Origin of the sequence: Streptomyces mesophilus, from assembly GCF_040300965.1 — a bacterium.
GTDB lineage: Bacteria > Actinomycetota > Actinomycetes > Streptomycetales > Streptomycetaceae > Streptomyces > Streptomyces mesophilus_A.
The window spans coordinates 1-41,807 of record NZ_JBEPEW010000069.1; the positions used below are offsets into that span (position 1 = coordinate 1).

The 41,807-nt window shown below is 71.0% G+C and carries 35 protein-coding genes and 1 pseudogene; 18 read left to right on the forward strand and 18 right to left on the reverse strand.

The window, feature by feature from the left end; translation table 11 throughout:
- Window positions 1–187: 187 nt before the first annotated feature.
- The 4 genes from ABT367_RS23250 to ABT367_RS23265 all read right to left on the reverse strand — a co-directional run bounded on the left by ABT367_RS23250 (window position 188) and on the right by ABT367_RS23265 (window position 4,265).
- Window positions 188–820: an MBL fold metallo-hydrolase gene (locus ABT367_RS23250; protein WP_352255006.1), complete on the reverse strand. Its 633-nt coding sequence runs from the start codon at window positions 818–820 to the stop codon at window positions 188–190.
- Window positions 820–1,908, reverse strand: a complete 1,089-nt coding sequence (locus tag ABT367_RS23255; protein WP_352255007.1) for an S-(hydroxymethyl)mycothiol dehydrogenase — start codon at window positions 1,906–1,908, stop codon at window positions 820–822. Before ABT367_RS23255 ends, ABT367_RS23250 begins: the two co-directional genes overlap by 1 nt.
- Window positions 1,909–1,951: 43 nt before the next feature.
- Window positions 1,952–3,139: a cytochrome P450 gene (locus tag ABT367_RS23260; RefSeq protein WP_352255008.1), complete on the reverse strand. Its 1,188-nt coding sequence runs from the start codon at window positions 3,137–3,139 to the stop codon at window positions 1,952–1,954.
- Window positions 3,140–3,281: 142 nt separating this feature from the next.
- Window positions 3,282–4,265: a PDR/VanB family oxidoreductase gene (locus tag ABT367_RS23265; RefSeq protein ID WP_352255009.1), complete on the reverse strand. Its 984-nt coding sequence runs from the start codon at window positions 4,263–4,265 to the stop codon at window positions 3,282–3,284.
- A gap of 224 nt (window positions 4,266–4,489) precedes the next feature.
- On the opposite strand from ABT367_RS23265, the gene ABT367_RS23270 reads away from it, so the two are divergent.
- Window positions 4,490–4,987, forward strand: a complete 498-nt coding sequence (locus ABT367_RS23270; protein WP_352255010.1) for a peptidoglycan-binding domain-containing protein — start codon at window positions 4,490–4,492, stop codon at window positions 4,985–4,987.
- A 12-nt stretch (window positions 4,988–4,999) separates the two neighbouring features.
- Here ABT367_RS23270 and ABT367_RS23275 read toward each other — a convergent pair whose 3' ends face one another.
- Both ABT367_RS23275 and ABT367_RS23280 read right to left on the reverse strand, forming a co-directional pair.
- On the reverse strand, window positions 5,000–5,761 hold the full coding sequence (locus ABT367_RS23275) for an IclR family transcriptional regulator (RefSeq protein WP_352255011.1): 762 nt from the start codon (window positions 5,759–5,761) through the stop codon (window positions 5,000–5,002).
- 13 nt (window positions 5,762–5,774) lie between these two features.
- Window positions 5,775–6,698 carry a LysR family transcriptional regulator gene (locus tag ABT367_RS23280; protein ID WP_352255012.1) on the reverse strand — a complete coding sequence of 308 codons (924 nt, stop codon included), beginning with the start codon at window positions 6,696–6,698 and terminating at the stop codon, window positions 5,775–5,777.
- A gap of 154 nt (window positions 6,699–6,852) precedes the next feature.
- Between ABT367_RS23280 and ABT367_RS23285 the strand changes: the two genes are divergently transcribed.
- The 8 genes from ABT367_RS23285 to ABT367_RS23320 all read left to right on the forward strand — a co-directional run bounded on the left by ABT367_RS23285 (window position 6,853) and on the right by ABT367_RS23320 (window position 15,102).
- Window positions 6,853–7,848, forward strand: a complete 996-nt coding sequence (locus tag ABT367_RS23285; RefSeq protein ID WP_352255013.1) for a fumarylacetoacetate hydrolase family protein — start codon at window positions 6,853–6,855, stop codon at window positions 7,846–7,848.
- Window positions 7,845–8,816, forward strand: a complete 972-nt coding sequence (locus ABT367_RS23290; protein WP_352255014.1) for a cyclase family protein — start codon at window positions 7,845–7,847, stop codon at window positions 8,814–8,816. Before ABT367_RS23285 ends, ABT367_RS23290 begins: the two co-directional genes overlap by 4 nt.
- Before the next feature lie 52 nt (window positions 8,817–8,868).
- On the forward strand, window positions 8,869–10,008 hold the full coding sequence (locus ABT367_RS23295; RefSeq protein ID WP_352255015.1) for an FAD-dependent oxidoreductase: 1,140 nt from the start codon (window positions 8,869–8,871) through the stop codon (window positions 10,006–10,008).
- The gene (locus tag ABT367_RS23300; protein WP_434975518.1) at window positions 10,008–11,066 is read left to right on the forward strand and encodes an amidohydrolase family protein; all 1,059 of its coding nucleotides are present in this window, start codon (window positions 10,008–10,010) and stop codon (window positions 11,064–11,066) included. The genes ABT367_RS23295 and ABT367_RS23300 overlap by 1 nt, the downstream gene beginning before the upstream one ends.
- Window positions 11,067–11,071: 5 nt before the next feature.
- A complete protein-coding gene (locus tag ABT367_RS23305; protein ID WP_352255016.1) occupies window positions 11,072–12,010 on the forward strand; it encodes a VOC family protein in 939 nt (312 codons plus the stop codon).
- Between the two features lie 12 nt (window positions 12,011–12,022).
- On the forward strand, window positions 12,023–12,994 hold the full coding sequence (locus tag ABT367_RS23310; RefSeq protein WP_352255017.1) for a fumarylacetoacetate hydrolase family protein: 972 nt from the start codon (window positions 12,023–12,025) through the stop codon (window positions 12,992–12,994).
- Between the two features lie 85 nt (window positions 12,995–13,079).
- Entirely contained in the window at window positions 13,080–14,279 is a 1,200-nt protein-coding gene (locus tag ABT367_RS23315) for a cytochrome P450 family protein (RefSeq protein ID WP_352255018.1), read from the forward strand.
- Between the two features lie 52 nt (window positions 14,280–14,331).
- Entirely contained in the window at window positions 14,332–15,102 is a 771-nt protein-coding gene (locus ABT367_RS23320) for a crotonase/enoyl-CoA hydratase family protein (RefSeq protein ID WP_352255019.1), read from the forward strand.
- Here the strand turns inward: ABT367_RS23320 and ABT367_RS23325 are convergent.
- Window positions 15,068–16,087, reverse strand: a complete 1,020-nt coding sequence (locus ABT367_RS23325) for a GlxA family transcriptional regulator (protein ID WP_352255020.1) — start codon at window positions 16,085–16,087, stop codon at window positions 15,068–15,070. The two genes, ABT367_RS23320 and ABT367_RS23325, sit on opposite strands and share 35 nt — an antisense overlap.
- 121 nt (window positions 16,088–16,208) lie before the next feature.
- Here ABT367_RS23325 and ABT367_RS23330 point away from each other — a divergent pair, with 121 nt between their 5' ends.
- From ABT367_RS23330 to ABT367_RS23360, 7 genes are all read left to right on the forward strand, one after another.
- On the forward strand, window positions 16,209–16,859 hold the full coding sequence (locus ABT367_RS23330) for an HD domain-containing protein (RefSeq protein ID WP_352255021.1): 651 nt from the start codon (window positions 16,209–16,211) through the stop codon (window positions 16,857–16,859).
- Window positions 16,856–17,347: a nuclear transport factor 2 family protein gene (locus ABT367_RS23335; protein WP_352255022.1), complete on the forward strand. Its 492-nt coding sequence runs from the start codon at window positions 16,856–16,858 to the stop codon at window positions 17,345–17,347. The genes ABT367_RS23330 and ABT367_RS23335 overlap by 4 nt, the downstream gene beginning before the upstream one ends.
- 382 nt (window positions 17,348–17,729) lie before the next feature.
- Window positions 17,730–18,827, forward strand: coding sequence for a sugar ABC transporter substrate-binding protein (locus ABT367_RS23340; protein WP_352255023.1), 1,098 nt, complete (start codon window positions 17,730–17,732; stop codon window positions 18,825–18,827).
- Window positions 18,828–18,960: 133 nt separating this feature from the next.
- On the forward strand, window positions 18,961–19,737 hold the full coding sequence (locus ABT367_RS23345; RefSeq protein WP_352255036.1) for an ATP-binding cassette domain-containing protein: 777 nt from the start codon (window positions 18,961–18,963) through the stop codon (window positions 19,735–19,737).
- Window positions 19,734–21,014, forward strand: a complete 1,281-nt coding sequence (locus ABT367_RS23350) for a sugar ABC transporter permease (RefSeq protein WP_352255024.1) — start codon at window positions 19,734–19,736, stop codon at window positions 21,012–21,014. The genes ABT367_RS23345 and ABT367_RS23350 overlap by 4 nt, the downstream gene beginning before the upstream one ends.
- 13 nt (window positions 21,015–21,027) lie before the next feature.
- Window positions 21,028–22,257 (forward strand): ROK family transcriptional regulator, encoded by a 1,230-nt coding sequence (locus ABT367_RS23355; protein ID WP_352255025.1) that lies wholly within the window; start codon window positions 21,028–21,030, stop codon window positions 22,255–22,257.
- A 373-nt stretch (window positions 22,258–22,630) separates the two neighbouring features.
- Window positions 22,631–24,778, forward strand: coding sequence for a DUF6351 family protein (locus ABT367_RS23360; RefSeq protein WP_352255026.1), 2,148 nt, complete (start codon window positions 22,631–22,633; stop codon window positions 24,776–24,778).
- A 27-nt stretch (window positions 24,779–24,805) separates the two neighbouring features.
- Here ABT367_RS23360 and ABT367_RS23365 read toward each other — a convergent pair whose 3' ends face one another.
- The 4 genes and pseudogenes from ABT367_RS23365 to ABT367_RS23380 form a co-directional block, all read right to left on the reverse strand.
- A complete protein-coding gene (locus tag ABT367_RS23365) occupies window positions 24,806–25,366 on the reverse strand; it encodes a hypothetical protein (RefSeq protein WP_434975519.1) in 561 nt (186 codons plus the stop codon).
- Between the two features lie 165 nt (window positions 25,367–25,531).
- Window positions 25,532–26,086 (reverse strand): annotated as a pseudogene (locus ABT367_RS23370) (hypothetical protein); the annotation flags it as partial.
- Window positions 26,087–26,233: 147 nt separating this feature from the next.
- A complete protein-coding gene (locus ABT367_RS23375) occupies window positions 26,234–27,571 on the reverse strand; it encodes a class I SAM-dependent RNA methyltransferase (protein WP_352255028.1) in 1,338 nt (445 codons plus the stop codon).
- A gap of 95 nt (window positions 27,572–27,666) precedes the next feature.
- Window positions 27,667–29,718: an APC family permease gene (locus tag ABT367_RS23380; protein ID WP_352255029.1), complete on the reverse strand. Its 2,052-nt coding sequence runs from the start codon at window positions 29,716–29,718 to the stop codon at window positions 27,667–27,669.
- A gap of 162 nt (window positions 29,719–29,880) precedes the next feature.
- On the opposite strand from ABT367_RS23380, the gene ABT367_RS23385 reads away from it, so the two are divergent.
- Window positions 29,881–30,549 (forward strand): potassium channel family protein, encoded by a 669-nt coding sequence (locus ABT367_RS23385; RefSeq protein WP_165333028.1) that lies wholly within the window; start codon window positions 29,881–29,883, stop codon window positions 30,547–30,549.
- Window positions 30,549–31,226 carry a potassium channel family protein gene (locus ABT367_RS23390; RefSeq protein ID WP_093611188.1) on the forward strand — a complete coding sequence of 226 codons (678 nt, stop codon included), beginning with the start codon at window positions 30,549–30,551 and terminating at the stop codon, window positions 31,224–31,226. Before ABT367_RS23385 ends, ABT367_RS23390 begins: the two co-directional genes overlap by 1 nt.
- 69 nt (window positions 31,227–31,295) lie before the next feature.
- Here ABT367_RS23390 and ABT367_RS23395 read toward each other — a convergent pair whose 3' ends face one another.
- The 7 genes from ABT367_RS23395 to ABT367_RS23425 all read right to left on the reverse strand — a co-directional run bounded on the left by ABT367_RS23395 (window position 31,296) and on the right by ABT367_RS23425 (window position 41,533).
- Window positions 31,296–32,141, reverse strand: a complete 846-nt coding sequence (locus ABT367_RS23395) for a DUF3159 domain-containing protein (protein WP_352255030.1) — start codon at window positions 32,139–32,141, stop codon at window positions 31,296–31,298.
- Between the two features lie 3 nt (window positions 32,142–32,144).
- Window positions 32,145–32,543: an OB-fold nucleic acid binding domain-containing protein gene (locus tag ABT367_RS23400; protein ID WP_165333027.1), complete on the reverse strand. Its 399-nt coding sequence runs from the start codon at window positions 32,541–32,543 to the stop codon at window positions 32,145–32,147.
- A 54-nt stretch (window positions 32,544–32,597) separates the two neighbouring features.
- On the reverse strand, window positions 32,598–33,281 hold the full coding sequence (locus ABT367_RS23405) for a response regulator (protein ID WP_165333026.1): 684 nt from the start codon (window positions 33,279–33,281) through the stop codon (window positions 32,598–32,600).
- A gap of 98 nt (window positions 33,282–33,379) precedes the next feature.
- Window positions 33,380–35,938 carry a sensor histidine kinase KdpD gene (locus ABT367_RS23410; RefSeq protein ID WP_352255031.1) on the reverse strand — a complete coding sequence of 853 codons (2,559 nt, stop codon included), beginning with the start codon at window positions 35,936–35,938 and terminating at the stop codon, window positions 33,380–33,382.
- A gap of 469 nt (window positions 35,939–36,407) precedes the next feature.
- The gene (locus ABT367_RS23415; RefSeq protein WP_352255032.1) at window positions 36,408–37,145 is read right to left on the reverse strand and encodes an ABC transporter ATP-binding protein; all 738 of its coding nucleotides are present in this window, start codon (window positions 37,143–37,145) and stop codon (window positions 36,408–36,410) included.
- A 75-nt stretch (window positions 37,146–37,220) separates the two neighbouring features.
- Complete coding sequence (locus ABT367_RS23420; RefSeq protein WP_352255033.1) at window positions 37,221–38,288, reverse strand: ABC transporter ATP-binding protein; 1,068 nt, start codon at window positions 38,286–38,288, stop codon at window positions 37,221–37,223.
- Between the two features lie 473 nt (window positions 38,289–38,761).
- Complete coding sequence (locus ABT367_RS23425; RefSeq protein WP_352255034.1) at window positions 38,762–41,533, reverse strand: hypothetical protein; 2,772 nt, start codon at window positions 41,531–41,533, stop codon at window positions 38,762–38,764.
- Window positions 41,534–41,807: the final 274 nt, after the last annotated feature.

The window sequence follows — 41,807 nt, forward strand, 5'->3', positions numbered from 1 at the left end:
GCACGGACGGCTCTGGTCTCGCTCAACACTACGGCCGCGGGGGGGGGGGGGCGCCGCCGCCCGGGGGGGGGCGGTGGGGGCCGGGCCCGCCCCCCCCCCCCCCCCTAGCCCACCCAAACCCCCCCGCCGCCCCGGGGCCCCCCCCCCCGCGCCGCGCCCGACCGTATGAGAAGCGGCAGTTGCCCGATCAGTGCCCGCGCGCGATCCATTCCTCCAGGTGGGGCGCCTCGTCGCCGATGGTGGTGTCATCGCCGTGCCCGGTGTGCACGACGGTCGTGGCGGGCAGGGGCAGGAGCCGGTCCCGGATGGAGCGGATGATCGTCGGGAAGTTCGAGAACGAGCGCCCGGTGGCTCCGGGACCGCCCGCGAACAGGGTGTCGCCCGTGAACACCGTGCCGAGCGCCGGCAGATGGAGGCTGATCGCTCCCGGGGCGTGGCCGGGGGTGTGCAGCACCTCCAGCTCGGTACCGGCCACCGCGATGCGCTGGTTGTCGGAGAGATAGCTGTCGGGTTCGCGGCCGGGATGGGTCTGCTTCCACAGCACGCGGTCGTCCAGGTGCAGCAGGATCGGTGCGCCGGTGGCCTCGGCGAGCGCCGGCGCCGCGTTGATGTGGTCGTTGTGGGCGTGGGTGCAGACGATCGCGGTGAGCCGGCGTTCGCCCAGCGCGGCGATGACGGCCTCGGCGTCGTGGGCCGCGTCGATCACCACCGCCTCTCGGTCGTCGCCGACGATCCAGACGTTGTTGTCGACCTCCCAGCTGCCGCCGTCGAGTGTGAACACGCCCGAGGTGACGACGCGTTCGATCCGTACACCCGCCATCAGAGGATCACCACCGAGCGCAGGACATCTCCCTTGTGCATACGGGCGAAGGCCTCCTCGACCTGGTCCAGGGCGATGGTCTCGCTGACGAAGGTGTCGAGGTCCAGGCGGCCCTGCTGGTACAGGTCGATGAGCAGCGGGAAGTCGCGGGAGGGCAGGCAGTCTCCGTACCAGGAGGACTTGAGGGAGCCGCCGCGTCCGAAGACGTCGAGCAGCGGCAGGTCGATCCGCATCTCCGGCGTGGGCACGCCGACCAGGACGACAGTGCCCGCCAAGTCCCGGGCATAGAAGGCCTGTTCATACGTCTCCGGGCGACCGACGGCCTCGATGACGACATCGGCGCCGAAGCCGCCGGTCAGCTCGCGGATCGCCTCGACCGCGTCGCTCGTACGGGAGTTGACCGTGTGGGTCGCCCCCAGCTCGCGGGCCGTGCTCAGCTTGCGGTCGTCGAGGTCTACGGCGATGATCCGCGCCGCGCCCGCCAGACGTGCGCCGGCCACGGCCGCGGCGCCGACCCCGCCGCAGCCGATGACGGCCACGGAGTCGCCGCGCCCCACTCCCCCGGTGTTGATCGCGGCGCCGATGCCCGCCATCACACCGCAGCCGAGCAGTCCCGCGGCGGCGGGGGACGCGGCCGGGTCGACCTTGGTGCACTGGCCCGCGGCCACGAGTGTCTTCTCGGCGAAGGCGCCGATGCCGAGGGCGGGCGAGAGCTCGGTGCCGTCCTCGGCGAGCGTCATCTTCTGCTTGGCGTTGTGCGTGTCGAAGCAGTACTGCGGACGCCCGCGCCGGCAGGCACGGCACTTGCCGCACACCGCACGCCAGTTGAGGATCACGAAGTCGCCGGGGGCCACGTCGGTCACATCGGGCCCGACCTGTTCGACGATCCCGGCCGCCTCGTGGCCGAGGAGGAAGGGGAACTCGTCGTTGATGCCGCCCTCGCGGTAGTGCAGATCGGTGTGGCAGACACCGCAGGCCTGCACCTTCACCACCGCCTCACCCGGCCCGGGGTCGGGGACGACGATGGTCTCGATACGTACCGGTTCGCCTTTGGCTCGGGCGATGACGCCCCGTACGTGCTGTGGCATGGAGATGGGTCCTTTTCCGTCGGAAGGTGGAGCGGCTCTGCGGTCAGCTCGCCGTGCGGATGCGTAGCGGCAGCTGTGCCCACGATCTCAGGGTGTTGTTGAGGTGGCGACGCGGCGGGCCCGCGAGTTCCAGGTGTGCGGCGCGGCGGGCCAGCGCGGTGAGCAGGCATTCGGCTTCGAGGCGGGCGACATGCTGGCCGACGCACTGGTGGATGCCCATGCCGAAGCCGACGTGGCCCGAGGGGTCCCGGGCGAGGTCGAAGCGGCCGGGGTCGCTCCAGCGCCTCGGGTCGCGGTTGGCGGCGCCGAGGAACATGAGGATCTTGCCTCCCTCGGGGATACGGGTCCCCGCGATGTCGACGTCCTCGGTGGCCGTACGGAAGAAGGTCTGCACGGGCGACTCCCGGCGCACCGCCTCGTCGAAGGCGACGCGCGCCAACTCCGGCCGCTCGCGCAGCCGTTGCCACTGTTCGGGGTGGGTGGCGAAGGCGTAGAGGGCGGCGGCGAGGCCGTGCACGGTGGTGTCGACGCCCGCCGTGAGCAGTGAGCGCACCACGAGCGGCGCCTGCGCGGGGGTGAGATCGCCGCGGTCGGCCGCCGCCCAGATCCTGGCGCCGAAGCCGTCCTCGCTCAGCGCTTCGCGTACGCACTGGTCGTTCACCCAGGCCGAGAGCTCGGCGACCCGGTGGGCGTCCGCCTGTACGAGGTCGTTGCGCGGGCCGAAGGCGTTGAAGGCCATGTTCCCGTACGGCAGCAGGTTCTCCCTGCCGTACGGGCCCAGGCCGACAGCATCCGGGAAGACCCGCAGCGGGAAGGCGGTCGCGAGCGCCGCGAAGGCGTCGAACTCCGTTCCCTGTTCGGTCAGTACGGCCTCGACGAGCTCGTCGGCGACCGTCTGCCAGGTCTCGCGCAGCCGGCGCAGGGCGAGCGGGGAGAGGATCTCGCGCAGAACGCGCCGCGGGGCGTCGTGGTGAGGCGGATCGGCCTCCAGGAGCAGGCTCGGCGGTCGCCACGGCTTCTCGTGGCGGAAGTTGGCGAGGCCGACCCCGGCCCCCGACTGGAAGGTGCCCCAGTCGACGAGGGCCGCGTGCACCTCCTGGTGGCGGGCGAGGGCGTGCACGTCGTAGCGGGTCAGGTGCACGACGGGGCCGGTGTCGCGCAGGTGCCGGTGCAGGGGGTCGGGGTCGGCCAGGTGTTCCGGCGCGAACGGGTCGGCTTCGCTGGTCGGCACCGGGGCGGTTGTGACGGTCTTTCGGGGCACGGTCTTTTCGGGCATGGCGGCTCCACGTACTGCTCGGAGGTCGGGGTCGCTCGGAGGTCGGTCGGGTCGCTCGGAGGTCGGTCGGGCTCGCTGCTCGGCGGTCAGGGATCGCTCAGAGATCCAGGACCAGACGGTCCGACCGCGAGCGCGACACACACGGCAACAGGCAGTCCCCCGCGGCGCGTTCGTGGGCGGCGAGGACCGCGTCCCGGTGGTCCGGCGTCCCTTCGAGGACCGGGACCAGGCAGGTGCCGCACGTCCCCTGCTCGCAGGAGGACAGCACCTCGGCCCCGGCCCCGCGCACGGCCTGCAGTACGGAGACCTCCGGCGTGACGGTGACCGTACGGCCGGTGCGGCTCAGTTCCACCTCGAAGGCGGTCTGCCGTACGGGCTCGGCCTGGGCGGCGGCGGTGAAGCGTTCGGTGCGCAGGCTGTACGGCGGCCAGTCGGCGCAGGCCTGCTCCACGGCGGCCAGGAGCGGGGCCGGCCCGCAGCAGTACACCTTGGTGCCGGGGTCCGGCCGGCCCAACCAGGCGTCCAAGCCGAGCAGCCCGCACTCGTCCTGGGGACGCAGGTGCACGCGCCCGCCGTACGTGTCCGTGAGGTGCTCGCGGAACGCCATCGAGGTCCGCGTACGACCGCCGTACAGCAACTGCCAGTCGATTCCCATCAGTTCGGCCTGGTGGATCATGGGGAGAAGCGGGGTGATGCCGATGCCGCCCGCGAGGAAGAGGTAGCGGTCGGCCGGCGCGAGGGGGAAGTGGTTGTGCGCGCCCCCGATCCCGACCGGGTCACCGGGCGCCAACCGGTCGTGCACATACGCCGATCCGCCGCGCCCGGCGGGTTCTCGCAGTACCGCGACCCGATAGCTGTACGGGTCCCAGCGGTCGCCGCACAGAGAGTACTGGCGGGTGCTGCCGTCCGGCAGGACCAGGTCGAGGTGCGCGCCGGGTGTCCAGTCCGGCAGCCGGGCGCCGTCCGGGTGGACGAGCGTGAGGGACACGACGCCGTCGGCGACGGTCTCCTTGGCGCGCACCCGGAGCGTCAGGTTCGGGGCGGGGCGGGGAATCGCGGGCAGCAGGTTCTGTGCGACCACGTTGTCGCCTCCCGTCTGTGGATTGCGGGAAGGATGCGTGCGGCCGCGGTCCCGCCGCGACGGCGTTCTCACTCAGTGAGAGACGAATTTCGAGGTGCGGGGCGGTCCGACTCGCAACGGTGCACGCCCGACCACGTTCCCTGCACGGACGACCAAGTCCCAGGCCCGGGACGACCCTAGGGTGCTGCCCGGCCCCTTCCCCCTGCAGACAGGAACGCCTCAGCATGCGTACCCGCAAACGCCTCCGCGCCCTGCTCGCCGCGCTCGCCGTCACGATCAGCGGCCTGAGTAACGTCCCGCTCGCCGCCGCACCCGCCGCGGCCGCGGCGAACGATCCGTGCGGCGACACGACGATCAGGACCCGCTCCGAGCTCACTTTGATCATCATCCCGAGGATCCGGGCCGGGGTCTCGCTCTGCTACGTGAAGCAGGGCATGAGCGGCAACTACGTCTACGCCCTGCAGGTGAACATCCTCGTCTGCTACGCGGGGACGCCCGCGGCGACCTACGTCAAGAACAGCGGAGGCGCCGACGGCGTCTACGGCGCCGGCACCCGAGACGCGTTCAAGTGGATCCAGCGGAACGTGTGGGGCCTCACCGGGAGCGACGTCGACGGCGTCTACGGCCCCTACGCCCGCGACCACATGCACTTCGCGCTGTGGTGGCACAAGGACACCGTTCCCTCCACCACCACGGGCAGGTGCTCCAAGTACTCGGTGTGATGCGCCTCCCGCCTACAACGGGCCCGTGCCAGGCGTTCCGAGAGCCCGCGACACCCCTCTGGCCGCCGTCCGTACGACGGGCACGATCTCCTGCGCGCACCGCTCGTTGGGGACGATGACCGACAGCGCGGCCGCCACCGCGCCGTCGGCGCCGCGCACCGGGGCGGCGATCCCGAGGGCGTCGTCGTGGACGTACCCGGGGCAGTACGCGTACCCCTGCCGGCGCACCTCGGCGAGCAGGGCGCGCAGCGCCGCGGGGGCGGCCGGAGTGGCCGGGGTGTAGGCGGTCAAGTCACCCGTGAGCACCCGCTCCTTGAGGGCGGCGGGCGCGTGGGCCAGGAGCACCAGGCCGCTGGAGGAGGCGTGCAGCGGCAGGCGTCCGGCGATACGGGTGTAGTTGATCACCGCATGCGGGGCCGAGAGCCGCTCCAGGAACAGGACCTCCTCGCCGTCGAGCACGGCGAGTTGCACATGGTGGCCCACCACGTCGTGCACGCCCTCCATGAACGGCATCGCGGCATCCCGCAGCGACAACGTCGGCGAGGCCCGTACGGCCAGCTCCCACAGCCGGACCCCGATCCGCACCCGCCGGTCGTCGTCACGGCTCAGGAACCCGTGCGCGACCAGCTCGCCCACCAGGCGGGAGGCCGTGGCCACGTGCAGACCGGTGCGGCGGGCGATCTCGGAGACGGTCAGCGCGGCCTCGTCCTGGCTGAACGCCGCCAGGATGCGCGCGGCACGGGAGAGGACCGACTCCTGGTGCGGTGCCTTCATCGCATGGCTCCCCTCACTGTGCTGCGTCGTTCACCTGCGGCAGCCCCGCCCCCACCCGCTCCGCCGTCTCCCGCAGCCACACATGGGCCGCGTCGTGCGTATGCACCGGATGCCACCACAGCGCCTCCTGCAAGGGAACGGCCTCGTACGGAGGTTCCACCAGGCGGACGGGGGCGATCGGCGCGAGCAGCCGGGCCAGGCGCGCCTGGATCAGCGCGATCCGCCGGGTGCCCGCGACGAGCAGCGGAAGGAGTTGGAAGCTGTCGACGGAGGCCTCCACGCGCGGTTCGATGCCGAGCATGCCGAGCTGGCGTACGGCCGGTGCGTCGTACGTGCGCTGGTAGGTCACCCAGGGCAGCTCCGCCAGGTCGCGGAGGGTGAGCCCGTCCGTGACGGTCGGATGGTCGTCGGCGACCACGAAGACCCACCGGTCGTCGTAGAGGTCGGTGGCGGGGAAGCCGCTGATGACTCCGTGCGGCATCAGCAGTCCGTCGACCGCGCTCAGCAGTGTGGCGGTGTCGTCGACCACGGTGGGCGGGGTCTGCGTGAAGCGCAGCCGGATGCCGGGCGCCTCTTCGTGGACGACGCGGGCGAGTTCGGCGCCGAACACGGAGACCGCGTAGTCGGAGGCCACCAGCTTGAACTCACGGCTCTCGCGGGCCGGATCGAACGAGGCCTGGCTGGAGAAGAGCCGTTCGAGTACGTCGTAGGCGGTGGCCGTGCGGTCGAGCAACACCTGCCCCAGCGCGGTGAGTTCGTAGTGGCCGCCGACGCGGGCAAGCAGCTCGTCGTCGAAGTGCTTGCGCAGCCGGGACAGCGCGGCGCTCATGGCGGGCTGGCTCAGGCCGACGCGCTGCCCGGCGCGCGTGACGTTGCGTTCCTCGAGCAGGACCCGCAGAGCGACGACGAGGTTGAGGTCCAGGCCGGCCAGGTTCATGGGCTTTCCCTTGCTGTGCGGCTGCTGTGCGACCTCAGGCGGCGCTGACCAGGAGCAATCCGTTTCATGGATGACGGCCATCCACACAATCGATTTCCCTGATCACCGAGGACGGGTCCAGATTAGTCCCACCGCACATCTGGAGGACACGCCCGTGAAACCCGCACCCGCTTCCCCGCTCTTCGCCGGCCCCTTCGCTCTCGCGACCCTCTCGGCCCCGGACGGACCGGAATTCCCCGCTCTCGTCACGCCCGACGGCCATGCCGTGGACCTGCGTAACGCCCTCGACGACGACCAGTTGACCGTGCGGGGGCTCCTGGTGGAGTGGCCCGAGGTGCTGCCGCGACTGCGCTCCCTGGCCGAGGACGCCACAGCGGAACGCAGCCCCCTGGCGGAGTTCCGTGTGCACGCGCCCGTCGAGCCGCGCCAGGTCTTCCAGTCGGGTGCCAACTACCGGCAGCACGTGATCGATCTGCATGTGGCCCACCGCCCTCCGGGCGACGAACGCCCGGAGGAGGAGCGGCGGGCCGAGGCCGCCGAGATCATGGACCGGCGGGCGCAGGAGGATCTGCCGTACGTGTTCATCGGTCTGCCGAGCGCTATCACCGGTCCGTACGACGATGTGGTGCTGCCCGCGTGGGCGGAAAAACCGGACTGGGAGCTGGAGTTGGCGGCCGTCATCGGCCGGCCGGCGTACCGGGTGTCGGTCGAGGAGGCCCTGGAGCACGTCGCCGGGTACACGATCGCCAACGATCTGACCGACCGTGCGACCGTCTTCCGCCGTGACATGCCGCAGATCGGCACCGACTGGCTGCGCAGCAAGAACGCGCCCGGGTTCACCCCGCTCGGCCCCTGGCTCGTGCCCGCCGGTTCGGTCACCGACACGGGTGACCTGCGGCTCGTCCTCGAGCTGAACGGCGAGACCATGCAGGACGAGTCCACCAAGGACATGATCTTCAACGTGGCCCGTATGGTGTCGTACGCCTCGCAGTCCGCCCAACTCCTGCCCGGCGACCTGGTGTTGACGGGTTCGCCCGCCGGAAACGGCATGCACTGGGGCCGGCTCCTGCGCGACGGCGACGTGATGGACGGCTCGATCACCGGGCTCGGCGCCCAGCGCACCCGCTGTGTGGCGGAGGTGGCGTCATGACCGCCGAGCCCCTGGACCGTGACGACCCCGAGGGTGCGATAGCCGAGGCCGCCAAGGCGTATTCGAACTGGGGCCGCTGGGGCGAGGACGACCGCCTCGGCACGCTCAACTTCCTCGACGAGGCCAAGCGCCGCGAAGGCGCCGCGCTCGTACGGCGGGGTGCCAGCTTCTCGCTCTCGCAGCGCTTCGACATGAACGGTCCGCAGAAGGGCTGGCGGCGCCGCACCAACCCCGTGCACACGATGCTGGACACCGGCACCGACGCGGCCCTTGGCCACCAGGGCTTTCCGCACGGGCTCGGCGGCGCCGACGACGTGATCGCCATGCCGTTGCAGTGCTCCACGCAGTGGGACGGGCTCGGGCACATCTTCGACCACGGCAAGGCGTGGAACGGCCGGGATGCGGCGGCCACAGTCACCTCCGAGGGCGATCTGGTCACCGGCATCGAGCACATGGCCCCGTATGTGGCCGGGCGCGGCGTTCTCCTCGACGTCGGTCAAGTGGTGGGCGGCGACGGAGAGTTGGCGGACGGGTTCGCCATCACCGAGGACCACCTGACCCGCACCGCCGACGCTCACGGCGTGACGGTGGGGCGCGGCGACCTCGTGCTCGTCCGCACCGGGCGGCTCGCGCGGGCCCGGCGCGAGGGCTGGGGCGAGTACGCGGGCGGCCCGTCGCCCGGTCTGTCGTTCACCACGGCCGGCTGGCTGCACCGTACGGAAATCGCCGCGATCGCCACCGACACCTGGGGCTTCGAGGTCCGGCCGAACGAGTTCGAGCACGCCTTCCAGCCGCTGCACCAGGTCGCGATCCCCAACATGGGCCTGCTCATCGGCGAGATGTGGGACCTGGACGCGCTCGCCGAGGACTGCGCGCGCGACGGGGCGTACGACTTCTGGCTCACCGCCGCTCCCCTGCCGATCACCGGCGCGGTCGGCTCGCCCGTGAACCCGATCGCCGTCAAATAGCTCCACCCCACCCAACCGGTCTCAACCACCGTACGGAACAAGGGAGTTCCCTATGAGCACACCCCGAACGGTCCTCGTCATCGGTGGCGGCGCGGCCGGCAGCGCGGCGACCATCCTGCTGCGGCGCGCCGGGATCACCGTCGACCTGATCGAGGCGAAGGACGACTGGAACGCCACCGCCGGCTCCGGCATCACCCTCCAGGGCAACGCCCTGCGCGTGCTGCGCGAACTCGGCGTATGGGAGCAGGTGGAGAAGTCCGGGTTCGGCTTCGGCTCGGTCGGCATCACCACCCCCGATGGCACCGTCCTGCATGTCGCCGAGGACCTGCGCACGGGTGGCGACGACCTGCCCGCCACCGTCGGCATGCAGCGCCCGCAGCTGCAGAGCATCCTGATCGAGGCCGTCCGCGCGAGCGGTGCCAGGGTCCGCCTCGGTGTCCGTGCCACGTCCTTCGAACAGAACCAGCACGGTGTCACGGTGGCGTTCACCGACGGCACCGAAGCGCATTACGACCTGGTGATCGCCGCCGACGGCCTCGGCTCCGCCACGCGCGCGGCCATCGGCATCACGGACAAGCCCGAGCCCACGGGCATGGCGATCTGGCGCATCGCGGCACCCCGCCCGGCCGGGGTGACCCGCACCGATCTCGCGTACGGCGGCCCGGCGTACATCGCCGGCTACTGCCCGACCAGCGCCGGCACGCTGTACGCGTACGTGGTCGAGGCCAACCGCGACCGCGGCTCCATTCCGGTGGAGACGTACGCCGACGAGATGCGGTCCCTGGCCCGGCACTACGGCGGCCAATGGCCCGAGATCACCGCGCACATCACCGACCCGGCACAGGTCAACTACACCTGGTTCGACCGGCTGTTGGTCGAGGGGTCCTGGCACCGCGGCCGGGTCGTGCTCGTCGGCGACGCCGCGCACTGCTGTCCACCGACCCTCGCCCAAGGAGCCGCCCTGTCGCTGGAGGACGCCTGGGTGCTCGCGCAGATGCTGACCGCCACCGAGGACGCCGGGGACTGGGACGACGCGCTCCTCCAGGCGTATTACGAGCGGCGGATCGCCCGCGTACGGCCCGTCGTGGAGGCCTCCGTGCAGATCGGCCAGTGGCAGCTGGACGGGGTCCGCGACGCCGACCTGCCGGGCCTGATGGGCCGCACCATGACCATGCTCCGGGAGCTCCCCTGATGACCGCGACGCCCACCGTGGAGATGGCCACGGCGCCCACCGTCGATGTGCACGCCCACGTCCTGCTGCCCGAGATCGAGGCGCTGGTGGACGGCCTGCCGGGTCCGGCCGAGGCGAAGGCCCTGGACGCCCGCCGCAACGGACCGGACGCGCTGAAGGTCAACGGCCCGATGATCGGCGCGCGCATCGCCCGCCTCACCGATCCGTCCGTACGCCTGGCCGCGATGGACGCGCAGGGCGTCGACATCCAGCTCGTCAGCCCTTCTCCCTCGCACTACCACTACTGGGCCGACGAGGAGACGGCCGAGAAGGTGTACCTGCTGGCCAACGAGGCCACGGCGGCGCACTGTTCGGCCGCTCCCGACCGGCTGCGCGGGCTCGGCCTCGTACCGCTGCAACATCCCGCGCGGGCGGTGCGCGCGCTCGAACACGCCCTGGAATGCGGCCTGTCGGGCGTGGAGATCTCCAGCCACGCTCCCGGACGTGAGCTGTCCGACCCGGACTACGCACCGTTCTGGACACGTGCGGAGGAGACCGGCGCTCTGGTCTTCCTGCACCCCTTCGGCTGCACGCTCGACGAGCGCCTCGACCGGTGGTACCTGTCCAACTCCGTGGGCCAGCCCACCGAGAACGCCGTCGCCCTCTCGCACCTGATCTTCTCGGGCGTCCTCGACCGGCACCCGGACCTGCGCCTGATCGCGGCCCACGGCGGCGGCTATCTGCCCACCCACATCGGCCGCGCCGACCACGCCTGGCGGGTCCGCCCCGACGCGCAGGCCTGCCGCGAGGCACCGAGCAGCTATCTGCGGCGCCTCCACTTCGACTCGCTCGTCCATGACCCGTACGTACTGCGGGAGTTGGTGCGCGTCGCGGGTGCGGACCGGGTGCTGCTCGGCTCCGACTTCCCGTTCGACATGGGCGTCGAGGACCCGGTCGGCGCCCTGCGCGCCGCGCGTCTGCCCGACGCCGAGTTCCACGCCGTACGAGGCGGCAACGCGGCCGCCCTCCTCGGCCTTCCCCTCCGTCCCCGTCCCCGTCCCCGTCCCCGGAAGGACTGATCGCCATGAGCGGACGCCTGCTCACGCACCTGCGGCACGTCGACCTCGCCGTGCCCGACTACGACAAGCAGCTCGATTTCTACGCCGGCGTCTGGGGCCTGACCAAGGTCGCCGAGGACTCCGGGCTCTCCTTCCTGGCCGCCGAGGGCTCCCCCGAGCAGTACGTCGTACGGCTGCGCAAGGCCGACGAGAAGCGCCTCGACCTCGTCTCGTACGGGGCGGCCTCGCCGCAGGACGTGGACACGCTCGCCGAGCAACTCCTCTCGGGTGGCGTGCGGTTGGTCTCCCGGCCGGGCAAGGTCGACACCCCCGGTGGCGGCTACGGCTTCCGATTCTTCGACGTCGACGGCCGCACCATCGAGGTCTCCGCCGACGTCGAGGTCAGGCAGCACCGCAGGATCGAGGAGAAGGAGGCCATCCCGGTCAAGCTCTCCCACGTGGTCCTCAACTCCCCCGATCTGAACCGGACCCGGGAGTGGTACGAGCGCCACCTCGGCTTCGCGCTCTCCGACACGCTCTCCTCACCCCACATGGGCGAGGTCATGCACTTCATGCGGATCAGCAACCAGCACCACTCCATGGCCCTCGCCAAGGGCCCGCACACCGCCCTGCACCACATCTCCTTCGAGATGCGCGGCATCGACGAGTACATGCGGGGTTCGGGCCGCGTGATGCGCGCCGGGTTCAAGAAGGTCTGGGGTCCCGGCCGGCACATGGCGGGCGACAACACCTTCACGTACTTCCTCGACCCGCACGGCAACACCGTCGAGTACACGACCGAGTTGGAGCTGCTCGACGAGGACACCTGGCACCCGCACGTCTACGACTTCTCGCAGCCCGAGGTCACCGACCAGTGGGGCACCGCCAACGCGATGAACGAGATCGTCGCCAAGGAGTCCTTCAACGACCCGGACCGCGGCGTGTTCGTCGCCCCGCCGGTCTGAGCGGGGGACGTCATGCGATTCGCCACCTATGACCACAAGGACCGCACCCGGGTCGCCGTCGTCGAGGAGGACGGCACCCTCTACCCGCTGCCCGGTGTCGCCTCGCTCACCGAGCTGATCAGGACCGGCGGCGGCCTGCCCGGTCTCCTCGACGCGGGCGCCGCGGCCCTCGACGTACCGCCGGGGCCGCACGTATCGCAGGTGCGGCTGCGGCCTCCGCTCCAGCCTTCCTCCATACGGGACTTCGTCGCGTTCGAGGAACACGTCGAGGGTGTGCGGCGCTCCGTGAGCGGCGCCTCCGGCGTGCCCGAGCAGTGGTACGCGGCGCCGACCTTCTACTTCACCAACCCGCATGCCGTCTACGGGCCGGGCGACGAGATCCCGATGCCGCCCGGCTCGGCGGTCCTCGACTACGAACTCGAGGTCGCCGCCGTCATCGGCCGCGAGGGCAGCGACCTCACGCCCGAACAGGCCCGCGACCACATCGTCGGCTACACGGTCTTCAACGACTGGTCGGCCCGCGACCTACAGTCCGCAGAGATGACAGTGGGCCTCGGTCCCTGCAAGGGCAAGGACACCGCGACCACGCTCGGCCCGTACCTGGTCACGGCCGACGAACTGGAGCCGCACCGCGACGCCGAGGGCTTCCTGCGCCTCGCCCTCACCGCCTCGGTGAACGGCCAGGTCATCGGCAAGGACCTGCTCTCCAACATGAGCTGGACCTTCGAGGAGATGACCGCGTACGCCTCGCGCGGCACCCGGATCGTCCCCGGCGACATCCTCGGCTCCGGCACCTGCGGCAACGGCGGCTGCCTCGCCGAACTCTGGGGCGTACGCGGCGAACAGACCCCACCGCCCCTGAAGCCCGGGGACACGGTCACCCTGACGGTCGAAGGGCTCGGCGCGCTCACCAACCCGGTGGTGCCGGGCGCGGACCTGGTCCCGCTGCCTACGGGGCGGCGCAGGGAGCGCGAGCGGCCGTGAAGGTTCGCTGGACCTGGATGCGTGTCGTCGCGCTTCGGTGATCGTTTGTGCAGCGTCAGTGCTGATCTGCGCACCCGGAGCACCCTTGTCCCCTCTCGCCCCGCCCCCCGACCTGCTGGCCGCCCGGGTACGCGACCCCTACCCCTATTTCGCCTGGCTGCGCCGCCACGCGCCCGCCCGCGCCGACCGCAGACCCGGGCGTCCCACCGTGTGGCAGATCTCCCGCTACGAGGACGTCCAGGCGCTGCTGATGGACGCGAGGCTGAGCAAGGACCCCGGGCGCGTGCCCGGTTACGTCGCGGGGCCGACGGGACTGAACCGGCACCTGGTCCACGCCGATCCCCCGGACCACACCCGCCTGCGGACCCTGGTGAACACGGCCTTCGTACCGCGCCGTATCGCACAGCTCGAACCCGTCATCGGCGACATCGCCCACCGGCTCCTCGACCGGGTCGAGCAGCGGCCGCACGTGGACGTGATCGCGGACTTCGCCGCGCCCCTCACCTTCCGCATGATCTGCGCCATCCTCGGCGTGCCACCCGAGCTCGACACGGCGGCCACGCGGGACACCCTCATGGCCACCATCTCCCCTGCCGGCGAGGTGGATTCGGTTCAGGCCGAGCGGGACCTGCACGCCTTGCTCGACTCGCTGATCGTCACCAAGCGCACCGGCGGTGAGCAGAGCGGTACGGACCTCCTTGGCGCGTTGGTGCGGGCGAGCGACGACAGCGGTGCCATGAGCGAGGAGGAACTGCGCTCCACCGCCTACCTGTTGCTCCTGGTGGGACACGACACCACCATGAACCTCATCGGCAACGGCACGCTCGCCCTACTCCGCAACCCCGCCCAGGCCGCCCTGCTCAGCGCACCGGATCCCGCGCCCTCCCTTGTCGCCACCGCTGTCGAGGAGCTGCTGCGGTACGACTCCCCGGTGCGGGACGCGACGTTCCGATGCGCGGCACAACCCCTTTCCGTACAGGGCGAGCCGATCGCCGAGGGCGACATCGTCAGCCTCCTCATCGGCTCGGCCAACCGGGACGGGACCCGCTTCCCCGATGCGGACCGGCTCGATCTGTCCCGTACACCCAATGACCACCTCGCCTTCGGATACGGACCGCACTTCTGTATCGGCGCCGCCCTGGCCCGACTCGAAGGGGCCGTCGCCCTGCCCTTGTTGCTCCGGCGCCTCGGCCCCGTACAGCCGGCCAAACCGGTGGACGAGCTGCCGTGGCGACCGGCCCGGGTGATGCGCGGGCTGGCGGCGCTCCCCGTCGTACGGATCTGACCGAACCCCTTCACCGCGCCCCTTGCCGACCCCAGATCAGAAAGCGCACGACATGGACACCCAGAACCCCGTGACGGTGACCGAACCCCGCCCCGGCGTCCTGCTCATCACCCTCAACCGGCCCCACGTCCGCAATGCCGTCGACCGCCGCCTGGCCGAGGCGGTCGACGCGGCCCTGGTCCGCCTTGAGACCGATCCCTCCCTGGCCGTCGGCATCCTCACCGGGGCGGGCGGCCACTTCTGCTCGGGCATGGACCTCAAGGCCTTCCCCGCCCAAGGCGTTCCCCGCGTCGCCGACCGCGGGCTCGCCGGGCTCACCCGGGCCCGTCTGCGCAAGCCGCTCATCGCCGCGGTCGAGGGCGCGGCTGTCGCCGGCGGCTTCGAACTCGCCCTCGCCTGCGATCTGATCACCGCCGCGGACACCGCGTTCTTCGCGCTACCGGAGGTCGCGCGCGGACTGATCGCCGCCGAAGGCGGAGCCATCCGGCTCCCCGGCCGCGTCCCGTACCACGTGGCCATGGAGATGCTCCTGACCGCGGCCCCCCTGCCGGCCGCGGACGCGGTCCGGTACGGACTGGTCAACCGGCTCACCGCGGAAGGCGGCGCCCTCGACGCGGCGCTCGCCCTGGCCGACCGTCTGCTGGCCCACTCACCGGACGCCGTCCACCTCACCAAGCGGATCGTCCAGGACACCCGCGGGCTGGACGACCACGCCGCCTACGCGGTCCAGGACCCCCTGGCCACCCCCGTGTTCGCCAGGGCCGCGGCGGTGGAGGGCGCCCAGGCGTTCACGGAGAAGCGGCCACCGGCCTGGCAGCGGTAGGCCGGCGCTCCCCTCCAGTTCCCGTCGTACGAAACCGCGCCCGGTACGCCGAGGGCGTCACCCCCAAGTGGCGCAGGAACACCCGGCGCAGCGTCTCGTCGCTGCCCAGGCCGCTGAGGCGGGCCGTCGCGGTGACCGTCTCGCCCGCGTCGAGCAGGGTCTGCGCGGCTTCGAGGCGGACCGACTCCACGTAGCCGCCGGGCGTGTCACCGATCTCCTCGTTGAACAGCCGGGTGAGATGCCGGGCGCTGAGGCCGGCCCGGCGGGCGAGTTCCGGCAGCGAGTGGTCCGCCGCCGGGTCCGCGGCGATGGACCTGAGCAGGGCGGTCAGGGTGCCGTGGCGTGGCGTCGGGGTGCGCGCGGCCACGGAGAACTGCGACTGCCCGCCCGGGCGTTGGAGGAAGACCACCAGATCGCGCGCCACTTCACGGGCCAGGTCAGGACCTTCGTCGGCTTCGACGAGGGCCAGGGCGAGGTCGAGTCCCGCGCTCACGCCCGCCGAGGTGTAGATCCGCCCGTCCCGTACGAAGATCGCGTCACCGTCCACGTCGATATCGGGGTGGCGGCGCGTCAGCGTCGTCGTGTGCCGCCAGTGCGTGGTGGCGCGCCGGCCGCGCAGCAGTCCCGCCTCCGCGAGCGCGAAGGCGCCGGTGCATACGGACGTGGTCCGCCAGGACGCGGAGTGCAGGGTCCGGACGGCGTCGAGCAGACCGGCCGGCAGCTGCCGTGGCAGCCCCGGGGAGCCGGGCACGATCAACGTGTGGACGCGTCCGGCCAGTTGACCGACGGGGTCCGTGAGCAGCCTGGTCCCGGCGGAGGTGGTGACCGGGCCGCCGCCCGGCGACAGCAGGACCACCTCGTAGCGGGCGCCGAGCCCGGCCGCCGTGCTGAACACCTCAAGGGGAGCGGTGACATCGAGCAACCGCACGCCGTCGTACGCGAGCACGGCGACGGTGCGGAGGACGGGGCGCTCACGGGTGCTCATGCCCCCAGGTTAGCGCCGCGCCCTGTCCATATGTGTGGGATTCCTGTCCTGATGGACATGGTGCGCGGGGGTGCGCGGGCGACAGGCTGAGCACATCGGAGCAACCGAGAAGGAGCCGACCGTGACCCCACGTTCCGCCGAACGCATCGCCGATATCGAGATCCCCGACAGCGTGCTCGCCAGGGAGGCGACCGAGCTGGTCCGCGACGCCGCGGGCGAGCTGCTCTACGACCACTCGCGCCGCGTCTACCTCTTCGGCGCCCTGCGCGGCCGCCACCGCGGCCTGGACTTCGATCCGGAACTCCTTTACGTGGCGGCCCTGTTCCACGACCTGGGGCTGACGCAGAAATACGCCACGTCCGAGCAGCGCTTCGAGATCGACGGCGCCGACGCGGCCCGCGAGTTCCTGCTGCGGCACGGCCTGGCACCCGAGCGGGCCAGGACCGCCTGGACGGCGATCGCGCTGCACACCACCCCGGAGATCCCGTACCACATGGAGCCGGAGGTGGCCCTGGTCACCGCGGGCGTCGAAGTCGACGTCCTGGGGCTCGGGTTCGACGAGACCACGCGGGAGCAGCGGGACGCGGTCGTGGCCGCGCATCCGCGCCCGGACTTCAAGCGCCGGATCCTGGCGGCGTTCACCGAGGGCATCGCCCACCGCCCCGACACGGCGTTCGGCAACGTCAAGGCCGACGTCCTCGCCCACTTCTCACCGGGCTTCGTGCGCACCGACTTCGTGACCGTCATCGAGAACTCGGAGTGGTCGCAATGAGCTCTTCTCAGCACACCGCGATCCAGGCCGCCCAACAACGGCCGCCCGTCCCGCCGTTCACCGAGGCGGACGCCCTCGCCAAGGTGCAGGCAGCCGAGGACGCCTGGAACACCCGCGACCCCGACCGCGTCGCGCTCGCCTACACGCCGGACTCGATCTGGCGCAACCGCGACTCCTTCGTGACGGGCAGGGAGGAGATCCGCGCTTTCCTCACCGCGAAGTGGGCACGCGAACTCGACTACGCACTGCGCAAGGAGCTCTGGTCCTTCGGCGACGACCGCATCGCCGTACGTTTCCAGTACGAGTGGCGCGACGCGACCGGCGCGCACTGGCGCTCCTACGGCAACGAACTCTGGGAGTTCGACGCCGACGGCCTGATGCGCCGCCGCGAGGCAAGCATCAACGACGTCCCGATCCACGCGGACGAGCGCCGGATCCACGGCCCCCGTCCGCCGCGGGAACACGGGGTCGCGCTCCCTCTGGCGTGAGGGGTACGGCTCGGATGGGCCCCGGGGGAGTTCCCCCCGGGGCCTCGGCGCGGTCCCCTACGGCCGCGGTGCGCGCGGCGCAAGTGGCCCTTGTGCAGGCCGAGTTGTTCTGAGCTCCGGCTGCGAAAATCTTGCCCGCGCCGCGTTCAGGTGCACTTCGGCAGCCCGCGTCGCGACGGCGTCACCCAATTGTTATCGCCGTTGGCAAATACCCCTGCCCCGGGTCTGGCGGCAGCCCTCCGAGCGTCATAAGTTCCCGCTCACAACATTCAGCCGGGCGCATCACCCAAGTTCCGGCAATTCGCCCTGGAGCGCCTCTCGTTCCTCCCTTCACCTTCGTGCGTCCGGTCGTCCGGTCGTCACACCAGAAAGGACCCTGCCCATGCGCAAGGGACTCCTCTTAACTGCCGCCGCCTCCTCGCTGGCACTGGTCGGCTCGCTCACCGCGTGTGGCTCCGAGTCGAACGGTGACGGCACCGGGTCCGATACGAAGAAGCCGAAGATCGGGGTCATCCTCCCGGACAGCAAGTCCTCGGCCCGATGGGAGACCGCGGACCGCAAGTACCTCGGTGAGGCGTTCAAGGCGGCCGGCGTCGACTACGACATCCAGAACGCGCAAGGTGACAAGCAGCAGTTCCAGACCATCGCCGACCAGATGATCACCAGCGGGGTCAACGTCCTGGTGATCGTCAACCTCGACAGCGGCACCGGCAAGGCGGTCCTGGACAAGGCCAAGTCGCAGGGCGTCGCCACGATCGACTACGACCGGCTCACGCTCGGCGGCTCCGCGCAGTATTACGTCAGCTTCGACAACACCGCGGTCGGCAAGCTGCAGGGCGAGGGCCTGAGCAAGTGCCTGAGCGACATGAAGGCCACCAAACCGATCGTGGCCACGCTCAACGGTTCACCGACCGACAACAACGCCACGCTGTTCGCCGAGGGTTACAACGGCGTCCTCACCCCCAAATACAAGTCGGGCGAGTACGTCAAGGGCCCGGATCAGTCCGTCCCCGACTGGGACAACGCCCAGGCCGGCACCATCTTCGAGCAGATGCTCACCAGCCAGCCCAAGATCGGCGGCGTACTGGCCGCGAACGACGGTCTCGGGAACGCCGTCATCGCCGTGCTGCGCAAGGAACGCCGCAACGGCCAGGTCCCGGTCACCGGACAGGACGCCACCGTGCAGGGCCTGCAGAACATCCTGGCGGGCGACCAGTGCATGACGGTCTACAAGGCGGTCAAGAAGGAGGCGGACGCCACCGCGCGGCTCGCGATCTCGCTGGCCAAGGGCGAGAAGGGCACGACGAACGCGACCGTCGAGGATCCCGAGGGCAAGCGCAAGGTGCCGTCCGTCCTCGAGACACCCGTGGCCATCTACAAGGACAACGTCAAGGACGTGGTCGACGACGGCTTCGTCACCAAGGAAGAGCTGTGCACGGGCAAGTACGCGGCCCTGTGCGCCGAGGCGGGCATCAAGTAGCTCCCCCGACCGGCCGGTTCGAGTCTTCGTCAACGGCTCGGACCGGGTCCGCCGCGGGCTCCCGGGGACCTGACGCCCCGTGGGCCCGCGGTCCCGCGACCGTAAGGAGCCGTCTTCCATGACAGCGACCCCGATGACACCGACCCCGATCGTCCAACTGCGCGGAATCGACAAGAGTTTCGGCCCCGTACAGGTGCTGCACGACGTGTCCTTCGACATCCGCCTCGGCGAGGTGACCGCCCTCGTGGGGGACAACGGAGCCGGCAAGTCCACCCTGGTCAAGTGCATCGGCGGCATCCACCCGATCGACGGCGGTGGGTACCTGTTCGAGGACGAGCAGGTACACGTGCACAGCCCGCGCGACGCGGCGGCCCTGGGTGTCGAGATCGTCTATCAGGATCTGGCGCTGTGCGACAACCTCGACATCGTCCAGAACATGTTCCTCGGCCGTGAGAAGCGCCGGGGTCTCGTTCTCGACGACGCGACCATGGAGGAGATGGCCGCCAAGACCCTCGACGGCTTGTCGGTGCGCACCGTCAAGTCGATCCGCCAGCAGGTCTCCAGCCTCTCCGGCGGCCAGCGGCAGACGGTGGCCATCGCCAAGGCGGTGCTGTGGAACAGCAAGGTGGTCATCCTCGACGAACCGACCGCCGCGCTCGGCGTCGCGCAGACGGCGCAGGTCCTCGAACTGGTGCGGCGGCTCGCCGACAACGGCATCGCCGTGGTCCTGATCTCGCACAACATGAACGACGTGTTCGCGGTGTCCGACCGGATCGCCGCCCTGTATCTGGGCCGGATGGCCGCCCAGGTCAAAGCGTCGGACGTGACGTACTCCCAGGTCGTCGAACTCATCACCTCGGGCCGCAGCGGAGACCTCGGCCTCGCCACCGCCAACGGAGTCACCCTATGACCGCCGACCTCGCCCCCGGGAAAGCAGAGAGGCCGAACGACCCGCGCCGGCCGGGGAAGAACGCGACGCACAGCGCCACGAGCCTGCGCTCGATCACCCGCGCCTACGTCGGCCGGGTGCGCGGCGGCGAGCTGGGCGCCCTTCCCGCCGTGCTCGGACTGATCGTCCTGTGCGCCTTCTTCGCCGTCCTGCGCCCCGTCTTCCTGTCCGATCTGAACTTCGCCAATCTGCTCACCCAGGGCGCGGGAAGCATCGCGATCGCCATGGGTCTGGTCTTCGTCCTCCTCCTCGGCGAGATCGACCTGTCCGCCGGGTACGCCAGCGGAGTCTGCGCCGCCGTCCTGGCCATCCTCCTCACCGATCACGGCTGGCCCTGGTACGGAGCCGTCGGCGCGGCCATCCTCACCGGTACCGTCATCGGCCTGCTGCTCGGCGGCCTGGTGGCGAAGGTCGGCATCCCCTCCTTCGTGGTCACCTTGGCCGCCTTCCTCGGCTTCCAGGGCATCGTGCTGATGCTCCTGAAGGAGGGCACGAACATCTCCATCCAGGACGACACGATCCTGGCAGTCGCCAACAACAACCTCTCCCCCGCGCTCGGTTGGGTCCTGCTCGCGCTCTGCGTCGCGGGCTACGCGGCGGTCCAGCTCCGGCGCAACGGCAACCGTGCCCGGCGGGGCCTGACCACCGCACCGCCCGCGCTGCTCGCGATCAGGATCGGCAGCCTCGCCGTACTCGGCGCGGCCGCCGTCCACGTGCTCAACCAGGAGCGCAGCCGCAACATCATCGTCGACTCGCTCAAGGGCGTGCCGATCGTGGTCCCCGTCATCGTCGTCCTCCTCGTCATCAGTACGTTCGTGCTCCAACGGACCTCGTTCGGACTGCACTTCTACGCGGTGGGCGGCAACGCCGAGGCGGCACGGCGGGCAGGCATCAACGTGGCCGGCATCCGTATCGCCGCGTTCGTGATCTGTTCCTCCCTTGCCGCGGTCGGCGGCATCATTGCGGCCTCCCGGGGCAACTCGGTCGACCCCAACACCGGTGGAAGCAACGTGCTGTTGCTCGCGGTCGGCGCGGCGGTGATCGGCGGAACCAGCCTGTTCGGCGGCCGGGGCAGGGCCGTGGACGCCGTACTCGGCGGCATGGTCGTCGCCGTCATCCAGAACGGCATGGGTCTGATGGGGTACAGCTCAGGGGTCAAGTACGCTGTCACGGGTTCGGTTCTGCTGGTGGCGGCGGGCGTCGACGCACTGTCCCGACGCCGGTCCGCACTCCGATGAGATCTGGGGGGCGATGAAGGCCGGTCCCTCGCTGGAGGAGATCCGCAGGCACAACCTCGGCACCCTGCTCCGCCACATACACATCAGCGGCTCGCTGTCGCGGGCGGTCCTGACCGACCGCATGGGCCTCAACCGCAGCACCATCCTCGGGCTCGTCAGCGACCTGGCCTCGGCGGGTCTGGTCCGTGAGGAACTGCCCCGGGACACCGGCAGAGCGGGCCGGCCCTCCTTGGTCGTACGGCCCGAGTCCGACCAGGCGTACGTGCTGGCCTTCGACGTCGGCGTGGACCGGTTGATCGCCGCACGCATCGGCCTGGGCGGTGCCTTCCTCGACCGACGCGAGACCCCCCTGCCGCCCGGCCACCGCGGCGCCGCCGAAGTGACCGAAGCGCTCGCGGGTTTCGCCCGGCAGATGGTGGGCTCCGCCCGTGAGGGAAGCGTCTGTGTCGGCGTCGGCGCCGCTGTACGGGGAACGGTGCGCAGGGCCGACGGCATGGTCCGGGCCGCACCCTATGTCGACTGGCTGGACGAGGAGTTCGGCGAGGACCTCACCCGCCGCCTGGGCCTCGGCGTCCCCGTGACGGTCGAGAACGAGGCCAGTCTCGGCGCCCTCGCCGAACACCTGCGAGGTGCCGGCGCCGGCTGTCAGGACCTCGTGTACCTGCACGGCGACATCGGCATCGGAGGCGGCATCATCTCCGGCGGCCACCTGCTCGGCGGCGACGCCGGATACGGCGGCGAGGTGGGGCACATGGTGGTCAACCCGCGCAACGGCAGACGCTGCGGGTGCGGCGCCCGAGGCTGCCTCGAGGCCGAGGCCGGCGAGCGCGCCCTGCTCGAGGCGGCGGGTCTGGGGCCGTCGGCCACCGGCCGAGAAGCGGTACGCGCCGTGGTCGAAGCGGCCGACCGGGGTGACGCCGGCGCCCGCGGTGCCCTGCACGACATCGGTGACTGGCTCGGCATCGGCGTCGCCAACCTGGTCAACCTCCTCAACCCCCGCACCGTCCTCTTCGGCGGCACGCTCCGCGAGGTGTTCCTCGGCTCGGCCGCCCAGATCCGCAGCCGCATCAACACCCACGCCCTGACCCCCACGCGCGAGCATCTGCGCCTGCGCGTCGGCGCACTCGGCGACGACGCCGTCCTCATCGGCGCCGCCGAACTCGCCTTCTCCCAGCTCCTGGTGGGGCCGCTGGAAGCACTGGCCCGGCACGAAGGCCGTACGGCGGCGGGGTCGGCGCCGTAACCGGATCCGGAGCGGGTGGCAGAGCTCCGAAGAGCCCTCCCCCCGGTGGAGCACGAGTACCGCCCGGCCGCAACCGCATCCCTGGCGGCCCGCGCGACGGTGGACTGTTCCGCCGTCGTCCCGAACCGCCCGGTATCGATCGCCAGTGGAAAACGCCTCGATGATCGGCGGGAAACGGGTTGGTGATAATGCTTGCGAACGTTCCCGGGAAGTCTCAGCACGCGCGACACGACCTGATCATCGACGAAATCCCTTTCACTGCAAGGGTCTTGCGCTGAGGCCCAGCCGCCCCCAATGATGCGTCCTCGGGAAGCACGCGAGTTTTGCGGGAACGTTTTCATAGGGGAGCGGGATGGCGATCATGGGCCTGCAAGTGTCGAGACCGACCCGGCTGGGCCTTGCCGGTCTGGCGGTCATGGGCCTGCTCGTCGGCGCGACAGCGACGCCGGCCAGCAGCCTGGAAGGCGGGCCGCTCCAGGTCACTTCCCTGTCGTCACGGCCCGGCACGGTGTCGGGCGGCGACGCCCTGATACGCGTCGAGGTGCCCGCGTCGACACCCGTCGGCACGGTTCGGGTCGAGGTGGGCGGCCGGGATGTGACCTCGGCCTTCAGGACCTCCGGCTCCGGCTCCGGCGACAACGCGCTGACAGGCCTGGTCAAGGACCTGTCCCAGGGCGACAACCTCCTCACGGCGAGTGCCCCGGGAGCGGAATCCGGGCAACTGACCCTGAAGAACCACCCGGTCACCGGCCCTGTCTTCTCCGGACCGCACGAGCAGCCGTTCATCTGCGACACCGCCGCGTTCAAGACGATCACCGGCGTCACCCTCGGCCCGCCGCTCGACCAGAACTGCTCGGTCAACACCCGCGTCGACTACATGTACCGCACCACGGCCCGCACGTTCGTCCCCCTGCCCGACCCGGCCGTACGCCCCGCCGACCTCGCGACCACCACGACGAGCACCGGCGCGCAGGTCCCTTACATCGTCCGCGTCGAGACCGGCACCATCAACCGCGCCGTCTACGAGACGGCCGTACTGCACGATCCGCAGTCCCCCGACCCCGACCCGCTGCAGCGCGGCCCGGGCTGGAACGGGCGCCTGGTGTACGGCTTCGGCGGGGGCTGCGCGGGCGGCTGGTACGTCCAGGGCCGCAACACCGTCGGCATTATGAACGACGCGTATCTGAGCAAGGGGTACGGCGTCGCCTCGTCCTCCCTCAACGTCTTCGGCAACAACTGCAACGACGTCCTGGCCGCCGAGACCATGAGCATGGTCAAGGAGCACTTCGTCGAGACGTACGGCGAACCGGACTTCACCATCGGCAACGGCTGCTCCGGCGGCTCGTACCAGACCCATCAGATCGCCGACAACTACCCGGGGCTGCTCGACGGCATCCTCTCCGGCTGCAGCTTCCCCGACGTCGGCTTCGGCACGATCCAGACCCTCAGCGACGCACAGCTCCTCCAGCACTACTTCACCCAGGTCGCGCCCGACGCGTTCACGCAGGAGCAGCAGCGGGCGGTCTCCGGGTTCGGGAAGTGGGAGAGCATCGGCAGCCTGGCCAGGGCGGCCGGACGGATCGACCCGACGGTGTACTGCCCGGCCCAACTGCCCGAAGCCCAGCGCTACAACCCCGCCACCAACCCGGGCGGTGCGCGCTGTGACGTCTACAGCCACACCGTGAACGTGTACGGCAAGGACCCGGAGACCGGGAAGGTGCGCAGGCCACTGGACAACACGGGGATCCAGTACGGCCTCAAGGCCCTGAACGACGGCACCATCGGCATGGACCAGTTCATCGACCTGAACCGGCGCATCGGCGGCCTCGACCCCGACGCCAAACCGGTCGCCTCGCGTACCGCCGCCGATCTCGTGGCAGTACGGCTCGCCTATCGCACAGGCCGGCTGCTCAACGGCGGTGGCGGGCTCGCGACCGTACCGATCATCGACTACCGCGACTACGTGGACGACGCGGCAACCGGCGACATGCATATGCGTTTCCACTCGTTCTCCACCCGGGCACGGCTGGACAAGGCCAACGGCACCCACGCCAACCACGTCATGCTGACCCGCTCCGCCGGGCACGGTTTCACGCTCGCCGGCATGGTCTCCGACATGGACCGCTGGCTGACCGCCATCAAGGGGGACACGGGGGACGGCGCCCCCATCGACAAGATCGCCCGCAATCGCCCCGCAGGGCTCACGGACGCCTGCTGGACGCGCGGCATCGGCGCACAGAAGATCGAGGAGCCGCAGGTGGAGGGCATCGGCAATACGGCCTGCAACACGCTCTACCCGGTGTGGACCTCACCTCGAATGGTCGCCGGGGCCGACGTGGCCAACGACATCGTGAAGTGCCGCAAGCGACCCGTGACCCCGGCGGACTACCAAGTACCGGTCACTGAAGCCCAGTTGAACGCACTGAACACGATCTTCCCGTACGGCGTCTGCGACTGGTCCGTCCCCGGCGCGGGACAGCAGGGACTTGCCGGCACATGGCTCTCCTTCGGCCCGGGCTGACCGGATCCGGCCCCGACCGGACTGCCCCTACGCGGGATCCAGTACGGGCCGCGCGGGGAGCCCGCCGTCCTTCTCACAGCCCAGTTCCTTGGCCATGGCCAGCGCGAAGGAGTGGGCGACGGTCGCGTAGGCGTTCTTCAATGCCTTTACGTCGTCGCCGTCGGGCTCTGTCGGCATGCCCCAGTGCTCCACCCCGACGGCGACATGATTCGCGTCCGGTGAGCCGGTGAACTTCTGGCTCCGGCAGCCGAACCGGACCGACGCCCTGTTCGCCGCCGCCAGGGTCTGCTCGCCCATCTTCAGCACGGTGAAGTCCGAGGCCGGGGTCTTTGTCGGGGAGCCGCTCTCCAGCCCCCAGGTGACTCGGAGCGCGAAGTTCGCCGTGTCGTCCGCGGTGTAGATACGGCAGACGTCGTCGCGTCCGCCTGTTTGGCGTGAGTACCGCCCGGCCTCGACCACATCCCTCGCGGCCTGCGCGACGCTGGATTCCTCGGTCATCGTCCCGAACCGCGACGAACCCATGATCGCCTTCAGTGCCTTGGACGCCTCGGCGGACACGGCGCGACCACCGCAGAGTTGCGTCCCCACCAGATACTTGTCGGCTGCGGTCGCCTTCTCGTCTTTGTCTCCAGTGCAACCGGCGGCCCCGAGGCACAACAAGCCGGCCACGGCCGTGACAAGGAATCCCGACCGCCCTGGCCTACGACTGATCACTATCCGCATCCCTCACGTGTCCTCGGTGCTCCGCCGGCCTCAGCCGGCCTCCGCGCTGTTCCCCTGCTGCTTCTGCCGGTCGTTGCCCACGCCGTAGCCGATCAGCATGGATTCACGTAGGTCCTGCGCGAACGAGCTGTCGTCGGGATTCGCGATATGCCGGTCCACGAAAGCGTCCGTCGGGGCCTCGGCCAGGACCTCACCGCCGGAGAAGATCACCTTTCGCTCCTCGTCGGTGAGCTCCTCCAGCTTCTCCTTGTGCTCGTCCACCGAGCTGCCGGAAATGTCACCGATCACCTGCCCGATGACCTGCTCCGCAGCCCCGCTCGCGGTATCGGTCGCCAGCGGAATGAGCACCGCCGCCGTACCGACCGCCGCGGTCGCGGGCAGGAAGGCCACACCCGCCGCGACGCCGACCGTGGCACCGAACTCGACCCATCCGGCCCGCTTCTCGACCGCCTTCTCGTACTCCTCATGAGTCTTCAGGTTCGTCGCCTCGACCTGGTCGGCCCGGGACTGGTCGAGCATGCCCTGGACCTCGGCGCCCACGCGCACGGTCGCCCTGGCCGCGCCCTCGTTGATCTTTCCGTCCGGAACTAGGGGGAATCCGTGACGTTCGAGGAAGAATGGGCCGAACTGCGAACGGCAGCGGCCGAGCGAGCTGCCATGCAGATCAACGTAGTCACGCTGCCCCCTCCCGGAACACCTGCCTCTTCCTCTGGCGGAGATACAAAAACCAGATCAACGGCCCTTGTCCGCAGGCTCCAAAATCGCCACACACTCAACATGATGCGTCATCGGAAACAGATCGAACGCCCGCAGCATCCGCACCTTGTACCCGCCCTCGCGGAAGTACCCCAAGTCCCGTGCCAGTGCCGCCGGGTCGCAGGCCACGTAGGCGATGCGGCGGGCGCCGAGGCCCGACAGGTGGCGGACCGTCTGCTTGCCGGCGCCCGCGCGCGGGGGGTCGAGGACGATGAGGTCGACCTCGTCGATTCCCGTACGGGGAAGGACCGACTCGACCTTCCCCTGCTCGATGCGGACGCGGTCGAAGCCGGACAGGTTGTGCCGGGCGTCCTCCACCGCGCGCTTGCCCGACTCGATGCCGAGGACCGCGCCCTTGTCGCCGACGCGGTCGGCGATGGCGCCCGCGAAGAGGCCGACGCCGCAGTACAGGTCGAGGGCCATGTCGCCCTTGCGCGGGAGCAGGCCCTGCATGACCGCGCGGACCAGGGTGTCGGCGGCCTTCGGATGGACCTGCCAGAAGCCGCCGTCGCCGACGCGGTACGTGCGGTCGTCGGCGCGTTCGCGGACGAAGGCGCGGCCGTGGACGCGGTGCACCGCGCCGTCCTTCTCTCCGATGCGCTGGACCGAGACCGGCTTGTCGAGTTCGACGATCGGCAGGCGCATCCCCGGGCGCGGGGTGAGGATCACCTGGCGGTCCTGGGAGCCGGTGGCCGCGATCGCCTCGATGGCGGCCATGCCGTCCCAGGAGCGCTTCTCGATGCCGAGTTCCGTGACACCTTCGGCGGCGATCATGCAGTGGTCGATCACCTCGACCTCGTGCGAGCGGTGGCGGCGCAGACCCGCCTTGCCGGTGGAGGCGTCGACCGCGTACTGGACGCGCGTACGCCAGGCGGGGACCTCGCCCGCGGGGAGCTTGTCGCCCTCGGCGGGCATCACCGTGCCGTCCCAGCCGGCCTCCTCGGGCGTGAGGCCCGCGAGGTGCTGCAACTGTTCGGCGATGACCTCGCCCTTGAGGCGGCGCTGGGCGCCGGGCTTGGCGTGCTGCCAGTCGCAGCCGCCGCAGCGTCCCGGTCCGGCGAACGGGCAGGGGGCCTCGATCCGGTCCTTCGAGGGCTCGAGAACCGTCACCGCGTCGGCGCGCAGATAGCGGGCGCCTTCCTCGCCTTCCGTCACGCGCGCGACCACGCGCTCGCCGGGCAGTGCGTGGCGGACGAAGAGGACCTGGCCCTCGGACGTACGGGCGATGCAGTGGCCGCCGTGCGCGACGGGACCGACCTCGACCTCGTACTCCTCCCCGACCAGCGAGTTCTTCGAATCAGAATCTGCCTGCATGGCGGGGTGGCTCCAGAAAGGGGTGAGCGGGCGGGTGGACGACAACCCACGAGTCTACGTGGGGTTCGTCCGCCCGCCCGCCACGAGCGATCGGCTCAGCTGCGCCCGGTCGGCTCCTTGGGCGCCTTCTTCTCCACCGGACCACGCCGCACCGCACCCGGCGCGTTCCACTCCGAGCGCTTGCGGGCCCGCTTCTTGGCGACCTCCGAGGACTCCAGCTGGTACGGCACCGAGGTCACCATCACACCCGGCGTGAACAGCAGCCGGCCCTTCAGCCTGAGCGCGCTCTGGTTGTGCAGCAGATGCTCGTACCAGTGACCGACCACGTACTCGGGGATGATCACGGAGACCGCGTCGCGCGGGCTCTCGCGGCGCAGGTTCTTGACGTACTCGATGATCGGGCGGGTGATCTCGCGGTACGGGGAGTCGAGGACCTTGAGCGGGACGGTGATGTTGCGCCGTTCCCACTCCGCCTTCAGCACCTTGGTCTCGGCCGGGTCCACATTGACGCTGAGCGCCTCGAGCGTGTCCGAGCGCATCAGCTTCGCGTAGGCGAGGGCCCGCAGCGTCGGCCGGTGGATCTTGGAGACCAGGACGATCGAGTGCACGCGCGAGGGGCGGACGCTGTCGTCCGAGGGGCCCTCGGGGGCGGCGATCTCCTCGGAGACCCGGTCGTAGTGCTTACGGATCGCGCTCATCGTCACGTAGAAGATGACCATGCCGAGCAGCGCGACCCAGGCGCCGTGGGTGAACTTGGTGACCAGGACGACCACCAGGACGAGGCCGGTGAAGAAGGCGCCGAAGGTGTTGATCGCGCGCGAGCGCACCATGTGACGGCGCTTGGCCGGGTCGCGCTCGGTGCGCAGATGGCGGTTCCAGTGCCGCACCATGCCGGTCTGGCTGAGCGTGAACGAGACGAAGACACCGACGATGTAGAGCTGGATCAGCTTGGTCGAGTCGGCCTCATAGATGACGACGAGGACCGCGGCGGCACCCGCGAGCAGCACGATGCCGTTGGAGAACGCGAGCCGGTCGCCGCGGGTGTGCAGCTGGCGCGGCAGGTAGCGGTCCTGCGCGAGGATCGAGCCGAGCAGCGGGAAGCCGTTGTACGCGGTGTTCGCGGCGAGGAAGAGGACCAGCGCGGTCGCGGCGGCGAGGATCAGGAACAGGAACGATCCTTCGCCGAACACCGCCTCGGCGACCTGGGAGATCACCGGGTGCTGCACATAGTCGCTGCCGACGGCCTGCCCGTTGTGGATCAGATCGTGTCCGGGGTTCTCGGCCATCTTGACGTTGCTGGCCATGGCGAGCCCGATGATGCCGCAGAACATGGTGACCGCGAGCGCACCCATCAGCGCCAGGGTCGTCGCCGCGTTCTTCGACTTGGGCTTGCGGAAGGCGGGGACGCCGTTGGAGATCGCCTCGACACCGGTGAGCGCGGCGCAGCCGGAGGAGAAGGCGCGCAGCAGCAGGAAGACCAGCGCGAAACCGGCCAGGCCCTGGTGCTCGGGCTTGATCTCGTAGTCGGCCGTCGGCGCCTTCAGGGTGTCGTCGAGGACCAGACCGCGGAAGGCGCCCCACGCGATCATCAGGAAGACGCCCACCACGAAGACATACGTGGGGATCGCGAAGAGCTTGCCGGATTCCTTGACGCCGCGCAGGTTCATCAGAGTGAGCAGCACGATCACACCGACCGCGCAGAGCACCTTGTGCTCGACGACGAACGGGACCGCGGAGCCCAGGTTCTCGATGCCCGAGGAGATCGACACCGCGACGGTCAGCACGTAGTCGACGAGCAGGGCGCTCGCGACGGTGAGACCCGCCTTGCGGCCGAGGTTGGTGTTGGCGACCTCGTAGTCGCCGCCGCCGCTCGGGTAGGCGTGCACGTTCTGCCGGTACGAGGCGACCACGGTGAACATCAGCACCACGACCGCGACCGCGATCCAGGGGCTGAAGTGGTACGCCGACACGCCCGCGATGGACAGCACCAGGAGGACTTCACCGGGTGCGTACGCCACCGAGGACAGCGGGTCGGAGGCGAACACGGGGAGTGCGATGCGCTTCGGCAGGAGCGTTTCGCCGAGCCTGTCGCTGCGCAGTGCGCGCCCGATCAGAATCCGTTTGGGCAGGTCGGTCAGTTTGGACACGGTGAGGATCGTAAGCGTTCGAACGGGGGCCCGCGCACCGCGCCGGGCGCGTGTGTAGCTTGGCCTGTGGTCTGAGACCCTGGTGAGGGCGCAAAGACCGCGTCAAGGCGCTCACAGCCGCCTCGGACTCTTAACGGAACATTGACAGCCGGAAGGACGGTCGTGCACATCGTCATCATGGGCTGCGGACGAGTGGGTGCCGCTCTCGCGCAGACCTTGGAGCAGCAGGGGCATACGGTCGCCGTGGTCGACCAGGACCCCACGGCCTTCCGCAGGCTCGGTTCGGGATTCGGCGGCCGCCGGGTCACCGGGGTCGGGTTCGATCAGGACACCCTCCGCGAGGCGGGTATCGAGGACGCCGGCGCCTTCGCCGCGGTCAGCAGCGGCGACAACTCGAACATCATCGCCGCGCGCGTCGCCCGCGAGATGTTCGGCATCGAGAACGTCGCCGCCCGTATCTACGACCCGCGTCGCGCCGAGGTCTACCAGCGCCTGGGCATTCCCACGGTCGCCACCGTCCGCTGGACCGCCGACCAGATGCTGCGCCGGCTGCTGCCCTCGGGCGCGGAGCCGCTGTGGCGCGACCCCACCGGCGGGGTGCAGCTCGCCGAGGTGCATGCCTCGACGGCCTGGGTCGGACACAAGATCAGCAAGCTGCAGGAGGAGACCGGCGTCCGCGTCGCGTTCCTCACCCGGCTCGGCGAGGCGATCCTGCCGTCGTCGCAGACGGTGCTGCAGGAGGGCGATCTGGTGCACGTCATGATGCGCACCGACGAGATGCAGAAGGTCGAGGCGGCGTTCGCCGAGGGCCCCGAGGAGGGCGGTCACTGATGCGCGTCGCTATTGCCGGAGCCGGTGCCGTCGGCCGCTCCATCGCGGGCGAACTCCTGGAGAACGGGCACGAGGTCCTCCTCATCGACAAGGCACCCACCGCCATCTCGGTGGAGCGGGTGCCGCAGGCCGAGTGGCTGCTCGCCGACGCCTGTGAGATCACCTCGCTCGACGAGGCGGCCCTGCAGCGCTGCAACGTGGTCATCGCCGCGACCGGGGACGACAAGGTCAACCTGGTCGTCTCGCTGCTCGCCAAGACCGAGTACGGGGTGCCGCGCGTCGTGGCCCGCGTCAACAACCCCAAGAACGAGTGGCTGTTCAACGAGTCCTGGGGCGTGGACGTCGCCGTCTCCACGCCGCGGCTCATGTCGGCCCTCGTCGAGGAGGCCGTCAGCGTCGGCGACCTGGTGCGGCTGCTTCGCTTCAGCCACGGCGACGCCAACCTGGTCGAGCTGACCCTGCCGCCGGAGTCCGCGCTCGCGGGCACCATGATCGGCGACATCGCCTGGCCCGAGGACACCTCGCTGGTCACGATCATCCGCGGTACGCGGGTGCTCTCGCCGACCCACGAGGACTCCCTCGAGGCCGGTGACGAGCTCCTGTTCGTGGCGGCGCAGGCGCGCGAGGAGCAGCTGGAGGATCTCCTGTCGGTACGACGGGAGACCGAGGGCGCCTGAGTTCCCCGGCGCATACGAGGAGGGGGCACCCGGAACGTTCCGGGTGCCCCCTCCTCGTATGCGCGCGTCCTATTGCTTGCGGTGCCGTGCCCGCTGGGGCTCGTCCTGCGTGAGGCGCTGCAGGGTCTCGTCCACCAGGGGGTCCATCTGCTGGGCGAAACGCTCCTGGGTGTCGGCCTCCCGCTCGCGGGACTCCTTGGCCTCGCGCTCGGCCTTCTCCTTCGCCTCCATCTCGGCGAAGACATCGATGGGCGGCGGAGCCTTCGCCAGGAACACCCACGTCAGCCATACGGCGAGCAGGAACGGCGGGATCTTCAGGGCGATCAGCACCCAGCCGAACTTGGTGGTGTCGGCCCACCAGTACATCGGGAAGAGGATCGCGCACTTGGCGAGCAGGATCAGGCCCCAGGCCCAACTGGCCTTGGCGTAGGCGACCTTGCGGCCCGGGTTGCGGGTGCGCCAGGAGAGGTTCTCCTTGAAGACCGGGCCGAGGATCAGGCCGATCAGCGGGACGCCGCACAGGGTCGTGATGATGTACGCGAGGGCGAGGCCGAGCGTGTAGAGCATGCCGGGGAGATAGAAGTCCTTGGCATTGCCGGTCATCATCGCGAAGACCACACCGAAGGCCACGCCGAAGACGCCGCTGAAGGCGTGCTTGACGGTGTCGCGGCGGGCCAGGCGGGCCACGAGGAGCAGCAGGGAGACACCCAGCGCCGCGATCGCGGAGAGGTGCAGGTCCTTGTTGATGGTGTAGATCGTCACGAAGAGCAGGCCCGGCAGGACCGTCTCGATCATGCCGCGCAGTCCGCCGAAGGCCTCGAACAGGGCGGCTTCGGTGACCGCCTGCACATCCGTGTCCGGCGCCTGGCCGTCCGGCCCTGCGTTTTCGTCGGTCGGCTTGTCGACTGACGTCACCGGCTACTCCCGTCCGAGCGGTCTGAGTTCGTACTTGGGGTTGAACAGCACCCGGCGCCCGCGGTCCACGGAGATACGGCCCGATGCGATCAGCTTGCGCCCCGGTTCTATCCCCACGATGGAGCGTCTGCCGAGCCACACCACGTCCAGCGCGGCCGTGCCGTCGAACAGCTCGGCCTCGAGCGCCGGGACTCCGGCGCGTGGCCGCAAGGTGACGGTGCGCAAGGTACCAGTAACGGTGACGATCTGCCGGTCGTGGCAGTCTCCGATACGGGTGCAGCCTGCCGTCGCCGCGTCCTCCTGCAGCTCCTCCGACTCCAGCTCCTCCTGGGAGGTGGAGAGCCGGTCCAGCATGCGGCGGAAGCGGCCTGCCGGCTTCTGCGTTCGCGGAACGTCACTCATACAGGAAGCCTACCGGGATGGGCGCGGGTTACTCCTTGGCGCCCTCCCCCGCTGTCAGCGCTCGAAGCGGTAGCCCATCCCCGGCTCGGTGATGAAGTGCTTCGGGTGGGACGGGTCCGCCTCCAGTTTGCGGCGCAGCTGGGCCATGTACACCCGGAGATAGTTGGTCTCCGTGCCGTACGACGGGCCCCAGACCTCCTGGAGCAGCTGCTTCTGACTGACGAGACGTCCCGTATTGCGGACGAGGACCTCCAGGAGGTGCCACTCGGTCGGGGTCAGGCGGACGTCGCGGCCGTCGCGGTGGACCTTCTTCGCGGCCAGGTCGACGGTGAAGTCGCCGGTGTCCACGGTGACGTCGTCGTCGGCGCCCGCGACCGGCTCCGCACGGCGCACCGCGGCGCGCAGGCGGGCGAGGAGTTCATCCATGCCGAAGGGCTTGGTGACGTAGTCGTCCGCGCCCGCGTCCAGGGCCTCGACCTTCTCGTCCGAGCTGTGCCGGGCCGACAGGACGAGGATCGGGACCCTGGTCCAACCGCGCAGGCCGCGGATCACGTCCACGCCGTCCATATCGGGCAGGCCGAGGTCGAGGACGATCACGTCGGGGTGGCGGGCGGCGGCGAGCTGGAGCGCGGAGGCCCCGTCCGCGGCGGCGTCCACCTCGTACTTGCGCGCCTTGAGGTTGATGACGAGGGCGCGGACGATCTGCGGTTCGTCTTCGACCACGAGCACCCGGGTCATGCGGTCCTGCCTTTCTGCCGATCTGCGATCGGGGTCCGGTCCATGCTGTTCAGTCTGCGCCGAAGTCGGGACGCGAGGGGTACGTACGTCCGGGCTCGTCATGTCGTGGCCGAGGCGTTGAGTTCGGCCGGCGGGCGCTCGGGCGTACGGGCGGCGCGCAGGGTCAGCACCATCGTGAGGCCCCCGCCCGGGGTGTCCTCGGCGCTGAGGGTGCCGCCCATCGACTCGGTGAAGCCGCGCGCCACCGCGAGACCGAGGCCCACCCCGGCGCCGCGGGGCGCGTCCCCGTACCGCTGGAAGGGTTCGAAGACCCGCTCCTTGGCGTCGTCGGGGATGCCGGGGCCGCGGTCCACGACCCGGATCTCGACGCGGTCGCCGATCGCGCTGGCCGAGACCCGTACCGGCTTCCCGCCGGGGCTGTACTTCACGGCGTTCTCCACGATGTTGGCGACCGCCCGCTCCAGGAGTCCCTTGTCGACGCTGACCATCGGCAGCGACTCGGGGATGTCCAGGTCGGCAGCGCCCTCGGGGACGCCGCCGAGCGCCATCGGCACCACCTCGTCGAGGTCGATCTCGCGGATCAGCGGGGTGACCGTGCCGGTCTGCAGCCGGGACATGTCGAGGAGGTTGCCCACGAGGTGGTCGAGCCGGTCGGCGCCCTCCTCGATCCCGGCGAGCAGTTCGGCCTGGTCCTCCTCGGACCACTCGACGTCGTCCGAGCGCAGGGAGGTGACGGCGGCCTTGATGCCGGCGAGCGGGGTGCGCAGATCGTGCGATACGGCGGCGAGCAGGGCGGTACGGATGCGGTTGCCCTCGGCAAGGGTGCGGGCCTGTTCGGCCTCGGTCATCAGGCGCTGGCGGTCCAGTACGACGGCGGCCTGGGCGGCGAAGGCGGCGAGCACCCTGCGGTCCTCGGCGGGCAGCACCCGGCCGGTGAGCGCGAGGGCCATGTGGTCACCGACGGGCATGTCCACGTCGGCGTCCTCGGGCCGCTCGATGGGACCGGCCGTACCGGCGGCGGATCCGACGCTGCCGGCGCGGGTCCACGGGTCGACGTCGCTCTGCCGCTCCAGGAGCGCCACGGACTCCATGTTGAAGGTCTCGCGGACCCGTTCGAGCAGGGCGTCGAGCGTGGTCTCGCCGCGCAGCACGCTGCCGGCGAGGAAGGAGAGGATCTCGGACTCGGCGCGCAGCCGGGCGGCCTGGTGCGTACGGCGGGCCGCGAGGTCCACCACGGAGGCGACCGCGACGGCGACGCCGACGAACACCGCGATCGCCACGATGTTGCGCGGGTCGGCGATCGTGAAGCGGTGCAGCGGTTCGGCGAAGTAGTAGTTGAGCAGGAGCGAGCCGATCGCCGCAGAGGCGAGCGCGGGCAGCAGACCGCCAAGCAGAGCCGCGGCGATCGTCAGGGACAGGAAGAGCAGCATGTCGTTGGCGAGCCCGAGGTCGCCCGGGATCGCGTTGAGCACCAGCGTGAGCAGCGCGGGCCCGGCCGCACCGGCCAGCCACCCGGCGATGATCCGTGCCCGGCCGAGCCGCGCCCCGCGGGCTACGGGCAGTCCGCGCCCCTTGCCGACCGCGTCGTGCGTGACGATGTGGACATCCAGGTCGGGGCCCGACTCCCGGGCCACCGTGGCGCCGACACCGGGCCCGAACACGTACTGCCAGGCCTTGCGGCGGCTGGAGCCGAGCACGATCTGGGTGGCATTGACCCCGCGCGCGAACTCCAGGAGCGAGGCGGGTACGTCGTCACCGATGACGTGGTGGAAGGTGCCGCCGAGGTCCTCGACGAGGGTGCGCTGGAGGGCGAGTTCCTTGGGCGAGGCGTCGGTGAGGCCGTCGCTGCGGGCGATGTAGACGGCGAGCACCTCGCCGCCGGCGCCCTTCTCCGCGAGCCGTGCGCCGCGGCGGATCAGGGTGCGGCCCTCGGGTCCGCCGGTCAGGCCGACGACGATGCGCTCACGCGCCTGCCAGGTCGACTTGATGTTGTGCTCGCCGCGGTACTCCTGTAGGTACTCGTCCACGCGGTCAGCCACCCACAGGAGCGCCAGTTCGCGCAGGGCCGTGAGGTTGCCGATCCGGAAGTAGTTGGAGAGCGAGGCGTCGATCTTGTCCGGCTTGTAGATGTTGCCGTGCGCCATCCGCCGGCGCAGCGCCTGGGGCGACATGTCGACGAGCTCGATCTGGTCGGCGTGCCGGACCACCTCGTCGGGAACCGTCTCACGCTGCCGTACGCCGGTGATCGACTCCACGACGTCGCCGAGCGACTCCAGATGCTGGATGTTCACCGTGGATATGACGTCGATCCCGGCCCCGAGCAGCATCTCGACGTCCTGCCAGCGCTTGGCGTGACGCGAACCCGGCACATTGGTGTGCGCGAGCTCGTCCACCAGGACGACCTGGGGGTGGCGGGCCAGCACCGCGTCCACGTCCATCTCGGTGAACGTGCTCCCCCGGTGCTCAAGCTCGCGGCGCTGGATCTGCTCCAGACCGTGCAGCATCACCTCGGTGCGCGGCCGGTCGTGGTGCTCGACGAACGCGACCACGCAGTCCGTACCGCGCTCGACCCGGCGGTGGGCCTCGGACAGCATCGCGTACGTCTTGCCGACGCCCGGTGCCGCACCGAGATAGATCCGAAGCTTGCCGCGTCCCATGGCCCCATTGTCTTTCAGATCGCCGCCACAGCCTGTTGCCCACGGGTTCGCACCTGCTGCTCACCCTCGGGCGCAGCTCACGATCGGCTGCCTGTGCTGGGTCGACCTTAAGACCGGGAAGTCGGACAAAAGGCGCGGAGGGCGGGAAGGGGGGTCTCTTTGACGGGATTCTGATGGGGTGGGTCGTACGTGGGTGGTGGGGGCTGTGCGCGGTGGGCGGGCCGGGCCGTCCGCGGTGGGTGGTGGGGGCCGTACGTGGGTGGTGGGGGCTGTGCGCGGTGGGTGGGCCGGGCCGTCCGCGGTGGGTGGTGGGGGCTGAGCGCGGAGGGAGGGCCGGGCCGTCCGCGGTCGGCAGCGGTCGGCGCGGACCCCGGGCGCGGCGCGGCAGGCGGGGGCAGCGCGGCGGCCAGGGTCCGATCGGCCTTGGTCAGGTGCCTGCGGCCAGTCGCCTGTGGCCACTCGCCTGTGGTCAGTCGCCGCCCTCGACGATCTCTCCGTCGCTCAGCTCCAGGACGCGGTCCGCGAGGTCCAGCATCGCCGCGTCGTGGGTGGCGACCAGGGCGGTGACCCCTTCGCTGCGTACGACCGCGCGAAGGAGCTCCATGACCGCGTGCCCCGTCTCGGCGTCGAGCTGGCCGGTGGGTTCGTCGCAGATCAGCAGGGCCGGCCGGTTGGCGAGCGCGCGGGCGATGGCCACCCGCTGCTGCTGGCCGCCGGACAGCTCACCGGGGCGCTGCTTGGCGTGGTCGGCGAGGCCCACCAGGGAGAGCAGCAGCGCGACCCGCTCCTCGCGCTCGACGGGGTCGGCCTTGCGCAGCCGCAGCGGTACGCCGACGTTCTCGGCCGCGGACAGGATCGGGATCAGACCGAAGGACTGGAACACGAAACCGATCCGGTCCCGGCGCAGCGCGAGCCGTCCGTTCTCACCGAGGGAGCCGATGTCGAGGCCGTCGACGGTGATCGTGCCGCCGTCGGGCGAGTCGAGGCCTCCGACCAGGTTGAGCAGTGTGGTCTTGCCGGAGCCCGAACGCCCCTTGAGCGCGACGAGTTCGCCGCGCGGCACGCTGAACGACACCCCGCGCAGTGCGTGCACCGCCGCGGCCCCGCTGCCGTACGACCGGTGCACCCCGTCGACGACCACCATCGGCGCACCGTCACCGGCCCCGGCTGTCATCGTCTCCGTGGCGCCGCTCGCGCTCTGTGTCATGCCCAACCCCCCGTACGCTCCTGTGTTCCGCGCCAGTATTCGTCACCGCCGTGCGGGCGGGCAATGGACGAGGTGCTATTCCTCCGCGGGATCCGGCGCCACGGGCCGGTCCGTTGTGCGGTCGGCGGATCCGTCCGTTGTACGGTCGGCGGATCCGTCCGCTGGGTGCGAGGCGGATCCGTCCGTTGCGCGGGCGGCGGACCGGTCCGCCGCCCAGACGCCGACGTGGTCGCTCTCTCCGGTCAGCCGGACCCGCCCTTGCAGCCCGTACCGCTCGACGTACTCCCGTGGCAGCTGCAGCCGGCCGGCGCGGTCGAGGACGGTGAACTCCTCGGCGAACTCCCGCTCCCCGCCCCGCAGCGTCTCCGTCGAGGTGCGCCCGTCGCGGATCCGGACCGTGCGGCGCACCTGCTCGGAGACCTGCGGGTCGTGCGTGACGACGAGGACGGTCGCGCCCAGCTCCTCGTTGGCGCGGCGCAGTGCGGCGAAGACGTCCTCGCCGCTCGCGGTGTCGAGTTCGCCGGTCGGTTCGTCGGCGAGCAGCACCCGGGGTGCGTTGGCGGTGGCGACCGCGACGGCTACCCGCTGCTGCTCGCCGCCGGAGAGCTCGGAAGGCCGGCGGTCGCGGCAGTACGCGAGCCCGAGGGTGCCGAGGAGTTCAGCCGCGCGCTCCTGCCGCTTGCGGCGGGGCACACGGGCGTACTTCATGGGCAGCGCGACGTTCTCCTGGGCGGTGAGATACGGCAGCAGGTTGCGGCCGGTCTGCTGCCAGACGAAGCCGACGGTGGCACGGCGGTAGCCGAGCCGTTCCCGTCGCCGCATGGCGAGCAGATCGTGTCCGGCCACGCGGGCCCGTCCCGCGGTGGGCAGGTCGAGGCCGGACAGGATGGACAGGAGCGTCGACTTACCGGAGCCGGACGCGCCCACGAGGGCCACGCACTCGCCTTCGGTGACGGTCAGGTCGAGCCCTTGGAGGGCCTGCACCTCGACCTCTTCGGTGCGGTAGACGCGGACGAGGTTGTCGCAGACGATCACGCCGTCCTCGGGACCGCGCGCGGGTGCGCGGCGGGCGCGCGCCTCCAGGTCGGCGAGCAGCGGACCGCTCGACTCCCGGTCGGCACCCGCCTGTTCAGGTCGGCTCATGACTCCTCCGTCCGGTGGGGGTGGGATCGATCCGGTGGCCGTCGGTTCGTGGTCGTGCCGTGGCCGTGCCGCGGTCGGGGCGCGGCTGATGTTTCGCCGGGACGCGGCCGGTGTGCCGTCGGGCCGCGGTTGTTCGACCGTCGGTAAGGGGGCGGTCTGAGGTCGATACGAGGCCGTTTCGCGGCCGGTACGCGCCCGATTCGCCGTCGGTACGGGGCCGTTTCGCCGTCGGTACGGGGCCGTTTCGCCGTCGGTACGCAGCCGTCTCGCGGCCGGAACGCCGCCACTCCAACGTCGGTACGGCGACGTTTCGCGGTCGGTACGCGGCCGTTCCGCCGTCGGTACGCATCCGTTCCGCGGTCGGAACGCAGCCGCCCCACGACGCGACGGATCCGTGCCCTCGCCGATACGCGCCCGTTTCGTCGTCGGTACGCCACCGTCCCATCGCCGATCCGGCACCGTCCCGCCCCACCTCACTCATCCCCCCTCCCCACGCGCAGCACCGCACCCAGCCCACGCCGCCTCCCCAGCAACGTCTCCACCCCGACCGCCCCCATGACCAGCAGGCCGCATCCCGCGCCGAGCACCACGGTCAGGAGTACGTCGGCATGCAGCCCCGGGTCGCCGGGGCCGCCCGTGAACTCCCCCAGGTCCAGGGCCGGTCCGAGCAGCGAGGGCAGCGCGAGGCCGAGCGCCGTGCCGCCCACGACCGCCGCGAGCACCATCGGCAGCAGCTGCAGCAGATGCAGCACCGCCGTCTGCCGGTCACCGAGCCCCATCGTCCGCAGCCGGGCGGCCGTACGCCCGCGCGCCGGGGCGGAGAGCAGCAGCTCGAGGACCAACGCGAGCAGTGCGAGGACCACGGCGAGCGCGGTGCAGGCGGTGTGGGCGCGGGTCAGGGCGCCCACCAGGTCGTCGTCCGCGACGCGGGCCAACTCCTCGTCCAGGATGAGCAGTTCCCCGGGGCTGACGTCGGGAGCGGCCCGCGGGACGAGGCTGCGCAGCCGGTCCGCGCGGATCCCGTCCCCGTACAGCAGCAGGGCGCTCTGCTCGAACTGGTCCTCGGGCACGCCCCGCAGCGCCCGCAGATCGGCGAGCAGCAGCTGCTCGGGCAGTTCGGCGGTGTGCAGCGGCCCGAGCGCATGGTCGCCCGCGGCCGCGTCACTGAGCACCCCGGTGACCTGGAGCTGCAGCTTTCTGCCGCCGAACTCCGCTTCGAGCCGTTCCCCGACCCGCGGCCCACCGCGCGCGAGCACGGGGACCGCACCGTCCGAAGCGGGCAGGGCGGCTGTGGCATGAGCGGCGGCCGAGTCGGGTGCGGCCTTGCGCAACGCCTCCGTATCGACGGCGAGGAGACTGGTCGAGCCGTACGCGGCGCCGCTCGAGCTGTTGCGCGGACTGATGCGCAACTCGCCCACCCGGGCGGAGTGTTCGACCCCCCTGGCACGCGCCAGCTCCTCCGCCGCCGCCGGGTTGAACCCGGCACCGAGATACGCGGCGTCCGCGCCGACCCGCCACCGCGCGCCCTCCTCCCGCCCTTCGGCGAGCGTCCCGGCCACGAGCCCGCCGAACACCGCGCCGGCGAGCGTGACCACCAGGACGAGCAGGGCGAGCGCCCGCGCGGGCGCCTCCTTGGCCGCGCGCAGCAGCCCGATCAGGGCCACGGTCCCGCGGCGGCGCGCGGCCGCGCGGGCGAGCAGCCGTACGGGCAGCGGATAGCAGCGCACCAGGACCACCACGGTGGCGAGCCCCAGGAGCGCCGGCACGGCGGCGAGCAGCGGATCCGGTCCGGCCTCCGCCCTGGTCCCGCGCGAGCGCAGCGCCCACACCCCGGCCGCCGCGAGCAGCAGCAGCGCTGTTTCGGCGACGGCCCGCCGGCCCCGTACCGCCGAAGTCCTCTCGCGCAGCAGGGCCCTGTCCCGTACGGCGAAGAAGGTGACGAGCGGCAGGAGCAGCCAGCAGCCGAACGCCGCCAGCGCACCCAGGCCCGTCGCCGCGCCCTCGCCGACCCGTGAGGCGGCCGCGAGACCGGCCGCGAGACCGAGCAGTAGGCCGGGCAGGGTGTGCAGGGCACGCGCGGCCGCGAGACCGAACGCCGATGCGCCACGGGCCCGTTGGAGCCGGTGCACGTCGAGCCGGCGGCGCAGTGCGAGGAGCGCCGTGACGACCGCGGCGGCGAGCGCGACGACGGCGAGAGTGGCGAATCCGAAGGCCACGACGGCCTGGCCCTGGCCCCACTGGCGACTGAACTCGTCCAAGGCGACGGGCAGTCGGGAGGTGAAATCGAGACCGCTGCTGGGGTTCAGACCGAGTTGGCATTCGACCCCACCGAACATGGCCATGTCGCAGAACTGCTCCGGGGCCACCTCGCTGGTCTCGACGAGGGCGCGCTGAAGTTCCTGTCGCCCCTCGGCCCCCGCGGACTGCCGGGCCTCCGCTTCGTTCAGGTGCAGCCGCATGCCCCACTGGACGGAGAGCTGAAGGCCCGCCTGTGCCTGCAGCTCGAGGATGGACCCGGGTGCGGTGAGCGCCATCGCCTGGTGCGGCCTCGCGGCGCTGTCGGCGCTGTCGGCGCTCTCAGCGCTCTCAGCGCTGTCGGCGCTCTTCAACGGCGCGACGAGGAGCGGCTCCTGACGCCAAAGGCGCGTATCGCCGCCCGTGGCGAAGACGCCCACGACCACCGCGGTCGCCTGGATGCCCTGCTGCCCGTCCCGGCCCAGCTCGAGCCGCTGGCCGACGCGCAGCTTCAGGCCGTCCCGGGTGGCTTCCGAAACGGCGATTTCCGGGGTACCGGTCCTGGCGCGCGGGGCGCGGCCCTCGACGTAACCGCCCTTGCGGGGCGCGTCGGTGGCGTGCATCAGTGAGAGGCGTGCGGGCCCGGCAGCCGTGTCGGCATCGACACCGGGCAGGACGAGCCGCGCGGAATCGGTGCGCAGCTCGCCGGGCAGCTCGGGTGAGGCCCAGGAATAGGATTCGAGCTCGTCGCCGACGTCGATCATGGCATCGGCGAGCCGCCCGCCCGGGTCCACGACGTTCTCCGGTGCGACGTCGAGACGCACGCTGTACGTGACGCCGGGCGCCGTGTCCTGCGCCTGGACCAGCCGGTCGGCGAACGCCCGTCCGGCCAGCTGCTCGATGAAGGCCGGTGCGGCGGCCGTGACAGCGGTGAGCAGGGCGGTCAGCAGCGCCAGACAGGCCAGCAGCGGAAGGTCACCGCGCATACCCCGGAGCGAGAAGCGCTTCATCCGCGCCCCTCCCGCCCTGCACGACCACACCCGCCAGCGCACCCCTCCCGCCGTACGCGGCCACACCCGATGCCGCGGCCCTCCCGAAGCGCACGGCCACACCCGACACCGCGCCCCTCCCGCCGTACGCGGCCACACCCGACACCGCGCCCCGAGCCGACGGCCGCGCGGGGCCCATCGCCCGAAACCTCCCGCCCCACCCCCACCCCGCCGAGGAAGGGCACGCCCCCCGCCACACCCGCCGCAAAACCGACCCCCCCGCGAATGGGGGGGC

Bases quoted from the DNA above. Each gene is read 5' to 3' on its own strand.
- ABT367_RS23295 (WP_352255015.1), top strand. From the start codon at position 8,869: ATGAGCACACCCCGAACGGTCCTCGTCATCGGTGGCGGCGCGGCCGGC.
- ABT367_RS23415 (WP_352255032.1), bottom strand. From the start codon at position 37,145: ATGACACAGAGCGCGAGCGGCGCCACGGAGACGATGACAGCCGGGGCC.
- ABT367_RS23405 (WP_165333026.1), bottom strand. From the start codon at position 33,281: ATGACCCGGGTGCTCGTGGTCGAAGACGAACCGCAGATCGTCCGCGCC.
- ABT367_RS23350 (WP_352255024.1), top strand. From the start codon at position 19,734: ATGACCGCCGACCTCGCCCCCGGGAAAGCAGAGAGGCCGAACGACCCG.
- ABT367_RS23325 (WP_352255020.1), bottom strand. From the start codon at position 16,087: ATGAGCACCCGTGAGCGCCCCGTCCTCCGCACCGTCGCCGTGCTCGCG.
- ABT367_RS23320 (WP_352255019.1), top strand. From the start codon at position 14,332: ATGGACACCCAGAACCCCGTGACGGTGACCGAACCCCGCCCCGGCGTC.
- ABT367_RS23420 (WP_352255033.1), bottom strand. From the start codon at position 38,288: ATGAGCCGACCTGAACAGGCGGGTGCCGACCGGGAGTCGAGCGGTCCG.
- ABT367_RS23400 (WP_165333027.1), bottom strand. From the start codon at position 32,543: ATGAGTGACGTTCCGCGAACGCAGAAGCCGGCAGGCCGCTTCCGCCGC.
- ABT367_RS23275 (WP_352255011.1), bottom strand. From the start codon at position 5,761: ATGAAGGCACCGCACCAGGAGTCGGTCCTCTCCCGTGCCGCGCGCATC.
- ABT367_RS23345 (WP_352255036.1), top strand. From the start codon at position 18,961: ATGACACCGACCCCGATCGTCCAACTGCGCGGAATCGACAAGAGTTTC.
- ABT367_RS23250 (WP_352255006.1), bottom strand. From the start codon at position 820: ATGGCGGGTGTACGGATCGAACGCGTCGTCACCTCGGGCGTGTTCACA.
- ABT367_RS23340 (WP_352255023.1), top strand. From the start codon at position 17,730: ATGCGCAAGGGACTCCTCTTAACTGCCGCCGCCTCCTCGCTGGCACTG.
- ABT367_RS23390 (WP_093611188.1), top strand. From the start codon at position 30,549: ATGCGCGTCGCTATTGCCGGAGCCGGTGCCGTCGGCCGCTCCATCGCG.
- ABT367_RS23310 (WP_352255017.1), top strand. From the start codon at position 12,023: ATGCGATTCGCCACCTATGACCACAAGGACCGCACCCGGGTCGCCGTC.
- ABT367_RS23335 (WP_352255022.1), top strand. From the start codon at position 16,856: ATGAGCTCTTCTCAGCACACCGCGATCCAGGCCGCCCAACAACGGCCG.
- ABT367_RS23410 (WP_352255031.1), bottom strand. From the start codon at position 35,938: ATGGGACGCGGCAAGCTTCGGATCTATCTCGGTGCGGCACCGGGCGTC.
- ABT367_RS23280 (WP_352255012.1), bottom strand. From the start codon at position 6,698: ATGAACCTGGCCGGCCTGGACCTCAACCTCGTCGTCGCTCTGCGGGTC.
- ABT367_RS23290 (WP_352255014.1), top strand. From the start codon at position 7,845: ATGACCGCCGAGCCCCTGGACCGTGACGACCCCGAGGGTGCGATAGCC.
- ABT367_RS23255 (WP_352255007.1), bottom strand. From the start codon at position 1,908: ATGCCACAGCACGTACGGGGCGTCATCGCCCGAGCCAAAGGCGAACCG.
- ABT367_RS23375 (WP_352255028.1), bottom strand. From the start codon at position 27,571: ATGCAGGCAGATTCTGATTCGAAGAACTCGCTGGTCGGGGAGGAGTAC.
- ABT367_RS23355 (WP_352255025.1), top strand. From the start codon at position 21,028: ATGAAGGCCGGTCCCTCGCTGGAGGAGATCCGCAGGCACAACCTCGGC.
- ABT367_RS23305 (WP_352255016.1), top strand. From the start codon at position 11,072: ATGAGCGGACGCCTGCTCACGCACCTGCGGCACGTCGACCTCGCCGTG.
- ABT367_RS23300 (WP_434975518.1), top strand. From the start codon at position 10,008: ATGACCGCGACGCCCACCGTGGAGATGGCCACGGCGCCCACCGTCGAT.
- ABT367_RS23425 (WP_352255034.1), bottom strand. From the start codon at position 41,533: ATGAAGCGCTTCTCGCTCCGGGGTATGCGCGGTGACCTTCCGCTGCTG.
- ABT367_RS23270 (WP_352255010.1), top strand. From the start codon at position 4,490: ATGCGTACCCGCAAACGCCTCCGCGCCCTGCTCGCCGCGCTCGCCGTC.